This is a genomic window from Dehalococcoidia bacterium (assembly GCA_035310145.1).
Lineage (GTDB): Bacteria > Chloroflexota > Dehalococcoidia > CAUJGQ01 > CAUJGQ01 > CALFMN01.
The window spans coordinates 1-57671 of the sequence record DATGEL010000103.1 but is presented as its reverse complement, the minus strand read 5'-3'; the positions used below and the strand labels follow the sequence as shown (position 1 = coordinate 57671).

Genomic DNA, 57671 nt, shown 5'->3' with positions numbered 1-57671 from the left:
GACCGCCCGCAGCGTGCGCACGATGTGTCCGATGAACTGCAATCCGACCTACTGCGGCATGATCGTGGAGGTCGAAGACGACCGCGTGCGTGCGATCCACGGCGACACGGAGAACCCGGACAGCCACGGCTTCCTCTGCATCCGCGGACAGGCGGCCGGCGAGATCGTAGACAACCCGTTGCGCCTCTTGCAGCCGCGCCTGCGCGAGCGGCGCGAGCCCGGCGCCTGGCGCGACGCGAGCTGGGACGCCGCCCTCGAGCGCGTCGCGGAGGCGATGCTGCGCGCGGGGCCGGAGGCGGTCGCCGTCTGGCATGGGCACGGGCTGATCGTGAATACGCTGCACCGGCAGGTGACGCAGCGCTTCGCCAACATGGCCGGTTTCCAGTGGTGGAACCCCTCGATCGTCTGCTGGGGGCTGGGCGGCTTCGGCCTGACGCTCACCGGGCCGACCGAGGTGAACACGAAAGAAGATATGGCGGCCAACGCCGAGCTGATCCTGCTCTGGGGAGCAAATCTGATCAGCCAGCCCGGCACGGCGCCGCACGTGATCGCGGCGAAGCGCCGCGGCGCCTACGTCGTCGCCATCGACGTGCGCCGCAGCGAGGCCTTCGCGCAGGCGGACGAGGCGTACCTGATCAAGCCGGGCGCTGACGCGGCGCTGGCGCTCGGCATGGCGCACGTGATCACCGGGGAGGGGCTGCACGACGCCGCCTTCGTGGCGGAGCACGGCGAGGGCTTCGCGGCGTTTGCCGAGCATGTGCGCCAGTTCACGCCGGCGTGGACCGAGGCGCAGACGGGCATTCCCGCCGCCGCGGTGCAGGCGCTTGCTCGGCGCTACGCGGCGACGCGGCACAGCATGATCCTGCTCGGCGGCTCTTCGATGCACAAGAGCGGCAACGGCTGGTACGGCAGCCGCGCCGTCGCCTGCCTGCCGGGGCTGACGGGCGCACTGGGGCAGCCGGGCGGCGGCTTCGGGCCGCGCCACGCGGCGCAGGCGCACGGCGGCGGCTTCGCCAACCTGGCCGCGGTCGAGACGCGGCCGCCGGGCGATTACGTGATCTCCGAGATGAGCAGCGTGCTCGACGCGTTGGACGCAGGGCGGATCAAGGTGCTGCTGCTGCTTGGCACCAACATGCTGTCGTCGTTTGCGGACACGAGCCGCGTGGCCGCGGCGCTGGCGAAGATGGATCTCGTCGCCTGCTTCGACCTGTTCATGAATGAGACGGCGCGCGGCTACGCCGACGTGGTGCTGCCCGGCACCTCGTGGCTGGAGGAGACCGGCTACAAGGCGACGGCCACCCACCTCTACCTGATGGAACAGGCGATCTCGCCACGCGGCGCGGCGCGCTCGGCCTCCTGGGTGTTGCAACAGCTCGCCGAACGGCTGCGCGCCGACGAGCGCTTCGCCGGCCCGCTGCAGGACTTCTTCCCCTGGGCCAGCGCCGACGAGCTGATGTCCGCGGCCTTCGATCACGAGGCGACGGGCCGCATCAGCGCCGAGCAGCTGCGCGCCGAGGGCGGTATCCACCGGCTGGCCGTCTCCGAGGTCGCGCACCCGGATCTGCGCTTCGCTACGCCCTCGGGCAAGGTCGAGTTCTACTCCGCGAAGGCAGAGGCGATGGGCCTGCCGCCGCTGCCGGTCTACGAGCCGGTGCACGAAGACGCAAGCCGCCAGCCGGAACGCGCCGCACGCTTTCCCTTGCTCTTCCGCCAGGGCCGCGCGATCACGCACTTCCACGCCTTCTACGACCACGGCCGGGCGCTGCCCACGCTCGCGGACGCCGACCCCGAGCCGCGCCTCTGGCTCAACCCCGCCGACGCCGCCGCGCGCGGCCTGGCCGACGGCGAGGCGATCCGCATTCACAACGACCGCGGCGCCATGCAGGCGCGGTCGCTCGTGACGGAGCGCGTGCCGGCGGGCGTGGTCTGGATGCACGACGGCTGGCCGGGGATCAATGACCTGACCAGCGGCGCCCGCGCGGTGCCGGACGCGGCCGTGCGCGCCTTCGAGCCGTCCGGCGCCGCGGCCTACGAGGCGCGGGTGCAGGTCAGCCGGCTCTCGGAGTAGGGGCTCACTCCGGGGACATGTCGCGGCAAGCGGTCATCGCCGGAGCGCGGCAAGCCACGGGCCTTGCGACAGCGGATGGAGCTGAGCCGGGCGGCGCCGGCCCCAGGCAATGCGCGTCCAATCAGGCGAGCGCCGGCGGAGACTCGTGATCGGTCCAGCGGCGGTCGGTAGCGGAACCAGGAGCAGCGGCGGCAGCGGTTGGCACCAGCGTCAGGCGGCCGGCGCCGAAGAGATGTACGCCCTCGTCTGAGGCGTCGAACAGGGCCCGCATCGCCTCCTCGATCAGCAGCGCCGCAAGCGAGTTGCGCTCGCAAGGGATACGCAGGCTCATGCCCAGGCGCACGGGCACACGCTCCACGTTGCCTTCGAGCCGGAAGACCCAGCGCACGCGGTCGTGAACGCGCTGGGCCAGCCGCGTGGCGTCGCCAGGCGAGCGCAGATGGCTGGCGAAGGCGAGGAAGCGGCCGTCGCCGAGGTGGGCCGTGCGGTCGACGCGGCGCAGGCTCTCGGACAACGCCCGTGACACGCCGACCAGGCCGAGATCGACGAAAGCGTCGCCGTACTGGCGGCGCAGCCAGTCGACCTGCGGCACACCAAGGGCCAGCACCGCCAGCCCGCGTTCACCGGCCAGCTCGCGGCGATAGGCACGGTCCAGTTGACCGCTGAACAGGGCGACGCCGGAGAGGCCGGTCAGGCTGTCGTAGATCGTGGGGTCCATCGCCGCCTCGCTTCTGAACCAGGTCCGCCAAAGTATCGAAGCGGCCACGCGAATCTTCAGTGCCTGCCGGGATCTGGGCGGCGAACGGCGCCGCCACGCTGCTCTTCTTGCATTCTTCGTGCCGACTCTAACTGCACAAATTCAGTAGTATAGCGGTGCAGTAAACCATCGTTGAAGGCGAGAGTTGAAAGTCCGAGACGGGGTGAAGCAGCCTGAGGCGGACGGCTGGTATGAGGTCCGCGGCGGCAAGGCCAGCCATCGCCAATATCGCCATCCGCGGAAGTCCGGCGCCGTCACCGTGGCCGGTCACGACGGCAAGGATATGCCGACGGGCACGCTGGGCGCAGTGCTTCGGCAAGCAGGACTCAAGCGGTAGACCTGCACCGCGGGTCACTCAGCCGGGAGGTGGAGAGGATGGATCATCGTCTGCAGGACATCGTGGTGCGCCCCGCGGTGCATGTCGTGGTCGAGCAGGAGGACAAGGCGTGGGGAGCCTATGTTCCGGCAATGCCGGGGGTCGTCGCGGTCGGCTCAAGCGAAGCGGAGGTCATCGATCTGATCGAGTCCGCACTGAGCTTCCATTTCGCCGATGAACACCGCGTACAGCTTGCCTGCGAAGCGCACGACGAAGTAGACGCCGAAGTGCAACGGCTGGCTCAGGAGGCATCGGCGACGCTGACACTGGCCGAGGCGGCGCAGATCGCCGGCGTCACCCTCGGGGCCATCACCAACGCCATCGCTCGCGGGCGACTCACCGCAACGCCCGCACCGGCGGATGCGATGCCGGTCCGCGGGCGGCGCACGCGCCTGGTCTACCGACAGGAGGTCGAGCAGTGGCGCAAGCAGCGCGCCGCGCGACTGACGCGCCAGCTGCGCCGGCTCACACACCGGTAGCCGGCCGGTCGAGCCAGCGAGTGGGCGCTCCTCAGCGCCGGGCCCGGCCTCGGTGCGCCGGCAAGGCAGGGTAGGGTAGGCTGAGCCTCAACCAACGCATAGGGGAGGCCACCCACCGATGGCAGCCGGTCAGCGTGTGCTGCAACGCCCGCGGCCGATCCTCGGCCTGCCGGGCGGCGTGGTGACGGCGGCGCTCGTCGCCCTGCTCTGCCTGTTCTGGGGTGTGACCTACACGGTGGTGAAGGCGGCGCTGCACGACGCCTCGCCGCTGATGCTGGCCGTGGCCGCACGTGGCGCCGGTGTGCTGCCTGCTCTGGCCTTCGCCCTCGCGCTGGGCGGGCCGCTCCCACGCGACTGGCGCTTTCACCGCTTCGCCTTCGTGCTGGGCGTCTTCAACGTGGCCGGGCTCTCCGGCTTCATCAACCTGGGTTCGCAACATGTCAGCTCCGGCGAGGCCTCGCTGATCGTCTACGCGCAGCCGTTGCTCGTGGCGCTGGCGGCGCGGCTGTGGCTGGGCGAGCGCGGTGGGTCGCGGCGGGCGCTCGGCCTGCTGCTCGGCTTCGCCGGGCTCGTCGTGGTGCTCAGCGACCGCATCCACCCTGGCGCCCATCCGCAGTGGCTGGGCTATGCCGAGCTGTTCGGCGCGGCGCTCTGCTGGACGGCGAGCACGCTGCTGTTCAAGCGCGTGCCGCCCGGCGCGCCGCTGGTCTGGCTAACGATGTTGCAGTACACCTACGGCGTGCTGCCGCTGATTCCGCTGATGCCCTTCACCGAAACGGTGCGGCTCAACCTGACGCTGCACCTGGCCGCGCTGCTGGTGCTGCTGGGGGCGATCATCGGCCCGCTCGGCTGGCTGATCTGGCTCTACCTGCTGGAGCGCGGTGAGGCGTCGGTGGTGAGCGGCAACGTCTTCTTCGTGCCGCTGGTCGCCGTGCTCTCGGGCGTCGTCTTCCTCGGCGAGACGCTGCATCCGCTGGTGGGCGCGGGCGCAGCGCTGATCGCGCTCGGCATCGCGCTGGTCAACCGCAGCGCAGCGCCGAACGCCGAACGCCCGCTGGCGATCGGGGAGCGGCCCATTGTGACGCCTGCCCGCGAGTAGCCTGCCCAACCGTACGGCACGGTGAACGTGCCTGGACCGCCGTGCCCGCCAGTAACCTGCGCTTACGGGGAAAAGCGTGCGGCTACGCGAACGGCTGGCCGTAGCGTTCCCGGCTCACGATTTCGGCGAAGGGCTTGCGGTTCTTCTTGCCCCGCCCCAGCCGCGTCACCGGGTAGCCGAAGGGCACGATCGCCATCACCTTCAGCGTGGCCGGAATCCCCAGCACCGCGTTGGCCCAGTCCAGGTTGCCGAAGCCGACCCAGTTTGAGCCGACGCCTTGGTCCCAGGCGGTCAGCATCATCGACTGCACCGCCCGGCTGACATCGGAGACGTTGTAGATGGACTCCTCCATGACCACGACCACCGCGAGCGCCGCATCGGCGATGTAGGGTCCCGTCTGCGCCAGGCCGCCCAGCCGCCGCAGCATGGCGCGGTCCTGCACGGCGATGAAGTGCCAGGGCTGGCCGTTGCGCGAGCTGCCCGTGAGCCAGGCGGCTTCCACGATGCGGCGCACCAGCTCCGCCGGCAGCGGCTCGTCCTTGTAGCGGCGCACGGCAAGCACGGTGCGGACCGCATCGAACACGGTCATGGTTTGGGCCTCCTCCCCTGCATGGCGACGCACGGCCGCCAGTTCGGAGCGTAGCGCGCCGGTCGTCTGGCTGCACACCCCAGGCGAGCGGCAAGCGCCGCCGGCTACAGAGTTCCAGCGAACGGCGTGAAGGCGACGCGCAGGCCCGCCGCCGCCGGCGGCGCGGCCGGGGCGAGCGCCGAACGCTTCACACCAACGGCCCAGATGCACTCGCCGTCAAGGAACAGCAACGGCACACTCGGCCGGCGTGCTCGCTCGACCTGTTCGTCCACGAAGATATCCTGCAGCTTCTTGCTGCCGCCCAGCCCGGCAGGACGCATGCGGTCGCCCGCGCGCCAACCGCGTACGGAGAGCCGCACCGGGTCCGGCAGCACGAGGTACGCCGAGAGCGTGTCCGGCTCAGGTGCGGGCTCGCGCGGATGGAAGGCCGAGACGGTGACGCGCCAGCCGGGCAGCTCGGTCTGCCCGAAGGCCAACTGCCGGCAACCGCCTGCCTCGGCGGGGAGCGCGGCGCCGGCGGCAGCAGGTGTTTCAGGCGGCAAGCGGCGGAAGCGCAGCCCGGCGAGCGTCGCTTCGGCGCGCCAGCCCTGCCCCACGTCGCAGCGCCGGCCCAGCGTGCCGCGCCAGCAGGAGAAGACCGCTGCCACCTGGCGGGCGCCCGGAGCCCCGGCGCCGCCCAGCAGCTCGGCCAGCACCCGCGCCACGAGCTGCTTGCCTATGAACGGCGCGAGGCCAGCGGGCGAACTCTTCAGCAGGAAACCATCGCCATCGCGGCGCCACAGCGCGGCGGCCAGCCGCTCGACCTCGCCGTCGAGCCAGGCATCCAGCTCACGCGCCTGCCCGGCAAGCCGCAGCAGCGACCGCTCCGCGCCGGGCGCGAGCGAGCGCAGCAACGGCAAAAGCTCATGCCGCACACGGTTGCGGGCGAAGCGCGGCGAGGCGTTCGTCTCGTCCTCGCTCCAGGAAACGCCACGCTCGCGGCAATAGCCGCGCGTCTGCTCCGGCCAGGCGCCGAGCAGCGGGCGCAGCAGCAACGGCCTGCCGTCGCCCCAGGGCCGGCTCCGCGGCGGCATGGCCGCCAGCCCGCCGACGCCGGTGCCGCGCAGCAGGCGCAGCAGCACGGTTTCCGCCTGGTCGCCGGCCGTATGCGCCGTGAGCACGGCCGCCGCATCGATCTCCGCCGCGACGGCGCCCAGCGCCGCGTAGCGCGCCCGCCGCGCCGCCGCTTCGGCAGAGCCCCGCACGCCGCGAGGCGCCTGCACTCCAGTCTCGACCTGCACCCGGCGCAGCAGCAGCGGCACGTCCAGCTCGCGGCAATTCGCGGCCAGCAGCGCTTGCTCCGCCAGCCGCGCGGCCTCGGGCCGCAGGCCGTGGTCGATATGGCAGGCGATCAAGGCGGCGGGGAGGAAGCCGCCGGCGGCTAGCGCCCGCAGCGCCAACAACAACGCGGTGGAATCCGCGCCGCCCGAGGCAGCGACAATCAGCCGTGGCGGGCCATCGACAAGGGGCAGCTCCGGCAGCGCCGCCAGCAGCCGCCGCTCGAACTCGCGCAGCGCGGTGCGGCGTGGCATGGCGTCAGGGGCCGAAATACTTCTCCCACCAGTCGCCCGCGACGCCGGCTGCCGGAGACGGCGACGGCGCAGAGACGATGATGGGGTGGTCGCCGGGCTTGATCAGGCCGTCGTGGCGGGCCATCGCCTCGATGAAGGCGTCGCTCTGCATCCACTGGCGCAGCGCGTCGAGCCTGGCGTAGCGGCTTTGCTCGGTTTGAATCTGCGCCTGAAGCTGTGCGCGGTCGCGGTCGAGCTGATACTGGTGCACGTAGTTGCCCACGATCGAGAAGCCGCAGTAGACGGCGACGAGTCCCGCGGCGATCAGCAGCAGCCGCACGGGGGTGAACCCCAACGCTTCGCAACGCCCGCGCACCAACCGCCTTCCTCCCGCTCGCCGGCCGCGCCCGCGCGGCGATCGACCGGCCGAGAGCCATCATAGCGCAGATGCTGTTTTCGCTGTTATGCTGTTACATATCTACAGGGGCAGTCCGCGGCGGACGTGCCACGGGTCTTCGCCCAGCAGGCCGGCGGCCTCAAGATGGCAGAGGTCGTTGAAGCTGACCAGCCGCCGCTGCCCTGGCAGCACCTCGACGATCGCCAGGCTGGCGACGCCCTGGCGCAGCCGGCGGAACTCGTGCAGGGGCAGGCCGAGGATCGCGCAGAGCACGGTCAGCAATACGAAGTTGTGGCTCACCACGGCCGCCACGCCGGCAGGATGGCGGGCGATCACACGCTCGACCACGGCCATCGCCCGCGCCTGCACCTGCGCCAGGCTTTCGCCGCCGGGCATGGCGGCGCCGCCCGCGTCCTGCGAGAGCCAGGCCTTCATGAACTCGGGGAAGCGCTCGCGCAGCTCGGCGCCGCTGAGCCCCTCCATCGCGCCGATGTCCATCTCGATCAGGTCCGGCTCGATTGCGACGCCGAGGCCATGCGGCGCGGCGATCGCCTCGGCAGTCTGGCGGGCGCGCACCAGGGGACTGCTGTAGATCGCTTCGAGCGGCGCGGTGCTCAGCCGTTCGGCCAGCGCCGCCGCCTGCCGTTGACCCAGCTCGCTGAGCGGATTGTCGGCACGGCCCTGCACGAGGCCGTCGCGGTTGTGCGCGGTCTGCGCATGGCGCAGCAGCAGCAGCCGCAGCAGCTCGGGCGGCGCGGTCACCGGCGGGCGACCGGCGCGGCGAGGATCAGCGCCGCGCGCTCGATGTGCCGCAGCGCGGCCGCGATGCCGAGCGCGGCAGCAAGCTGGTCGGGCCGCGCCGTCGCGCCTTCCTCGGCCCGCAGCCGCGCCGTGAGCACGGGGCCGTCGGCGCGGCGCTCTAGCCGCAGATCGAGCACCAGCGGGCGCAGATCGTAACGGCGCGTCTCTTTCTCGCGCACGTGCTCCCAGGGGAACGTCTCGGCGGCGAGGAAGGCGGCGATCCGCTGCTCGATCGCGCCGAGATCGGCGCCTGGCTGCAGCTGCAGCTCGTACTCGGCGGCGCGCAGCTGCGACTGCAGGGACGGCTCCTCCAGCGGCGCCTCGGCCACCCGCGCCAGGCTCAGCCCCGGCGGCAGTTGCGGCGCCAGCGCGTCGCGGAAGCGTTCCGGCGTCCAGGCTTCGGCGAGAAAGACGTCGATTAGCTCGGCGCGGCCGGTCTGGCCCACGGCGAGCGGCGGGCCGAGGTTGATCTGTGGGTGCGGCGTGAAGCCCTCGGAGTAGGCCACGGGCGCGTGGGCGCGGCGCAGCGTGCGCTCCCAGAAGCGCAACATGTCCAGGTGCGAAACGTACTGCAATTCGTGCCCGCGCGCGTAGCTCAGGCGCAGCCGCTGCACTTTGGCGCTCATTCAAGCACTCCCAAGCACTCCGTTGGTCGTAGGGGGCACGCGTTCGTTTGAGATGGGCGATCACTCGCCCATGACGGTCACCTCAGCAGAGTTGCCCGCCGTGCGGGCAGGTGCCTTCACTCCGCCCGCGCGGCCCCTTCGATCAGCTCGATCGCGGCCGAGTGCGGGTCGAGGTCGCGCTCGGCCACGCGCCGCGCCAGCTCATCGAGCTGCGTGCCGCCTTCGCCGCTGAGGTAGCGGCGCATGACCTCGGCGCGCACGGCCTCCACGATCTGGTGGCGGGAGCGTTCCAGCCGCCGCTGCGCCAGCTTGCCGGAGCTTTCCAGATACTCGCGGTGCCGGTCGATCGCGTCGGCCAGCTCGGGAATGCCCTCGCCCCTGGTCGAGACCACGCGCACGATCGGGATGATCCAGTCGCCGTGCTCGGAATACGAGAGCAGCGCCTTGAGCTGGCTCATGAGAATGTCGGCGCCGGCAAGGTCCGCCTTGTTGACGACGAGGATGTCGGCGATCTCCATGATCCCGGCCTTCATCGTCTGGATGTCGTCGCCGGCGCCGGGTGTGAGCACGAGGCAGGTCGTCTGTGCCGTGCGGGCGATGTCGACTTCATCCTGGCCGGCGCCGACCGTCTCCACCAGCACGACGTCCTTGCCGGAAGCGTCCATGACGCTGATCACGTCGGCCGCCATGGCCGTGAGCCCGCCGAGCGACTGGCGCGTGGCCATGCTGCGCACGAAGATGCCCTCGTCGTTGGTGAGATCCTGCATGCGGATGCGGTCGCCCAGGATCGCGCCGCCGGTGAAGGGGCTCGAGGGATCGACGGCGATGATGCCGACGCTGCGCCCGCGTTTGCGCTCCTCCCGCGCCAGGGCGCCGGTGAGCGTGCTCTTGCCGGAGCCGGCCGAGCCGGTGACGCCGACCGTGTGCGCGTGGCCGGTATGGCGGAAGAGGTCGCGCACGGCGGCGCGGCCCTCGGGCAGGTTCTCCTGCACCCAGGTGATCACGCGCGAGAGGGGGCGGCGCTCGCCGCGCAGCACGCGCTCGAGATAGCCCTCGATGTAATCATGGAAGTCGTTGCTGGCTGCAGTCACGCCGGGGCGCCCACGTGCGAACGGACGTATTCAATGATGTCGTTGGTGGAGCTGCCGGGGCGGAAGACGGCCTTGAAGCCGAGTTGCTCCAGCATCGGCGTGTCCTCTTCGGGGATGATGCCGCCGGCGAAGAGCAACACGTCGTCCACGCCGCGCTTCTTCAGCTCCTCTACGATGCGCGGAAACAGCTCCATGTGCGCGCCGGAGAGGATGCTGAGGCCGACGACATCCACGTCTTCCTGCAGCGCGGCTTCGGCAATCATCTGCGGCGTCTGGCGGATGCCGGTGTAGATGACTTCCATGCCGGCGTCGCGCAGCGCCCGCGCCACCACCTTGGCGCCGCGATCATGGCCATCCAGCCCCGGCTTTGCGATCAGCACGCGAATTTTTCGTTCCAAGGTCATTTGAGATCTCCGATGGTCATAGGGGGCACGCCCCCTCTCACCCCCGATACGGTGACTGGCGTGTTGATTTGACTGCGAGCGGTCCCCGACTGCGGCAATCTCCGATGGTCGTAGAGGGCGAGCGTCGGTATTGGATGGGCGCTAACTCGCCCATGGCGCTCACCCCCCGAACCTGAGGCGGCTTCGCCGCGGTGCTTGCACCGTGGGCGCCCGCCGGCATGGTGTGGCGACCGAGACTCACCTGCCCTGCTCCGCCCCTACACCCGCTCGCGAAGTTGAATCGAGACGCCGTGGGTGTTGCGCGGGCTAACGAAAGCCAGCCGGCTGCCGGCGGCGCCCGCCGGGTCGCCTACGCGCACGCCGGCCTCGCGCAGCGCGGCGACGGCCTTCTCGATGTCCGCAACCGCGAGCGAGATCAGGTACATCCCCTCGCCCTTCTCGTCCAGGAACTTCGAGACGGCGCCCTCGCCCAGCGGCGTGATCAGCTCGACGAAGGCGTTGGCGCCGGCCACGGGCAAGATCGCGTTGGAGATGCCCAGCGCGGCCACCTCGCGCCGCTCCTTCGTCGTAAAGCCGAAGTTGTTCTCCCAGGTGCGGCAGCCGGCGTCGAGGTCTTTCACGGCGAAGACGGCGTGGTCGAAGTTCTTGACGAGCGGGCCGGGCGCGGGCGCGTGGCCGCCCGCTGGCGGCGTGGCGAACTCGACCAGCACGCCGTGCGTGGCGCCCGGATGGATGAAGCCGATCATGCCGGCGAGGCCCTGGCGCGGCTGCTCATCGATCAGCCGCAGCCCCTTCGCCTTCGCCGCGGCCAGCTCGGCGCCCACGTCGTCGCTCTCGAAGCAGACGTGGTGCAGCCCTTCGCCCTTCTCCAGGAAGCGGGCGACACCGGTGCCCTCGCGCGTCGGCTCCAGCAGCTCGATCTCGGATTCGCCGGCGGGCAGCAGCACGCCGCGCACGCCCTGATCCTCGATCACCGCGTCCTTGGCGACGGACAGGCCGAGCGTGTCGCGGTAGAAGCGCAGCGCCTCGTCCGCGCTGCGCACGACCACGCCGACGTGATGGATCTTCTTGAGCATCGATGCGAGCCTCCTGAGGCGGCGTCTCCGCGGATGCGCGATCCGTCGGGGCGACGAAAAGGGCGCACCATTCATGCCAATGCGCCCCTACACGATCCGTTGCCCGCGCGGTTACGTCAATCTCGGCCTGGCGCCGGGGCGCCGTGCCGCCAGGCGCGGACCTCCTCGATGTGCTCCAGCGGGTGGCCGGCGATCGTCTGCATGATGCGCATGGCCGTCTTGCCCTCGGCGAAACGGTCCTCGGGCAAGGCCTTCGCCGCGGCCTCAAAGCGGGCCATGCCGGTCTCCAGGTCCTTGCGCACCTGCGCGATGCTCTTACCGTGCGCCTCTTCGACGTAGCGCGCGTTCATCCCATCGTTGTCCGAGAGATCGACGCCTTCCGGGGAAGGCCGCTCGCCACGGGCCATGCGCTCGTAGGCCTGGCCCATCATGTTGCACCAGGCGCCGAGATGGACCAGCAACTCGCGCGCCGACCAGCTGCCGAGCCAGACTTCGGTGAGCTTCGCCTCCGGCAGATCGCGCAGCTCGCTCAGCAGCGCGTTGGTGTTGGTGTGCAGGGCTTCGAGTTCGCGTTCGCGCGTCGCCATGGCCCGCCGCTCCTTCGATCGCGGATGTGCTCAGCCGGCCGCGGGAGCGGCCTCCGGCCGTTCCACCATGCCGCGAGGGTGGATAAAAGTCCAGCCGCCCGCGGTGTGGCCCTGTTTTCGGCCCCTTGACAGGCTGCCCGCCTGGCGCTACCCATAGGGCGGCGCGTCGCCGTGCGGATACGAAACAGGAGGCAGGCCGTGGCCGAGGTCGAACTGCTGCTCCAGGGCTTCTCGTTGGGCACCGATCAGGGCAGCCCCGCCTTCTGCGGCGTCACGCTGGTGCGCGGCTCGAAGACGATCCTGGTCGATGTCGCGCACACCGGCCGCCGCGAACTGCTGCTGGCGAAGCTACGCGAACGCGGTCTGCGCCCGCAGGACATCGACACCGTCGTGCTCACCCACGCCCACTGGGACCATATGCTCAACATCGACCTCTTCAGCAACGCCGAGGTGCTGGTGCACGAGGCCGAGCGCAGGTACGCCGCCAAACCCGATCCGGCCGACTGGGCCACGCCGAGCTACACCGGCCTGATTCTCGAGCAGATGAAGCTGCGGTCTGTACGCGAGGGCGACGAGATCGACAAAGGCGTGCGCATCCTCGACACGCCCGGCCATACGGTCGGCAGCATGACGCTGCTGGTGGAGAACAACGGCGAGACGATCGGCGTCACCGGCGACGCCCTGCCCAACGCCCGCTGCGCCCTCGCCGGCTCGCCCTACCTGATCTTCGCGACGGAAGCCGAGGCGCGCGAGAGCGCCCGCAAGATCACCTCACACTGCTCCGTGCTCTATCCCGGCCACGACCGGCCGTTCCGGCTGAAGGGCGGCTCGGTCGAGTATCTGATTCCCACCAGCATCCGCATCACCAGCCAGATTGAACCCTCGGCCACGGACGCCGGTATCACCCTGCATGGCGCCGAGCCGCGCAGCATCTGGGTGATGCCCCGCGCCGCGGCCGTCGGCGACTGAGCCGGCGCCACGCGGCGAAAGTCGCCATGCAGGACGGGAGCGCCGATAGTGCGCTCCCGTCCCTCGCTTTTCCGGCGCCGCCATGCGCGCCGGCGGCGGCGCTTCACGACCTGCAGCAGCGGAGTTGAGCCGTTCAGCATTCGCTACCCGAGAGCCGAATCATCAAGGCAGCAGGAAACAGACAGCAGCAACGGCCGGTATGGACGCCGGCCGTTGCTCAAGAGCGAGTGAAGGACGCGCACGGGTCGGGGCAGGGCCGCCGATCTCATGGTGCAAGCTCGCAACGCTCCTCGGTCAGCGCGGCAAGCGGCTGCATCAGGCGACGCCGATCCCGGCCAGTGTGGCGATCAGATCCTGGCGCAGGCGCCTGGGCATCGGGCGCTCGGACCTGGTTTCTCGAGAGTAGCAGCGCAGACACACGCAACTGCGGGCGCCGCCCGGCACGGCGACATCGTCCAGTTCCGTATCGAAGTGGCAAATAATGCACGAGTACATCGCGTGTTCCCCTATCCCGGCCGACGGCTGCAACCGTCCTCTATCACCAGTGTGCGGCGGCGCCCCTCACTACCCCATCACACTAATGAACTGTCCCGGATAGGACTTTTGGCCAGCGGGCTACTCCGCGGCGCGCCGAAGTAGGCATGCGCGCCGTGCAGGCAGGCAACTACAGGGGAACGAACGCGTGGGAGGGTGGTCGCGGCCGGTAGATGCTAGCGCCGGGCGACGACCTCGGGCGAGAGCCAGTCATGCGCCCAGTCGCCCATGGCCGCGACCACCGTGCCGAGAGCGCGGCCCTTGGCCGTGAGCCGGTATTCGATGCGCACCGGCGTTTCGGGGATTACGGAACGCTCGACGATGCCCTCTGCTTCCAGCTCTTTGAGCCGCTCCGAGAGCATGCGGTCGCTGAGGCCGGGGATCGCATGGGTCAGATCGCTGAAGCGCACGACGCCGCCGAGCATGGCGCGCAACACCGCGCCCGTCCAGCGCCGGCCGATCAACTCTACGGCGTGGTGGAAATAGGGGCAGAAGGCACTGACCGGGACATGCTCGTCCATGTCCTTATCTTATCGCACGTAAGCCGCTTGACAATGATGATGGGCGCAGGCAGCCGTCGGGTTTTCCCGGTGACAGAACGGCGCACGGCGACGCGGTCCCCGAACACCCGGACGGCCTCACACGGAAACGCCGCGGGCGGCGCGCGCCTGCGAACCGGGCACGGGCGCGGCAGCCGGGGTGGCGGCATACACGCGGCCGAGCAGCTCGCCGAGCTGCGCCGCCTCCTTGCGCGAGACGAAGCGGGCGAAGCGGGCGTCGATCGCCTGCGCGTAAACAGGCCAGGCGCGGCGCAGCTCCGCCAGGCCGGCGTCGGTGATCACGGCGAAGGTGCCGCGGCGGTCGCCGGGCGTCGGTTCGCGCCGCAGCAGCCCCGCGGCCTCCAGCCGATCGGCGAGGCGCGTGGCGTTGCTGCGGTTGAGCAGCATCGCCTCGGCCAGCTCGCGCATGCGCAGCCGCCTTCCCGGCGCGCCGGACAGCGCCGACAGCACGTCGTACCACTCGAGCGGCACCACGCCCGCCGCGCTCAGATCGCGGGCGATGCACTCGACCACGGCCGCGTGGGTCTTGAGGAAGGTGCGCCAGGCGTCCAGCCGGCGCTCGTCGATCGGCTCGCTCATGGCCAGAAGCATAGCACGCAGGTTCCGGCGGCTAAGATATGGTTTCGAAGCCGGCGATCGAAGACAATCTGCTGCCCCGCTATGGGAACCCCGATGGCCTTGATACCGTCTGCCGAAGCAGGCGGAGTAGCCGCGCGGTAGGATGGCAGCGGTGACGGCACATCGCCGCGCCGCCGTTGAGGTGCCTCATGCCGGCAACCGCCACCTTGGCCGAACAGCTTGCCGTGCGTACGTACGCGTTCTACGAGGGCCGCCGCGCGCTCGCCGCGGAGCTGTGCGGCCAGGCGACAGCGTATCTGCTCGACTTGCTCGGCAACGCGCTGGGCGGCTCGGCGGCCGAGTCTTCGCGGCGTCTGCGGGCGGGGCTGGCGCATGTGCCGCCAGGCGAGGCGACGGTCATAGGGGGGCGCGCCCTGGCGCTGCCCGAATACGCCGCGCTGCTCAACGGCGCCGCTTCCCACGCACTGGAGATGGACGACACGCACCAGCCATCGTCCACGCATCCGGGCGCGGTCGTGATTCCCGCCGCATTGGCCGCCGCGGAGGCAACCGACGCCACCGGGCGCGATCTGCTGGCCGCGATCGTCGCCGGCTACGAGGTGATGACGCGCGTGGGCATGGCGCTCGGTCCGGCCGAAGTGTACGCCCGCGGCTTTCACCCGACCGCGGTCTGCGGCCCGTTCGGCGCCGCGGCGGCCGTCGGGCTAATACTCGGCGCCGATCCGGGTCAGATCGCCTCGGCCTTCGGCATCGCCGGCTCGCAGGCGGGCGGGCTGCAGGCGTATCTCGGCGACGGCTCGCTCTTGAAGCGGCTGCACCCGGGCTGGGCGGCGCACGGCGGCACGATCGCGGCACGGCTGGCGCTGGCCGGCTTCAGCGGCCCGCGGGCGGTGTTCGAGGACGCGCACGGCCTCTTCCACGCCTTCTCCGGCGCCGCGCGGCCGGAGCCGCTGCTCGACGACTGGTCGCATCCGGAGTTGCTCCGCACCAGCAGCAAGGCGCACGCCTGCTGCCGTTACAACCAGGCGCCGCTCGACGCGCTCTTGCAGTGCATGCGCGAGGGCGGCGTACAGGCCGAAGACGTCGAAGCCGTGGAGCTGGGCGTGCTCAGCGTGGCCTGGAACGTAATCGCGGCGCCGCGCGAGCGCAAGCTCGACCCGCACACCGTGGTCGATGCGCAGTTTTCGCTACCGTACGGCGCCGCGGTGGCGCTGCGCTTCGGTCGCGCGGGCGTGGCGGAGCACAGGGAGGAGCTGCTGCGCGATCCCGCCGTGCAGGCGCTGCTGCCGCGCGTGCACTGCGTGCGCGACGCCTCGCTGGACGCCGAGTACCCGGCGCGCTGGCCGGCCACGGCCCGTCTGCAAACCCGCGACGGCCGCGAGTTCCACGCCCGCGTCGAGTTCCCCAAGGGCGACCCGGAGAATCCGCTCACGCCCGCCGAGCTTGAGGCGAAGTTCCGCGCTCTGGCCGGCATGGCGCTCCCGCCCGAACGATTGAATGCGATCGTGCGCCTGGTCACGGAACTGGACGCGGCGCCCTCCGTGCGGCATCTGCTGGCTGCGCTTGGCGCGACCGTGGGCGCGGCGTAGGGTGAAGCCCAGCACACCACTGTGCGGAGTGTCTTGCGCATGACCGACGTGGCTTCAGACCAGTTCGTCGTCCAGATCCGGCGCTGGGTGGAGCGCGAGGTGCTGCCCGTCGCTCGCGAGCTGGAGCTGGCCGACGAGTATCCTTTCGCCCTCGTCGCGCAGATGCAGGAGATGGGCCTTTTCGGCGCGATCATTCCCACGCAGTACGGCGGCGCCGGCCTCGGCTTCACGCAATACGCCGCGCTGATCGAGGAGATCGCCCGCGGCTGGATGAGCCTCACGGGCATCCTCAACAGTCACCTGATCATGGCCTTCAACGTGCTGACGCACGGCACGGAGGCGCAGCGCCGCCGCTGGCTGCCGCGCATGGCCACGGGCGAGCGGCGCGGCGGCATCGGCCTGACCGAGGCGCACGCCGGCTCCGACCTGCAGGCGATCAAGACCACGGCCGTGCGCGACGGCGACGACTACGTGGTCAACGGCCAGAAGTCGTACATCACCAACGGCCTGCACGGCAACACGTTCGCGCTGCTGGTGAAGACCGATCCGGCGGCCAGCCCGCCGCATCGTGGCACCAGCCTCTTCATCGTAGAGAAGGGTGAGCCGGGCTTCAGCGTCGGCCAGAAGTTCCAGAAGCTCGGCTACCGCGGTGTGGACACGGTGGAGCTGCTGTTTCAGGACTTCCGCGTGCCGGCGGAAAACCTGCTGGGCGGTGGCGAGGGCCACGGCTTCAAGCAGATCATGAGCGGGCTGGAGGTTGGGCGAATAAACGTAGCGGCGCGCGGGCTGGGCGTGGCCCGCGCCGCCTTCGAGGCGGCGATACGCTACGCGCAGCAGCGCGAGACGATGGGCAAGCCGATCGCGCAGCACCAGGCGATCCAGCTCAAGCTGGCGGAGATGGCGACGCGGCTGGAGGCGTCGCGCCTGCTCGTACGGCAGGCGGCGGAGAAGAAGGACGCGGGCGAGCGCTGCGACCTCGAGGCCGGCATGGCCAAGCTGTTCGCCACGGAGACGGCGCAGTTTTGCGCGCTCGAGGCGATGCGCATCCACGGCGGCGTGGCCTACATGCAGGATCTGCCCGTCGAACGCTACTACCGCGACGCGCCGCTCTTGCTGATCGGCGAGGGCACCAACGAGATCCAGCGCATCGTGATCGCGCGGCAACTGCTGGAGCGGTACCGGGTGTAGGACGGCGTGGCCCCATCCCCTGGCCCCCTCTCCATATTCATGGAGAGGGGGAAGCGCTGGAGGTTTGAGATTTCTATGGGCCGGGTGTTTGACGGGCGGGAACGGTTTGGCCGGTACCTGGAGGAGTTCCGGGCGGGCGATCTGTACAAGCACTGGCCGGGGCGCACGATCACCGAGTTCGACGACACGCTGTTCGCCCAGCTCACGCTGAACCAGCATCCGCTGCACTCGGACGCGGCCTACGCCGAGGGCACGCAGCACGGCCAGCGGCTGGTGGTGGGCACGCTCGTCTTCTCGCTGGCCGTGGGCATGAGCGTGGCCGACATCTCGGGCAAGGCGATCGCCAACCTGGAGTACGAGAGCGTGAAGCACCTCGGCCCCGCCTGGCACGGCGACACGATTTACGCCGAAACCGAGGTGCTGGAGGTGCGCGAGAGCGAGAGCAAGCCCGACCGTGGCGTGATCTACGTCGAGACGCGCGCCGTGAACCAGCGCGGCGAGCCGGTGCTCAGCTTCCGCCGCCGCGTGCTGATCCCGAAGCGGCCCCCATCCCCCGGTTCATCTCTCGTGCCCCCAATACCAGGGGCAGGGGAGATCGCTGAGCCGAGCAGTGGGGCAGAAGGTGCAGCTCACATATCCCTCGCCCAGGATTGGGCGAGGGATATGTGATATGTGAGATATGTGAGCTATGTGAAATGAGGTGAGGGCCGACGGCCCGGGGGTGAGGCCACACGCCCGACTAACCCGACGCCGCTCCGGAACCGCCCGACGCCGGATCGCCCTTCCCCTAGAATTGGGGGAAGGGAAGGGGATGAGGGCCCGCCCATGCCGAAGAACGCGCTCGAACCGGCCGACTTTCCCTTTTACGACCACCGGCCGTACGCCTTCAGCCTCGGCGTGGCGGCCGGCGAGCGCGCCTGGCTCGCCGGGCACACGGCCTCACGCTTCGACGGCGGCAGCGGCGGCATGGTCGTGAACGGCGCGCTGGCGGAGCAGGCAGCCGTGGCGCACGCCAAGCAGGGAGCGATCCTGGCCGCCGCCGGCATGGACTTCGGCAACGTCGTGCGCATCGTGGACTACGTCACGCCCGCCGGCCGCGATGCCTACGCCTCGCTCGCTGCTGAGCGCCGGCGGCTGTTCGACGGAAACCCGCCCGCCGTCTCGACGATGGTGGTCAACAGCCTGCTGCGGCCGCAGGCGCTGATCGAAAGCGAAGTCATGGCGGCGCGCGGCCCGCTGCAACGCTTCGGCGTGGATGCTGGCTTCGCCGGCGTGCCCGCCGCGGCGGCGGTGCAGAGCGGCGATCTGCTGTACTGTTCCGCGGTGTTGCCGCTGGACGCCGCCGGGCGCGTGGTCGAGGGCGGCTTGCTGGCGCAGGCGGAGCAGATCTACCGCAACGCCGAAGCCGTTTTGCGCGAAGCGGACTTCGGCATGGCCGACGTGGTGCGCACGCACGAATACATCCACGTCTCGGCGCTGCCGGAGTACTGCGAGACGTGGCGCGTGCGCGCCGCACACCTCGGTCCGCCAGGTAGTTGCGCGGTGGCCGCCACCGGCGTGCTGATGCGGGAGCTGGCCGTGCCCGGCGCCCTCTTGCAGGTGGAGTTCACCGCCTGCCGCGGCGAGAAGCGGGTGCTGAACCCCGGCTGGCGGCGTTACGAGCGGCTGACCTACGCGCCGGCCGTGGTCGCGGGCGGCCTCGTCTTCTGCTCCGGCCAGCTCAGCAGCGACCCGGAGACGGGCGAGCTGCTGCACAGCGGCGACGTGGCGGCGCAGGCGCGCTGCGTCTACGGCAACGTGCGCCGGGTGCTCGCGGCCGGCGGGCTGGGCATGGACGCGATCGTGAAGACGGTCGAATATGTCACTCCGGCCGCGCTGCCGGGCTACCGTGCCACGGCGGTGGTGCGGCGCGAGTTCTTCGAGGCGCCACTGCCCGCCGCCACAGGCATTGTTTGCGAGACGTTGTTGCGTCCGGAGACGCTGATCGAGATCGAGTGCATCGCCGCGAAGGGCTGAAGCAGCCGCGTGCGGTGGTAGGCTGAGCGCATGGAAACCGTGGAAACCGTACTCATTCCCGCGGAGCAAAAGGCGGCCATCGCCCGCGCCATCTTCGAGGACGAGGGCAGCCAGAACGGCGAACACCTCTGGGACGGCGAGCAACTGCTGTTCTACTGCCCCTTGCAGGCCTGGCAGCCGCCCGCGCGGCCGGCGCTGCGCGTGCGCGACCTGCTGCCGGCCCGGCTGCGTATTCCCACCTTCGGCGAGTATCTTGCGCGGGTACGCCCGGCCGCCCGGGCCGTCACGCTGCCGCCGCAGGAGCGCGCGGCGCTGCTGCGTGCCTATGAGGTGGAGACGATCGCCGCGCTGGCCCGCGCCCTGCCCGACCAGGCGACGCTCGGCCGCCGCTGAGCGGCAGAACCGTCGAGGCGGGCAGACGGAAGACCCGCTCCCCAATGCCGGCACAAAGCGTGAGGCAGGCACCGCACTGCTGCACCATGCGGCGGGCCGGCGCGATCCGCGTGCGCCGCCGATCGGCCGGCCCACCATAAGACGCACCAACGGTGACGGCGGACGATCGGTTCGCTATACTGCCCGCACACTGCGGCGCCGCAGCCTGACCCCACCGGCAGGAAACGGCAACCATCCGGCATCCCGGAAGGCAGCCGCCGGTTGCCGCCCGCAACCTTCGGTCGTGCGGAGCGAGAGCCGGCGAGCGCGGCAGGGGTAGCCTGTGGACGCGCAGCTCTCGATCCGCGACCTTACGCTCGCGTTCGGCGCCGTGCGCGCCCTGGACGGCGTCAGCCTCGAGGTGGCGCAGGGCTCGATCCACGCGATCATCGGCCCCAACGGCGCCGGCAAAACCAGCCTGCTCAACTGCATCAGCCGCGTTTATCAGCCTTCCAGCGGCGCGATGCGCTTCGAAGGTCACGATTTGGCCCACGTCGCCCGGCACAACCTCGTGCGCACGGGCATCGCCCGCACCTTTCAGAACATCGCCCTGTTCAAGGCGATGACGGTGCTGGACAACGTGCTGATCGGCCAGCACAGCCGCATGGGCCTGCGCCCGCTGCCGCGCGTGAACGGCCTCGGCCGCCGCCTGCTGGACGTGGCCGGCGCCGCCGTCGAGCCACTGGCCTCCTGTCTCTACTTCGGCCCCATCCGCGCCCGCGAGGCCGAGCACCGCGCCGAGGTGGAGAGCGTGCTGGAGTTCCTCGAGCTGCAGCAGGTGCGCCGCCGCCCCGTGGGCGAGCTGGCCTACGGCTTGCAGAAGCGGGTGGACCTCGCCCGCGCCCTCGCCGCCCGGCCGCGGCTGCTCCTGCTGGACGAACCGATGGCAGGCATGAACGCGGGCGAGAAAGAGGAGATGGTGCGCTTCATCCGCGAAACGAACCGTGAGCGCGGCGTCACCACGGTGCTGATCGAGCACGACATGGGCGTGGTGATGGGCCTCTCGGAGCGGATTACGGTGCTGGATTTCGGCCGCAAGATCATGGACGGTTCGCCCGCGGAAGTGCGCGTGCATCCCCGCGTGATCGAGGCGTATCTGGGTGAAGACGTGGCGCGGGTACAGGAAGTCGAGGCGGCGGCGGGTGTGAGCGCCGCGGAGTCCGGGGTCGACTTCCTCACACAGGCCGAGGCGGTTCCCGTCGCCCCCACGACCGAGGCTTGAGGATGAACGGCAGCCTGCCCGAGGCGCTGTTTGCGCAGGCCCGGTCGCGGCCGAACGCCGTGGCGTTGCGCTGGAAGCGGCGCGGCATCTGGCACGAGCGCAGCTGGGCGCAGTACGCGGCCCAGGTGCAACGCCTGGCCGCGGGCCTGCGGCGCGCCGGGCTGGCGCCGGCGAAGGCTGTCCTCGTGCAGGGCGCGAACAGTGTGGAGCGGCTGCAGGCCGAGCTGGCCGTGATCGCCGCCGGCAGCGTCGCGCTCTGCCTCGACGCCGAGGCGAGCGAGGCGGACTTCGCCGCGCTCTGCGCCGCCCGTCGCCCCGACGCGATCGTTGCCGACACGGCGGCGCAAGCCGGCGCGGCACGGCGCCTCGGCGGGACGCCGCCCGCGGCGGCGTGGTTGCTGCGCGGAGCGGCGGCGGGGCTGCCGGATGTCGCCGCGCTCGGCGGGTCCGCCGCGGAGAGCGCGGAGAGCGGGATCTCGGCGCCAGCCAACGGCGGCGAGCCGGCGCTGATCTTGCTGACGACGGGAAGCAGCGCCTCGCCGCGCCCCGTCACGCTCAGCCACGCGGCGCTGCTGGGCGCCGCGGAGCGGCTGAGCACGGCCACGCGCGCGGGCGAGCGCGACATTCTCTACTCCTTCCTGCCCGCGGGCTGGATCGGCGACCGTACCCTGGCGACGGCGCTGCACCCGCTCGCCGGCGGCGTGCTCGGCTTCCCGGAGGACCAGTCGACCGCGCTGGCCGACCTGCAGGAGTGCGGTCCCACACTGCTGCTCGCGCCGCCGCGCCTCTGGCAGATCCTGGCGCTGGCGCTGCGAGGGCGCGCCGGCACGCGCGGCCTGCGCGCCAGCCTCGTGCGCCGCGCCCTGGGGGGCAACGGCTCGACCCTGGCGCGTGGCCTGGTGGCGCGGCCCCTGCGCGACCAGGCGGGTCTGCTGCACACCCGGCTTGCGCTCTGCGCCGGCGGCCCGCTCGACGCGCGCACGTCCGGCTTCTTCCGCGCCCTGGGCATGCCGCTGCGCGACCTCTATCTGCTGACCGAAGCCGGCGGCGCCGTGGCGATTGCCGGCGCTGCGGGCGCGCTGCGGCTGCTCGACGGCATACACGCGGCGGCGCGCGGCGGCGAGATCGTACTGGCGCTGCCCGAGGGCGAGCTGGCGACGGGCGACGCCGGCCGCCTCGACGGTGCGGCGCTCACACTGGGCGGGCGGCTGGCCTCACGGCTGGACTTGCCGACAGGCGAGCAGGTCTCGACGGCGCCGCTGGAGCAGGCACTGGCGAGCAACACGTTCGTGCGCCATGCCCTGCTCGCGGCCGGCGATGGCCGCGGCCTCAGCGCCCTGATCGAGCTGGAGGACGCGGCGGTCGCCGCCTGGTCCGACGCGCGGCGGGCGGGCCTGGCTGGCCACGCGGAGTACGTGCGCTCGCCGGCCGTGCACGAGCTGCTGGCGCAGGCGGTGGCAGAGGCGAACGCGTCCGTGCTGGAGGGGCCGCGGATCGGCGCCTTCGAGGTCCTCGATCCGCCACTGGACGCCGGCGCGGGCGAGTTGACGCGGCTGCGCACCGTGCGGGCGCCGCTGGCGCGCGAGCGCAGGGCGGCAGCCCTCGCGGAGCTTTCGCACGACGACCCGGCGCGCCGGCGGCGTAAGGACGAAGCGCGGCTCGTTTCAGCAGACTCGTAACGGCACGGCGGGCGAGCGACAGCAGGTGAGGAGGAGCCGGCGGCGATGACGGCGTTCTGGCAGGACATCATCAGCGGCGTGATGATCGGCTCGCTTTACGGGTTGATCGCCCTCGGTTTCGTGCTGATCTACAAGTCGAGCCAGGTGCTGAACTTCGCGCAGGGCGAGGTGGTGATGTTCGGCGGCTTCATCGCCGTGGCGCTGGTCACGACCTACAGCATCGTGCTGCCGGTTGCCTTCCTGCTCACGCTCGTCTTTGCCGGTCTGATCGGGCTGGTGATCGAACGCGGCCTGCTGCGGCCGCTGATCGGCAAGCCGCTGATCTCGATCGTGATGGCGACGATCGGCCTCGCCTCCGTGCTGCGCGGTCTGGCGCCGATGCTGTGGGGCTCAACCACGCTGGCGTTCCCCAGCTCGTTTCTGAACGACGTCCGCCCGGTCGACTTCCTCGGCGTGCCGGTTGCCCGCATCAGCCTCTGGTCGTTCGGCTTTGCGGTGTTGTTCGTGGTGCTGTTCGGTCTTTTCTTCAAGTTCACGCGCACCGGGCTGGCCATGCAGGCCGTGGCCGACGACCAGCAGGCGGCGATGTCGATGGGCATCAGCGTACCGCGCGTCTTCGCCTGGTCCTGGGCGATCGCCCTGGTGGTGGCCGCGATCGGCGGCACGATCCTGGGCAACCGCCAGGGCGTGGATATCAGCCTGGCGACAATCACCCTCAAGGTCTTCCCGGTCGTCATCCTCGGCGGGCTGGACAGCATCACCGGCGCGATCGTGGCCGGCATCGCCATCGGCGTGATCGAAAACCTCGCGGGTACGTATGTCGACCCGCATGTCGGCGGCGGCTTCAAGGACGTCGCGCCGTACGTCGTGATGGTGTTTGTGCTGATGATCCGCCCCCACGGGCTGTTCGGCTCGCCCGAGATCGAGCGCGTGTAGCGAGACGCCATGATTGTCACCCGCACGGGCCAGTTCAAGAAGTCGTACGCGGCCGACGCGGCGATTCAGCGCACGAACCTGCAGCGCATCGCCTTCTGGGGCTTCGTCGTGGCGATGTTCGTGCTGGTGCCGCGCCTGCTCAACACGGTCTGGATCAACAACGTCAACCAGGTGCTGATCGCCGTGGTCGGCGTCACCGGGCTGAATATCTTGCTCGGCTATACAGGGCAGATCTCGATCGGGCACGGCGCCTTTGCCGGCGTCGGCGCCTTCACCATGGCGGTGCTGAACAACCGCTGGCACGTGCCGATGCTGGTGGGTCTGCCGATCGGCGCGGCGATGGCGGCGGCGCTGGGGCTCGTGGTCGGCATCCCCTCGCTGCGGGTGAAGGGGCTCTATCTTGCCGTGGCCACGCTGGCCTCGCAGGAGATCCTCTCCTGGTTCTTCGAGCACATGGAGTGGCTGACGAAGCAGAAGACCTCGTCGGTGGACGTGCACGCCGCCTGGCTGCACATCCCCGGCATCATCAACCACAAGTTCAAGACGGACACCGACCTCTTCTACCTGTTCGCGGTGATCGCCGTGGTCACGGTGCTGGCGACGGAGAACCTGATGCGATCGCGCATCGGCCGTGCCTTCGTTGCCATCCGCGATCGCGAGATCGCGGCCGAGATCGTGGGCGTCAACGCCTTCTCCTACAAGCTGCTGGCCTTCACGCTCAGCGCCTTCATCGCGGGCATCGCCGGCGGCATGCAGGCGCTGCTGTTCAGCCGCGCCCAGATCACGCCTTCGCAGTTCGACATCAACCTCTCGATCAACTGGCTGGCGATGAACATCATCGGCGGGCTGGGCAGCGTGCCCGGCGCGATCTACGGCGCCGCCTTCCTCGTGCTGCTGCCGATCGAGCTGCGCAACTGGATCACGTCGTTCAGGGGCAGCTACCGCTGGCTCGCCGACCATTACTCGCAGATCCAGGACGTGTTGTTCGGCCTGATCATCATAGGTTTCCTGATTTTCGAGCCGGACGGGCTCAACGCGATCTGGCTGCGCATTCGCCGCTTCTTTGCGCACTGGCCGTTCGCGGCCTGAGCGACGAGGCGCTGCCGAACTAGCTCGTTAGCGATAGAGGAGGTGAGCGGGCGAACGAGCGACACACCCTGCAAGCGGTACCCGATCTCGCGGATCGCACGGCGGCGGCTCGCACGGGCGGCTGGCTGCCGAAGGCAAGAGGAGGAAGGCGACCGTGGATGAGGAACGGAAAGACTACTGGGTAAGCCGCAGGCTGTCGCGGCGCGGCTTCATGCGCGGCAGCTTCGGCGTGGCGGTGATGGGCGGCCTGGTGATGGCCGGCTGCAGCAGCAGCAATAACAACAGCGGCACCAACAAGCCGGCCGGCAACAACGCCGCCAGCTCGACCGGCGCCAAGCCGGCGGCCTCCAGCGCGGCCGCGGCGGCCACCAACGCCTCGGGCAGCGCGCCGGCCGCGGGCGCGGCGGGCGGCAAGCCGCCGTCGTTCAAGGGCACGCTCAATATCGGCTCGTTCATCGACCGCTCCGGTCCCACCGCAAACGTGGGCACGGTGCTGGGTCCCGGCGTGAACGACTGGGCCGAGTACATGAACGCCCAGGGCGGGGCCAACGGCTACAAGCTCAACTTCATCGAGTTCGACCACAAGTACGACGCGAACATCGCGCAGCAGGGCTACACGCAGTACGTCAACCAGGACAAGGTCGTCGCCATTCTCAGCTACGGCACGCCGATCACCGACGCGCTCAAGGGCAAGTCGGCCGACGACAAGATCCCGATGATGACGCCGGGTTACGGGCTCTCCGACTCGTCGGACGGCTCCAAGTACCCGTACCTGTTCGTGGGCGCGGCGTCGTACCAGGCGCAGATGCGGGCGCTTTTGCAGTACATCGCCGACGAATGGAAGGGCCAGGGCAAGAGCGGCAACCCCAAGATGGCCTACATCTATTACGACAACGCGGCCGGTAAAGACCCGTTCGACGCGCTGGACAAGTTCGGCCCGCAGCTCAAAGTCGATGTAGTGGACCGCATTCCGGCGCCGGCGACGGCGGTGGACCTGACGCAGCAGTTCCAGCAGGCGCAGAGCAAAAACCCGGATTACGTGATCGGCCATCTCTTCGGCGCCCTGCCCGCGCTGGGCATGAAGGCCTGGAAGCAGGTGGGGCTGGGGCCGAAGGTGCCGCTGATCGGCATGGTCTGGGCCTTCGGCGAAAGCGACATCCAGGCGGCCGGCGACGCGGCCGAGGGCTACATGGGGCTGCAGTTTACGGCGATGCCGGAGGAGAGCCCCGAAGCGTTGCAGCTCCTGCGCGCCTACTGGAAGTCGACCAACAAGCCGGAGCCGAAGGAGGACCAGATCGTCTATTACCTGCGCGGCGTGATGCAGGCCGACATGATCTTCGAGGCGGCGAAGAACGCCGGCGACAAGATCACCGGCGAAACGATGAAGAAGGGGCTGGAGTCGTTCAAGGACTTCAAGGCGCATGGCCTCTCCAGCGGCATGACCATGTCGGCCACGGACCACGGCGGCACCAACAAGGTGAAGCTGTACCAGGTGAAGAGCGGCAAGATCACGCTGATAAAGGACTGGTTCGAGGGCCCAGCGGCGTAGACGGCGGGGCGGGCCCTCACCCTCACCCCGTCCCCCTCTCCCTCTCCCAATGCTGGAGAGAGGGAGAGGGGCGATCCGGGGGAATAGTTCCGGAGATGAGTTGGGTTAGCGGGGCGGCGTCGGTCGCGCCCGCGGCCGCGCCGGGCCACGCCGTGCGCCCCTACAAGTGGCCCGCACAGCCGCGCCTTCAGCCCAAATCCCCCGATCATAGATCTCCCCTTCCCCTAGAATTGGGGGCACGAGAGATGAACCGGGGGATGGGGACCCGGCTTGGAGGAGAGTCTTGGCGGATGCGGCGCCGCTGTTGCGGCTGGATAACGTGCAGGTCTATTACGATCGGTCGATCCTGGCGCTGCGCGGGCTTTCGCTCAGCGTGCCGGAGGGCGCGATCGTCGCGCTGCTCGGCGCCAATGGCGCGGGCAAGAGCACCACGCTCAAGGCGATCTCCGGGCTGCTGCGCTCGGAGAAGGGCGAGGTCACCGAGGGGACGGTCGAGTTCGCCGGCCAGCGCATCGACCGCAAGGACGCCTCCGCGATCGTGCGGCTCGGCATCTTCCAGGTGATGGAGGGCCGGCGCGTCTTCCCGCACCTCACCGTGGACGAAAACCTGGTGGCAGGCGGCCACACCGTGCGCGACGGCGGCACGCTGGAGCAACGCAAGCAAGCGGTCTATCGCCTCTTCCCGCGGCTCAAAGAGCGGCAGCGCGGGCGGGCGGGCTACCTTTCCGGAGGCGAGCAGCAGATGCTCGCCATCGGCCGCGCGCTGATGGTGGCGCCGCGCCTGCTGCTGCTGGACGAGCCGAGCCTGGGCCTCAGCCCGCTTTTGGCGGCGGAGATCCTGACCCGGGTCAGCGAGATCCGCCGCGACGCCGGCACCACCGTGCTGCTGGTGGAACAGAACGCCCGCGCCGCGCTCTCGATCGCCGACTACGCCTACGTGATGGAGAACGGCCGCGCCATCCTCTCCGGCAGCTCGGACGAGCTGCGCGGCAATCCCGAGGTGCAGCGCACCTACCTCGGCGTCGGCGGCGAGGCCGTCTCCGGCGCCGGCGGCCGCGAGACGGTGGGCGTGCTGGGGTAGCGCGGGGCGGGTTGCCAGCCCGCGTGTGCTACAGTTTCCGCATGAAACGAGAGATTTCCCCAGATTTCGGCGCTCAGCCTGGCACGCAGACCGCCGGCGAGACGCCATCTCCCTCGGGGCGACCCAGCACAGCGGCGGACTGGAACGGCGGTCAGCTCGTCTCCTACCCGCCGCGCGAGCAGTGGGACGACTGGACCGAGCTGGACGCCAACGCCTGGCCGCGCCGCGTCGAGCGCCATTACACGCTGGTGCCCACGATCTGCTTTAACTGCGAGGCGGCCTGCGGCCTGCTCGCCTACGTGGACCGCGAGACGCTGGCGATCAAGCGTTTCGAAGGCAATCCGGAGCACCCCGCCTCGCGCGGGCGCAACTGCGCGAAGGGCCCGGCGACGATCAACCAGGTCAACGACCCGGAGCGCATTCTCTATCCATTGAAGCGCGCCGGGCCGCGCGGCTCGGGCAAATGGCAGCGCGTGAGCTGGGAGCAGGTGCTCGACGAGATCGGCGGGCGCATCCGCGACTCATTCTTAAGCGGCCGGCGCGGCAAGGTGATGTACCACGTCGGGCGGCCGGGCCACGACGGCTACATGGACCGCGTCCTGCAGGCCTGGGGCATCGATGGGCACAACTCGCACACCAACGTCTGTTCCGCCGCCGCCCGGCTGGGCTACGACCTCTGGCAGGGCGCCGACCGGCCCTCGCCGGATCACGCCAATGCCCGCTTCATGCTGCTGCTCTCCTCGCACCTGGAGACGGGGCACTACTTCAACCCGCACGCGCAGCGCATCATCGAGGGCAAGCAGAACGGCGCCAAGATCGCCGTCTTCGACCCGCGCCTCTCCAACACGGCCAGCGTCGCGGACTGGTGGCTGCCCACGTGGCCCGGCAGCGAGGCGGCGGTGCTGCTCGCCATCGCCCGCATCCTGCTGAAGGAGAACCTGATCGACCGCGAGTTCATGCGCCGCTGGGTCAACTGGCGCGAGTGGCTCGCGGCCGAGCGGCCGGCGCTGACGCCGAGCTTCGAGAACTTCTTGACCGAGCTTGCGGCGCTGTACGACGCGTACACGCCGGAGTTCGCGGCGCAGGAGGCGCGGGTGCGGCCGCAGCCGATCGTGCAGATCGCGCGCGAGATCGGCCGGGCCGGCAGCGCCTTCTCCTCGCACGTCTGGCGCGGCGCCGCTTCGGGCAATTTGGGCGGCTGGCAGGTGGCGCGCTGCCTGGAGCTGCTCAACGTGCTCACCGGCAGCATCGGCACGCCCGGCGGCACGGCGCCCAACACGTGGGACAAGTTCGTGCCGCAGCCGTTCTTGAAGCCGCCGCCGCAAAACCTCTGGAACGAGCTGCTCTGGCCCAAGGAGTACCCGCTTTCGCACCACGAGCTGAGCTTCTTGCTGCCGCACTTCCTCAAAGAAGGGCGCGGCACGCTCGACGTCTACTTCACCCGCGTCTACAACCCGGTCTGGACCAACCCCGACGGCGCCATGTGGCTCGATGTTTTGCAGGATGAATCGCTGATCGGGCTGCACGCGGCGCTGACGCCGATCTGGAGCGAGACGGCCTGGTTCGCCGACTACGTGTTGCCGATGGGCGTGGGCGCCGAGCGGCATGATTTGCAGTCGCAGGAGACGCACGCCTCGCAGTGGATCGCCTTCCGCCAGCCGGTGCGGCGCGTGGCGATGGAGCGGCTGGGCCGGCAGGTCGCGCACACCTATGAAGCGAACCCCGGCGAGGTCTGGGAGGAAGACGAGTTCTGGACCGAGCTCTCCTGGCGCATCGACCCGGACGGGGCGCTCGGCATCCGCAAGTACTTCGAGTCGCCCTACCGCGCCGGCGAGAAGCTGACGCCGGACGACTACTACCGCTGGATCTTCGAGAACTCGGTGCCCGGCCTGCCGGAAGCGGCGGCCGAGCGCGGCCTGGCGCCTTTGGAGTACATGCGCCGCTTCGGCGCCTTCGAGGTGCGGCGCGGCATCTACGGCATGCACGAGACGCCGCTGGGCGAGCAGCAGCTCGCCGGCAGCAGCGTCGAGCCGGAGACGGAGGTCGTGCGTTCGGCCGCGGGCGCGGCGATCGGCGTGCTGATCGACGGCGTGGCACGGGCGGGCTTCCCCACGCCCTCGCGCCGGCTGGAGTTCTACTCGCCCACGCTGGCCGCCTGGCGCTGGCCGGAAGAGGCCGTGCCGAACTACATCAAGAGCCACGTGCACTGGGAGCGGCTGGACCCGGCGAAGGGCGAGTTCGTGCTCGTCCCGACCTTCCGCCTGCCGACGCTGGTGCATACGCGCGGCGGCAACGCCAAGTGGCTGTACGAGATCGCCAACACCAACCCGCTCTGGCTGCACCCCGAAGACGCGGCGCGGCTGGGCATCGAGGCCGGCGGCCTGGCGCGGGTGACGACGGAGATCGGCTACTTCGTCGTCAACACCTGGATCACGGAGGCGATGCGGCCCGGCGTGGTCGCCTGCTCGCATCATCTCGGCCGCTGGCGGCTGACGGAGACGGCGGGCGAGCGCTGGTCCACCGTGCTGTCGGACATCACCCGGCCTGCCGACAGCACATGGCTGCTGCGCCAGCGCGAGCCGATTGCCCCCTTTGAGAGCGACGATCCGGATTCGCGCCGCATCTGGTGGCGCAAGGGCGGCGTGCACCAGAACTTCACCTTCGGCGTGCACCCGGACCCGATCTCCGGCATGCACTGCTGGCACCAGAAGGTGACGGTGGCGCGGGCGCTGCCGGAGGACCGCTACGGCGACGCGCTGGCCGACACGGAGGCCTCGATGCGCGTCTACCGCGAGTGGCTGGCGCAGACGCGTCCCGCGCCCGGGCCGGACGGCAGCCGCCGCCCAAGCTGGCTGCTGCGCGCTGTCCGGCCCGCGCCGGAGGCGTACCGGGCGTAGCTGAAGACCGCTCCACGGCCAACGCTCAGCGCGGCAGGCTGCCCTCGGCGACGATCACCATTGTGCCATCGGTCTTCTCGACCCAGGCGAAGACGCCCTCGCGCTCCGGCGCGTCGGCGAGCGGGCCGGTGGCCACGGCGCGCACGCGGATCGGTTCGTTGGGCCAGAGCACGTTGGTGAACTTCACCAGCAGGCGGCCGCCGCGCGCCCAGCGATCGCCCAGCGCCCGGTCCAGCAGCTCGCCGGCGTAGCCCATGGTCATGCGCCCGCCGACCACGACATCGCGGAAGCCCAGCTCACGCGACTTCTCGGCGTCGGAGTGGTAGTTGGCCGAGCCGTGGAAGAAGCGGCCGCACATGGCAAGCGTCACCCTGGTCTCGATCGCGCCGAGGTCACGGCCCGCGGGTTTCGTAAATGTGCGGGCGCCCTCCTTCTCTTTGGGATCGCGCAGGCGCACCTCCTCCGGCGCCGAGAGGCCGGGTTGCGAGAGCAAAAAGCTCTGGTGATGGCGCTGCACGGAGAGGACGCGATCGCCGTCGGCGCCGCGCAGCACGGTCTCGGTCAGCAGGATCGTGCGCTCGCGCCGCGGGTAGATCTCCAGCACGCGTCCCTCGGCGCGGTAGGTCGCGCCGCGCGCAAGCGGCTCGTGAAACTCCCACTCCTGCCGCAGCCAGAGGTGGCCGCGCTGCTGCGAGAAGAGCAGCCGCCCGCCGATGTCGGCGCCGTTGGCCAGCATCGTCGGCAGCTCCGCTCGCTCCTCGACGCCGAGCCCGGCCAGGTAGTCCGCGACCAGCGCCTCGGTGATCGGGAAGCCGCGCGGCGCCAGCACCTGCCCGACGAACGGCTCTGCCTGCGTCACCATGTTCGCACCCTCCTGCGTCGGCGTTGCCTATCCCTGCCTCGCTCAGGCTCGGCTGCGCATTGCGGGTCTCCCACGGTTGCGCTGCGCTCTGGCCCGGCACGGAAAGGGTTGGTTCGAAGGCTACCAGATCTCCTCGCACCCCACCCTTCCCGTGTCAGGAAGGGAGACGTGGCTTCAGCCACGGCGGGGTTTGGCAACGCGGCGAGTCCGGCGCGCCGCCCGCCGCACCACTTTAGCCGATCCGAGCGGGCTTCGACGCCAGCGCGTAGGCTGCGGGGGATTGTCGGAAAGTTGCCGCTGCCGGGCGCACCGCAACGCGCTAAGCTGCGCCTTGCATGGCGAGCAGCAGGAGGCAGCCGATGACCACGCAGACCACGACCACGGCGGACGTGCAGGCGATCTTCGACCGGGTGAAGAACTGGGGCCGCTGGGGCGCGGACGACCAGATCGGCGCGCTCAACTTCATCACGCCGGCGGTGCGCAAAGCCGCCGCGGCCACGGTGCGCGATGGCGTGGCCGTGAGCTGCGCCCTGCCGCTGAACACGACGCCCTCGGACGAGAACGCGAGCCCCGTGCTGCACTACATGGTGCGCGGCGGCGACATCGAGAACGCCACCGGCTCGGCCGACTTCTTCGCCATCGCCACGCACGGCATGGCGCACACGCACCTGGACGCGCTCTGCCACATCTTCCACGAGGGCAAGATGTACAACGGCCGGCCGGCGCAGCAGGTGACCTCCGGCGGCGCCCTGGCCAACGCGATCACCAGCGGCGAGAACGGCATCGTCTCGCGCGGCGTGCTGCTGGACGTGGCCGCGGCGAAGGGCGTGGACTTTTTGGAGCCGGGCGACGCGATCTATCCGCAGGATCTCGAGGCGGCCGAGGCCAAGGGCGGCGTGAAGGTGCGCGAGGGCGACATCCTGTTGGTGCGCACGGGGCGGCACCTGCGCAAGCAGCAGGTGGGCGCCTGGAACGGACGCGAGACGCTGGCGGGGATGCACGTCACCTGCATGCCCTGGATCCACGGGCGGGGCGTGGCCGTGCTCGGCTGCGACGGCATCAGCGACGTGATGCCCAGCCGCGTGGAGGGCAGGGGCCGGCTCGCGGGGCTGCCGGTGCACGTCTGCACGATCGTGGCGATGGGCGTGCACCTGATCGACAACGCCCAGCTCGAAGACGTCGCCCGCGCCTGCGCCGAGCGCCGCCGCTATGAGTTCTTGCTCACGCTGGCCCCGCTGCGGCTGGAGCGCGGCACCGGCTGCCCGATCAACCCGATCGCCCTGTTCTAAGCCTTGGCCGGCGGTTTCTCTTCGAGCCGCCGATCAAGCCGGCGCAGGATTGCGCAGACCGTCTCACGCTCGGCGTCGGTGAGCTTGTCCATCAGCGCGTAGGTCGTGGCCGCGGCCGCCTCGGTTGCCGCATCCACGACCTCCAGCCCGCGCGCGGTGAGTTCGACCAGAATGCCGCGGCGGTCGCTTTCGTCGGGGGCGCGCACGACCAGGCCGGCGCGCTCCAGGCGGTCGATGCGCTTCGTCATCGCGCCCGAGGTGCAGAACGTGGTGCGCGAGAGTTCGGTGGGCGTGAGCCGGTAGGGCGCGCCGGCGCGGCGCAGCGCGGCCAGCACGCCGTACTGGCTTTCGTCCAGGCCGTTGGCGCGGCTGCAGCGATCGAGCGCCCGCGTCGCCAGGTGGGTAATGCGGGCCATGCGGAAGTACACCTCCTGGTGAGACCAGTCGAGGTCCGGCCGCTCGCGCCGCCAGGCGTCCATGATCGCGTCGACGTGATCGCGCTGCATGGGCCGATGGTAGCGGCTGCGCGGCGGAGCGTCGATCCCGCTGCGGCCACGGGCGGCATCAGCCGCTTCGGCCGCTTCGGCCGCTTCGGAGGAAGTATCTTCGCAAGACGATATCCGCATGTTGTGTTTTCCTCCGGATTGGAGTATGACACAGGCATCGCCGGGTCTCCAGTCCGCGCCGGGCTGGCGGCCGCTCAAGGAAGCGTCATGGCCCAGCAGTTTCGGGCCGACCAGGTCGGCAGCCTGCTCCCCTCGCCGGAATTGCTGCGTGCACGCGCCGCCTACCGTGCCGGCGAAGCCACGCTCGCCGCGCTGCGCGCCGCCGAAGACCATGCCGTCGACGCGGCGCTGGCGCTGCAACGCGCGGCCGGCATGGAGGTCTTCACCGACGGCGAGCTGCGCCGCGAGACGCTCTACTCCGTGCTCACCGAGGCGGTCGACGGCTTCGTGCCCGCCCCGGCGCCGCGCGGCGCAGCGATGAACGGCGCGGCCGATCCGTGGGATTCGCCGCGGCAGGTGGCGGGCGCCGCCCTGCACCCGCTCTACCGGCTCACGGCCGTGGAAGCGGCGTATCTGAGGCAGCACGCGGCCGGCCCGATCAAGGTCACGCTGCCAAGTCCCGTGGCGGCGATGAACGCGCTCTACCGCCCCGGCGTGTCGGAGCGCGCCTATCCCACGCCCGAGGACCTGCTCGAAGACCTGGTGCCGATCATCCGTGCGGAGATGCTGGCGCTGGTCGAGGACGGCGTCGCCTGCATCCAGCTCGACGAGGGCTTCTCCGGCTTCGTAGGAGAGGGCTGGCGCGGTCGCCTGCGCCTGATGGGCCAGGAACCGCAGGGGGCGCTTGAGCGAGCGATCGCCGCGGAGAATGCCTGCTACGACGCCCTGCCCCGCGATCGCGTGACGCTGGCGATGCACCTCTGCCGGCGAAACGCGCGCAGCGCCTGGGGCGGTATCGCCGGCTACGAAGGGCTGGCCGAGCAGGTGTTCGGCGGCCTGCACGTCGATCGCTTCCTGCTGGACTACGACTGCGAACGCTCCGGCAGCTTCTCGCCGCTGCGCTTCGTGCCGCCGGGCAAGACCGCCGTGCTCGGCCTGGTCTCCTCACGCCAGAGCTGGCTGGAAACCGAAGAGACCCTGCGCAGCCGCATCGCCGAGGCCACCCTCTACCTGCCGCTGGCGCAGCTCGCCGTCAGCACGCAGTGCGGCTTCGCCCGCGCCGCGGCACGGGGCCTGCTCAGTGAAGAAGATCAGCGCCGCAAGCTGCAACTGGTGGCCGGCACGGCTCGCGATGTCTGGGCCGCGCAGCCGTCGCTGGCGGCGAGCGTGCAACCGGGACCGGCCTGATCCCCGTCGGGAGCCGGGCGTCCGGCGCGACGGCGTTATGCACCGCCGTATCGCAAGCCGGGCCGCATGAGAAAGGGCGAGAACGTGGTGACCAACCTGGTACGCGAACGTTCGGCCGCTCTCCGCGCCGAGGCAGGGAACGGCCACAAGGGCCGGCCGGTGGCGGACGGTGCCGCGCTGCGATCGGACGTTTCGCCGCGCCTGCAGGCCACGCTGCGCGCCCTGCAGGTGGAAAACGCCCTGCTGCGGCTGGTCGTGGGGATACACGACCGGCTCGACAGCCTCGTGCTCGGCGGCGAGGGGCTGGAGAGCATCACGGCCGAGCTGGCCGCGCTGCTGAACCGGCCGGTGCTGCTGCTCGACCCGCTGCTCTGCACGATGGTGCAGCAGCCGCCCCCTGGTGCGTCGCGGGCGGGGCCGGCCGGGGTGGGCGAATGCCTTTTCGACCTGCGCGACGCCTCGGTCGAGCGCATCCTGCGCATCATCGCGGCGGAGCGCCGGCCGCTGCGGGTGCCGCTGGCGCCGGAGTCCGGCCTGCCCTTCGCCTGCGTGCTGGCGCCGATTCTCGGCAACGATCTGCCGCTGGGCTACCTGGCGATCCTGGACGTGGCCGGCGACGGCGAGGCAGGCAACGATGAGGCGGCATTGCTGCTGGCCGGCCACGCCGCCGGCGTCTGCGCCCTGGCGTTGGCCAGCGCCCAGCAGGAGAGCGCCGTCTCCGCGCAACTGCGCGACGAGTTGTTGGACAGCTTGCTTTTGGGCGAGGTGGCAGGCGCGGACGCGGCGCGCGAGCGAGCGCACCGGCTCGGCTACGACGAGTCGCGACCCTACCGCGCCGTGTTCGCGGCGCTGGACGAGCCGGAAACCCTGCCGCGTCACGACGCGGGCGAAGCCGTCTGGGCGGCGGCGCGGCGCAAGCGGCTCTTGGCAAGCCTGGCCCGCCTCGCCGGCGAGCGGGCGCCCGGCGCGATCGTGGCCGAGCGCGACGAGGGGCTGGTGCTGCTGCTGCCCGAGAGCGGTCCCTCCGGCGCGGGCGACCTCGCGCGGGCGCTGGTGCACGCCGCCTCGATCGAGCCAGGCCGGCCGCTGACGATCGGCGTCGGCGGCGTCTGCCAGGCGCCGCTGGACGTCTCCCGCAGCTACCGCCAGGCGCGCCGCGCGATCGAGATCGGCCGCCGCTTCGGCCGCCGCGGCGAGGTCGTGGAGTTCGGCGCCCTCGGCCTCTACCGACTGCTCTTCCAGGTCAACGATCCCGGCGAGCTGGACGCCTACGTCGAGCAGGTGCTCGGCCCCTTGCTGGCCTACGACCGCAAGCACCACACCGAACTGGTGCGCACGCTGGCGACCTACCTCGCGCACAACAGCGCCGTGCAGGCGACGGCACGGGCCCTGACAATCCACGTCAACACCGCGAGCTACCGCCTGCAGCGCATCGAAGCGATCTCCGGCCTCGACCTGGCGCAGGCGGAGGACCGCTTGCAGGCGCGGGTGGCGCTGAAGATCCTCGACGGCTGCAGCGTGGACTGAGGGGCGGCGACGGGCGGCCCTCATCCCCTTCCCTTCCCCCAATCCTGGGGGAAGGGCGATCCGGGGGTGCCAAATCGATGCGGCGTCGGCTTTACCGTACGCTGTTCGGAACGCTTACGGCAGGATCGTCTCCTTCGCCCAGGATTGGGCGAAGGAGACAGGAGAGGATGCGGGCCGCAGGGCGCGCTCAGCCGTTGCCCCGCAGCTCGCTCCGCACCAGCGCGGCGCCGGCGGTCAGCGCCTGCAGCTTGGCCCGCGCAATCTCGGCGGGCAGGTGACGCAGGCCGCAGTCTGGGTTCACCATCAGCCGCTCGGGCGGCAGCACGGTCAGCGCCCGCCGCACGCGCGCCGCGATCAGCTCCGGCGTCTCGACCTCCTGGCTCTTCACGTCGATCACGCCCAGGCCGAGCATGAAGGTCGCGCTCGGATAGCGACGGAACAGCTCCAGATCGTCGTAGCCCTTGCGCGCGAACTCCAGCAAAACCTGGTCCACCTGCGCATCGACGATCGCCGGGAAGAGGAAGTCGTACTGGCCCTGCCAGAGCGGCCGGGCGTAGCGGTTGCCGTAGCAAACATGCACGGCGCGCATCGTCGTGCGCGGATCGACGCCTTCAAAGACGATATTCAGCGCCTGCACGGCCAGCTTGGCGCGGTCGCGGTAGCCCGCCAGGAACGGCTCATCGACCTGTAAGACGGCGACGCCCGCCTCGGCCAGGGCGCGGGCTTCGCGGTTCAGCGTGCGGGCGATCGCCAGCACCAGCTCGGCCTCGTCGGCGTAGCACTCGTTGCGCAGGCGCCGCGAGAGCGAGAACGGCCCCGTCAGCGAGAACTTGATCGGCCGGTCGGTGTACTGCAGGGTGAAGAGGAAGTCGTCGACGAGCCCCAGCGGCGGCGGAGCGGCCGGGTCCGGCTCGGGCAGCGGGCGTGTGACGCGCGCCTCGTAGTAGTCGTAGTAGAAGTCCTTCGCCAGGTGCGGGATCTCGACGCCGGGCAGGCGCGCGAGGAAGTAATCCACGTCGTTGTCGCGGCGCAGCTCGCCGTCGGAAACGACGTCGATGCCCGCACGCTCCTGGTCTTTGAGCGCCGCCTTGATCGCCACCTCATGGATCTCGGCGAGATAGGCGCCGCTGATGCGCCGCTGGTAATAGTCGGTCTTCAGCCGCTCCAGCCATTCCGGCACCGAGTAGGACCCGACCACGCTGGTGGCGAGCGGCGCCGGCAGCCACGCCGCCGCGGGCGCCGTGCCGCCGTTGCGCGCGGGAGCCGCGCCGTTGCCGGCCTCGTCCGCTCTGGTCTGCGCCGGCGTTTCGCTTGCCACGGTTCTCGATCGCCTCTCGCTATTCGCGCACGCGCGCGGTCAGGGTCAGCACGTTGGAGCCGCTGCGGTGGGCGAAGCGGCGGATCTGCACGTCGAAGCCGCGCCGCCGGCCGATCGCCGCCAGCAGCGGCCCGTTCACCCAGTTCACGACCGAACCGTCGTACTTGCCCGGTCCGCGGAAGCCGCTCTGGTACTGGTCGATCTCGGTCACGAACAGATCGTGGCACTGCAGGACGCCGAAGGGATGGAGCAGCGGCATCGAGTCGGCGAAGCTGGCGGCGGCGCCGTTGCTGACGTGCATGCGCAGGTCGCCGTTGGCCTCGACGATCGGGCGGAGGATCTCGCCGCTGATGCCGGGGGCCACTTCGTAGGTATCCAGCTCCTCGATCGGCACATAGCGCTCCTCCAGCCGCAGCGCCTCCCACAGCGCCCGCCACAGCGCCACCGCGGCGAGCGGGTCGCCGTGGAAGCGATCGGCCGCCGCCTCGGCCAAGAGCGCCGGCCCCAGGTGCAGCAGGCGGCCGGCCAGGTCGGGCAGCGCGCTGGGCGCCACGCCGATCTCGGCAGCCAGCCGCTCCGCCGTGGCGCCGGCGATGAAGGCGCGCACCTCCACGCGGAAGAGATGGCCGCCCAGCCGCACGATCTCGTCCGTGGGCAGGTTATCGTAGACGTTGGAGATATAGATCAGGAATGCCTTGGCGGAGAGGAAACGCAGTGTCTGGGTCAGGGAACGGGCGTCCAGTACAAGGCTGCTGACGTGCTCGGCATGGCTGCTGACGTTGGCGCGGGCGCGTTCGAGCACGTGGGGCGAGTAGTCGCCCATCAGGTAGTGCAACCGCCGGTAGTACGCGCCGCCGTGGCGCTCGCGGTCCAGGCGCAGGAACTCGTCCAGCCAGACACGCGCCTGGTTGCCGTTGCCCACGCCCAGCTCCAGCACGTAGAGGTCTTCGGGCAGGGCCTGCTGTGCCGCAAGGTCGTCCCACACGCGGAACAGCTCCAGGATCAGCTCCTGCGCGGCGGCGACGTTGCGGGCATCGCTTTCGCCCTTGGGCAACGCCTGCTCGTACTCGTTGCCGGTCGCCTGCTCCCAGAGGCCGAGCGCCCGCCAGTAGAGGGCGTTGAAGGCCCAGATGCAGCCTGCGCTCTCCGCTTTCCAGTCTTCGAGGTAGAGGCGGCAGCCGTCGCGCTGCTGCCCGCCGGCGCCGCCGTTCAGTGCCCGGCGGAAGAGGTCCGCGAGGTCCGCGCTTGCCGCCCGGCGCAGATCGACGCCGATCTCCAGGCCGGCGCCGGCGCCCTCGGTCGCGGCCTCGCTGTCGGCGTCGGCTTCTAAGCCAGCACGGTAGGCGCGGGCCGAGGCCGCGGCGCTGGGGCAGATCAGGCGCGCGTCCACGGGCTCACGGAAGTTCTGCCGGTACTGGACCCAGTCGCCCACCACACGCAGGCGCGCCAGATCCGTAGAGGTCTCCCGCGCCGCGGCCAGGAGGGCGCTCAACACCGGGTTCAAGTCCAGGGCTTTCGGCCCGCGCAACTTGTCCGTGGATCGAATGACGATCTGCATTGCGGCCCCGCGCACGCCGGCGGCGGCCCACGAGCACGAGCGTCCGAACGGAGCGGATGTCGGGCACCCCCGCGGCGTGCCGTCATTCTGGCGGAGCGGCGCGGTGCGACGCATCGGTGCGCGGCGCCAAAGCGGTCGCGGCACGGCTTGTGGAGCGCTCACAACCAGCATAGACCAGCGGCGCGCCGTTGCCCGCAGCCGCCGCGGCCGCCCTGTAGCCGCCGCACAAGCGCCCGTGCGCGCAGTTCGTCGCGCGGCACCGATGATCGCGGTTGGCGCCGCGGCCAAGAATGAAACGACGGCGCCACGGTTCCGGCAAGAGGAGGCTTCTCAGCATGACTTCGTCAGCGGCACAGCCGGCGGTTGCCTCGGCGGCGGCGCGTCTGCGCGCGGCCTTCGCCTCCAGCCGCTTCGTGATCACCGCGGAGCTGGATTCGCCCAGCGATGCCTCTCCCGCGCACCTCGAACGGCAGGCGCGCGCCTTCGCCGCCTACGTGGACGCCGTCAACTGCACCGACAACTCGGCCGCCAAGGTGCGCATGTGCCCCGTGGCGGCCGCGGCGCTGGTGGCCCGCGCCGGGCTGGTGCCGCTGGTGCAGCTTACCTGCCGCGACCGCAACCGCATCGCGCTGCAGTCGGACGCGCTCGGCGCCGCGGCGGTCGGCGCGGCGGGCATCGTCTGCATGACCGGCGACCCGCCTGGCGTGGGCAATCACCCCGAGGCGAAAGCCGTGCTCGACGTCAGCTCGACGGAGTTGATGGCAGCCGTGCGCGGCCTCTGCCAGGGCCATTTCATCTCCGGCGACCCGATCGCGCGGCCGCCCGACCTGCTGGTCGGCAGCGTGGAAAACCCGGCGGACGGCGAGCGTTCGTTGCCCCGCCTGCGGGCCAAGATCGAGGCCGGCGCCGAGTTCGTGCAGACGCAGATCACCGTGGACGCGGGCGCCTTCGCGGGCTGGGTCGAGCTGCTGCGCGGCGCCGGCCTGACCGAGCGCGTACGTATCCTTGCCGGCGTGGCGGTGCTGCGCCGCCCGGCGATGGCGCACTACCTGAACGACCACGTGCCCGGCGTCACCGTGCCGGAGCGGGTGATGCAACGGCTGGAAGGCGCGGAAGACCCGGCCGCGGCGGGCGTGGAGATCGCGGCCGAACTGGTGCGCGAGCTGCGGGCGATCCCCGGCGTGGACGGCGTGCACCTGATGAGCTTCGGCTGGAACGACGGCGTGCGCCGCGTCGTCGACGCGATCTGAGCGGCAATGGCAGGCACAAAGCGTCGAGCACGATGGCAGAACTGATCAAAGGCTCGCTTGTCGCCAGCCACCTGCGTCACCAGGTGCGCAAGGAAGTAGCGGCGTGGCGCGCCGCGGGCGGCGCGCAGCCCTGCCTGGCCGTCTGCCTGGTGGGCGACGACGCGGCCAGCCAGGTCTATATGCGGCGCAAGCAGCAGGCCTGCGCCGCCGTGGGCATCACGAGCGTGCGCGTGGACCTGCCCGCGGAGACGGCGCAGGCGGAGCTTGAGCGGCTGATCTGCCGCTGGAACGCCGACCCCGCCATCCACGGCATCCTTGTGCAGTTGCCGCTGCCCCCGCAGATCGACCGCTTCGCCGTGCTGGACCGCATCGATCCGGCCAAAGACGTGGACGGGATGGGCAGCGCGAATATGGGCAGCCTGATCCTGGGCGCGCCCCGCTTTGTCCCCTGCACGCCGGCGGCGATCATCGAGCTGCTCAAGTACCACGGTGTCTCGACCTGTGGGAAGCACGTGGTGATCGTGAACCGCGGCATCGTCGTCGGCCTGCCGCTGGCGGCGCTGCTCCTGCAGGACCACCCCTTCGGCAACGCGACGGTCACCGTCTGCCACGAGCACACACAGGACGTCGGGCGCATCTGCCGCCGCGGCGACATCGTCGTGGTGGCCGTGGGCAAGCCGGATGCCTTCACGCTGCGCGGTGACATGGTGAAGCGCGGCGCCGTGGTGATCGACGTGGGCATCAGCCGCGAGGGCCGGCGGCTCACGGGCGACGTCGCCTTCGAGGAGGTGGCGGCGAAGGCGGCGCTGATCACGCCCGTGCCGGGCGGCGTCGGCCCCTGCACGATCGCCATGCTGCTGAAGAACACGCTGCAGGCGGCGCGGGCGGCCCTCATCCTCTCCCCCGTGATCTTCCACTGATCCTTCTCCCAATTCTGGGGAGAAGGAGAGGGGCGATCCCTGGGAGGAAGTTCCGAGGGTGGGTCGGGTAATCAGCCTGTCGAAGGGGCGCACTGCACGCGCCCGTCGCGGCGGCAGCCGCGAGAGCGCCGCGTCGCTTAACCCACTGGCCCCCGCTTCAGCACCGCTGGATCGCCCCTCGCTCCCTACTTCCACAACTCGTTCAAATGCACCAGATGGGAGCGAGGGGTCGGGGCCAGAGCGCAGCGCAACCGCCGGAGGCTTCAGATACGCCCGCGCCGTTGCTTGTGGTGAAGTGCCAACAGGCCGGCCGGCTTTCCTGTGTCGTAACGCCAATGACGCGCCGCGGCCGCTGCTCTATACTCCAACCTCTCGCCGGTTCGCGCGACGGGTTGTTCGCTGCCCTGCGCCGGCCGGTAGTGCGCCGTTTCACGCTGCTGCCTGAAGGCGAGCGCCGCATGAACCGATCGCTGCCGGCCCGGACGGACGGGTTGCTCGAGCTCCCGGAGCGGCTGCGCACGCGGGTGCTGGTCTGCGACGGCGCGATCGGCACGATGCTGCACGCCGCCGGCGTCTCGCTCGACCTCTCGCTGCCTGAGCTGAGCGTTTCCCGGCCCGAGCTGGTGCGCGCTGTGCACGGCGCCTACCTGGCGGCCGGGGCGGAGTTGATCGAGACCAACAGCTTCGGTGCCTCGCGCCCGCGGCTGGCTCGCCACGGGCTCGAATCGCGGGTGCACGAGATCAATTTCGCCGCCGCCGCCGTGGCCAGGGCCGCCGTCGCCGCAGCCGATCACCCGGCGCTGGTGGCCGGCTCGGTCGGGCCGGCGACACCGGCCGGCTTTCACGGCCACCTGCCATCGGAGACGTTGCAGGCGGCCTTCCACGAGCAGATCGCGGCGCTGCACGCCGGCGGCGTCGATCTGCTGCTGCTGGAAACGTTCGGCGGTCTGGACGAGCTGCTGGAGGCGATCGCCGCGGCCGGAGCGGCGGCGCCCAGCATTCCCGTCATCGCAGAGATGACCTTTCTTGAGGACGGGCGCACCCCCGCGGGCGAAACGCCGGCCGAGGTCGGCAGCCGGCTCGACGGGCTGGCGCTGGCCGCGATCGGCGCCAACTGCACACTGGGGCCACAAGGACTGCTGGCGGTGCTGCGCGAGCTGGGCGCGCACAGCAGCCTGCCGCTGGCGGCGCAGCCGAACGCTGGGGCGCCGACCTTCGCCGGCGGCCGCTTCCGCTACACCGCCGACCCACCGTATTTTGCCCGCCACGCCCGCCGCTTCGTCGAGCTGGGCGCGGCGATCGTCGGTGGCTGCTGCGGCACCACGCCCGCACACGTGGAAGCCGTGGCCGCAGCGGTGAGCGGCCTGCGGCCGGCGGCGCGCGCGGCAGCACGGCGCCCGCGCCCGCGCTCCGACGGGCAGCGCACGGATTCACCGGCTCCGGCGCACAGCCGCATGCTGGAACGCTGCGCTGCGGGGCGCTTCGTGCTGCTGGGCGAGCTGCCGCCACCCACCGGAGGCAGCGCCGATGAAGCCGTGCGCGCTGCCGCTTTGCTTAAGCGGGCCGGCTGCGATGCGGTGTTGATCGGTCCGCCGAGCAGCGCCCGCGCCCAGGCGAGCCCGACCAGCCTGGCGGCGCTGGTGCAGCAGCGGGTGGAGGGGCTGGAGGCGATCCTCGGCGTCGCCGCCTGGGAACGCAGCCTGATGTCGCTGCAGGCCGATCTGCTCGGCGCCTCCGCCTTCAGCATCGTGCACGTGCTTTGCCGCTCGGGCACACCGCCTCTGCAGGGCGACTATCCCAACACCGGCGGCATCTGGGATGTGGATTCGCTGGGGTTGATCCAGCTCGTGCGCGCCCTGAACGGCGGGCGCGACCACCACGGCATCCCGCTCGCCCGGCCCACGGCTTTCGTCGTCGGCGCCCAGGTCAACCCGGCGGCCGAAGACCTGGACCGCGAGATTGAGGAAACCCGCCGCAAGATCGAGGCCGGCGTGGACTTCCTGATCACACCGCCCGTCTATGACCTGGCCGCGCTCGATCGGCTGCTGGACGCCGCGGGCGTGCGCGGCGACCTGCCCGTGCTGCTGGGCACGATGATCCTGCGCGACTTCGGCCACGCCGAATACCTGCGCCACGAAGTGCCCGGCGTGGCGATCCCCGATCGGATCGTGCGGCGTCTGCGGCTGGCGCGCGAAGACGGACCGCTGGTCGGCCGGCAGATCGCCCGCGAGCTGATCGCGGAGGCCCGTGCCGGGGGCCGCGTGCGCGGCGCCGTGCTCCGCGCGGCGGACGGCACGACGGGGGAGATCGTGCAACTCGCGCAAGAACTGGCCGGAGGACCGGCCAACAAGCTGAGGACGATCGAGCGGTGCAAGGCTACATCCTGAGGCGGCTGATCGGCATCGCGGTCAACATCGTGCTCGTCAGCATCGTGATCTTCCTCGCCCTGCGGATGGTGCCGCAGAACGTGGCGGCCGATGTGTTGGGCCAGAACGCCACGCCCGAGCAGTATCAGGCCTTCAACCACAAGTACGGCCTGGACGATCCGGCGCCGGTGCAGTTCGTGCGCTGGCTGGGCGGCGTGCTGCACGGCGACTTTGGCCGCTCCTTCCGCACCAACGCGCGGGTGGGCGTGGAGTTTCAACGGCGCTTCCCGATCACCCTGGAAGTCGTCGTGCTCAGCTTCGTCTTCACCGCGGTGATGGGCGTGGTGTTCGGCGCCGTCTCCGCGCTCAGACAGAACTCGCCGCTGGACTACGGCGTGCGCGTGTTCTCGATCTTTGGCCTTTCCGTGCCCAACTTCCTGCTGCTCACCTGTCTGCTGATCTTCCCCGCCCGCTGGTGGGGCTACGCGCCGCGTTTCGGCGCCACCAGCTTCTTCAAAGACCCCTCCGGCAACATGCAACTCTACCTGCCGGCGACCTTCACCCTCGCCGTCGGCGCCGCGGCCACGCTGATGCGGCTGACCCGCTCGGCCTTCTTGGAAGTGGTGCGGCAGGACTACGTGCGCACGGCCCGCGCCAAGGGGCTGCGCGAACGCGTGATCGTGCTGCGCCATGAGCTGCGCAACGCCATGCTGCCGGTGCTGACGCTGATGGGCATCCAACTCGGCGCGCTGCTGGGCGGCTCGATCATTTTGGAGCAGGTGATGGGCCTGCCGGGGCTAGGCACCTGGGCGCTGGCCGCGATCGGCGTCAACGACTACCCGGTGGTGATGGTCGTCGCGCTCTTCGCCGCGGTTACGATCATGGTGATCAACTTGATCGTCGATCTGTCCTACGTTGCGCTCGATCCGCGCATTCGCCTGGCGCACTGACGGGCGCAGCGCGGCTGAGGGAGCGGTGATGGCGAGCGCCTCAGAGGCGGTGGTGCTGGGCACGCGGGCGGAGTCCGCCGAGTCGCGCTTCGTGCGCCGTGCGCTGAGCATGATGCGGCGCCAGCCGCTGGGGGTGTTTGGCGCCCTGATCTGCGTGGCCTTCGTGATGGTGGCCTTCGCCGCGCCGCTGCTGGCGCCGCACGACCCGCACATCTTCGTCGGGCCGCGGCTCGGCGGTCCGAGCCACCGCTTCCCGCTGGGCACCAACAACCTGGGACAGGACGTGCTGGCGCGCACGATCTACGGCGCCCAGGTGTCGCTGATCGTCGGCGTCGCCTCGGTCTTGCTGGGCACCGTGGTGGGTACGGCGCTGGGCCTCGTCGCGGCCTACTTCGGCGGCTGGGTGGACTCTGGCGTGCAGCGGGCGCTGGAGGTGGTCGCCTCGTTTCCGGGGCTGATGCTGATCCTCGTCGTCGTGGCGGCGCTGGGCCGGCCGAGCGTGGCGCACAACGTGAACATGCTGACGCTCGGCTGGGAGCTGCGCGTGGTCGTCATCGCGGTGGGCATTGGCTTCATCTTCGCGACCACGCGCATCGTGCGCTCGGTGGCGCTCACGGAGCGCCACGCGCCCTACGTCGAGGCGGCGATGGCCTGCGGCGCCGGCTGGGCACGGATCATGCTCCGGCACCTGCTGCCCAACGTGATGGCCTACATCATCGTCGGGGTCAGCGTCACGCTCGGCCTGGCGATCCTGGCGGAGGCGTCGCTCTCGTTCCTCGGCTACGGCGTGCCGCCGGGCACCCCGGCCTGGGGCACCGACCTTTCCGGCATCAATCGCCAGTTCTTCCTGCAGGCGCCCTGGCTGGTGCTGGCGCCCGGCGGCGCGATCAGCCTGACGCTGCTCGGCTTCAACTTTTTGGGCGACGCATTGCGCGACGAGCTGGATCCGCGCCTGCGCGGACGTTAAGGCAAACGGATGAGGGCGAGGAAGCGGACGGCGAGCCGCGCCAGGACCGGCGGTTGTTCGCCACGCCCGGCCTGAGGAGGCACAACCGGCACTTCGGCCGCGCCTGCGCGGCCGGTGAGCGGAAGACGGGAGCGTGTGGCTCCCGCAGCAGGCACGGAGGAGGGGTCGATGCAACCGTATCGTTCTCAGACGGGAGCACTGCGCCGGCCGAGCCGGCGGCAATTCCTGGTCGGTGGGGCGGGGCTGACAGGGACGGCCGCCTTCCTGCTCGCCTGCGGCGGCGGCAACAACAACAAGGCCGCCAGTACAACGAACAGCTCCGGCGCCAAACCCGCGGCCTCCGCGGCCGGCGCCGCGAGCACCGCTGCCGGCACTCCGGCCGCCGCGGCGGCCGCCACGCAGACGCCCAAGAAGGGCGGGCGCATCAGCCAGCTCGCCGCGATCACGACGCAGACGCTGAACCCGATCACCAACTGGAACGAGGGCACGATCCTCTCGGGCGTCTCGCTCTACGACCGGCTCGTCTCCACGCGGCTGAACAAGGACTCGGCCACCGAGTACGTGCCGGAGGCCGCGGCGAGCGTGGAGCAGCCCGACCCGCTCACCGTCGTCTTCAAGCTGCGGCCCGGGATGAAATATCACAACCACGAGCCCGTCAACGGCCGCGCCGTCGCCGCCGACGACATCGTGGAGACCGAGAAGTACATCAAGGACAACCCGGCCTCGCAGGACAAGTCGTTCCAGACCCTCTCGATGGACAGCGTGACGGCGGCGGACGATCAGACCGTCAGCTTCAAGCTGAAGGCGCCGAACGCCTACCTGTTCAGCGGCACGCAGCTCAGCTACCCTGCCGGCGGCTCGATCATCATTCCCAAGGAGACGCTGAGCAACCTCGACCAGGGCTGGCAGGTGGGCAGCGGCCCCTACCAGCTCTCCAACTTCCAGATGAACGTGAACTACCTGTACAAGCGCTTCGACGGCTACCACGGCGCCAGCCAGGGACTGCCCTACATCGACGAGCGCGAGTGGAAGATCATCGTCGACCCGGCGGCAGGCGAGTCCGCCTTCCGCAGCGAGCAGGTGCAGATCTGGGCGCCGCCGATTCCGCAGACGGCGGACACGGTAGCCAAGGACCTGGGCGCCAAGATCGCGATGGAGAACTTCCTTTCGCTGTCGATGGTGACGCTCTCCTTCAACGTGGCCAAGCCGCCGTGGAACGACGCGCGCGTGCGCCAGGCGATGTACCGCTTCACCAACCGCCAGCAGTACCTCGACCTGATCGAGTCGGGCAAGGGCCAGATCCCGGCGGGGCTGCTCTCGGTGGGCCTCAAGGACTACCAGCTCGACGCGTCGCAGACGGCGAAGTACTGGGCGAACGACCTCAAGCAGGCCAAGCAACTGCTGGACGCGGCCGGCTACGACTACAACCACCAGGTCGAGATGTCCACGATCGACGGCCCGCGCAATAACCAGGGCATGCAGATCTTCCAGCAGCAGGCGGCGCAGGTCGGCATGAAGGTGCAGATCACGCCGATGCAGTTCGCCGAGTGGCTGAACCAGAAGATCCTCACCGGCAACTGGGAGGCCTGGTACTCGCAGCACCCGACCTACGACTCACCGCACATCTACCTGCGCCTGCAGGCAACGAACACCTACAGCGTGCACAAGTACAACGGCCTGAAGGATCCGACGATCGACGCCATGATCGAGAAGTCGGAGCAAACGCTCGACCACGCGTCGCGCGTGCAGCAGGTGAAGGATATCCAGCTCGCGCTGCTCGACAAGTACACGCCGTTCTTCCTCACGCACAACTACACGGCCTACCTGGCGCGCTACAAGTACGTGATGGACCTCGAGATCAACCCGGCGTCCACCGCGGAGCCGACCTACAATACGCAGATGTGGCTGAACAAGGCGTAACCGGCAGGACGGGGAAATGAAGCACAGTACCGACCGCATCCTGACTACGCACGCCGGCAGCCTGGTGCGTCCGCCGGAGATCATCGCCGTGATGGCGGCGCGGGAGGCGCGGCAGCCGTACGACCAGGCGGCGTTTTCCGGCCAGTTGCATGACGGCGTGGCCGAAGTCGTGCGTGAGCAGGCGGCGGCCGGCGTCGATATTCCCAGCGACGGCGAGTACGGCAAGGTCGGCTGGACCAACTACGTGACCGAGCGCATCTCCGGCCTGGAGGCGCGCCCGTTCGAGCCGGGCCGGGCACGCCAGATCTTCGGCAAGGACCGCGAGGACTTCGCCGACTTCTACGCCGCCTGGAACCGGCACGAGCGCACGATGTGGCTGCCGCCGGCGCAGGCCGCGGCGCCGGCGACGTCCTCGCTGATCGCCTGGGAGTGCACGGGGCCGATAAAGTACACGGGGCAGCAGGCGATCCAGACCGACATCGCCAACTTCAAGGCGGCGCTGAATGGCGTGCGGGTCCAGGGCGCGTTTGAAGACGCGTTCCTGCCTGTCTCCGCGCCGGGCAGCGCCGAGGCGACGCGGCTGAATCAGTACTATCCCAGTGAGGAAGCCTATCTCTACGCCCTAGCCGACGCCTTGAAGGAGGAGTACCGCGCGATCGTCGATGCCGGCCTGCTGGTGCAGGTGGACGACGCCTTCCTGCCCGCGCTCTACGACCGGCTGCTGCTGAGCGGCTCGCTGGAGGACTACCGCAAGTTCTCTCATCTGCGCGTGGAGGCGGTGAACCACGCGCTGAAGGGCATCCCTGAAGACCGCGTGCGCTACCACATCTGCTGGGGAAGCTGGAACGGGCCGCACTCCACCGACGTGCCGCTGAAGGAGATCGTGGACCTCGTGCTGGAGGTGAACGCCGGCGCCTACTCAATCGAGGCTGCCAACCCACGGCACGAGCACGAGTGGCGCGTGTGGGAGAATGTAAAACTGCCGGAGGGCAAGATCCTGATCCCCGGCGTGGTGACGCACTCGACCAACATCATCGAGCACCCCGAGCTCGTGGCCGAGCGCATTACCCGTTTTGCCAGGCTCGTGGGCCGCGAGAACGTGATCGCGGGCACGGACTGCGGCTTCTCGCAGATCTGGAACCTGATCCGCACGCATCCCTCGATCCAGTGGGCGAAGCTGCGGGCGCTCGCCGAAGGCGCCCGCCTGGCGACACAGCAGCTCTGGTGATCGGCAACGGAGAGTCGCGTCCGCGCAGAGCGGGCGCCGAAAGGAACGCAACAGCGTGACCACAAGCGAACGAGCCCAGGCGACGCCGGTGGCGGTACAGCCGGCCGGCCTCAACCACCTCGTGCTGAATGTGAAGGACCTCGAACGCTCGCACGCCTTCTGGACGGAGATCATCGGCTTCAAACAGGTGGGCCAGTCGCGGCCGGAGAGCTCCTTCCAAATGCGCTTCTACGCCGGCTCGGAAGGCGCCCGCCATCACGACCTGGCGCTGGCGCAGATCGTCGAGCCGGAGCAGGTGGCGGATCCGTCCGAGGACTGGAGCATGCGCGGGCGGGCGCCGGGCGTGAACCACATCGCGATCAAGTACCCGGACCGCGAGTCCTGGCTGCGGCAGATCGCCTTCTTGCAGAGCAAAGGCGTGAAGTTCCACAGCCGCGTCGAGCACGGCATGACGCACAGCGTCTACATCTCCGACCCGGACAACCACGGCATCGAGGTGCTGTACGAGCTGCCGGCCGAAGTCTGGGAGGATGACATTGCCGCGGCGCTGCTCTGGGCGCGGCGCCTGCCGACGGAAGGCCCAGAGGCGCTGGAGGACAGCACCGACTACACGGTCTTCGGCAAAGAGCAGTCGGGCTGAGCGTGGGCGGGCCCTCACCCTCACCCCCGGGATCTTCCACTGGTCCCTCTCCCAATCCTGGGAGAGGGAGAGGGGCGATCGTTGGCAGGTAGCGTGGAGGGCGTCGGGTTAGCGATCTGCTGCAGGGGCGCATGCCGCGCGCCCGGCGCGCCCGTGGCCGCAACCCATGGCACGACGGCCTACCCGATGCATCCCGCTTCAGCGCAACACGATCGACCCTCTCGCCCGCACGCTCGTCGCCGGCGGCGGATCGCCCAAATGTCTGTGTTTGTGCGAGGAGGGGAAGGAGGAGTGAGGGCACCGCGATGAAGATCGGTGTGACGTTTCCGACCGCCGCGCTTGGTAACGACCCGGCAGCGATCCGCGACTTCGCGCAGGCGATCGAGGGCGTGGGCTTCGACCACCTGCGCGCGGCCGAGCATGTGATCGGCGGCCACCCCGACCGGCTGCGGGGCGAGCGCGTCCACACCTACGACGTGGTCTACCACGAGCCGTTCGTGCTGTTCGGCTATCTCGGCGCGATCACGCGGCGGCTGGAGCTGGTGACCAGCATCCTCATCCTGCCGCAGCGGCAGACGGCTCTCGTCGCCAAGCAGGCGGCCGAGCTGGACCTGCTCACCGGCGGGCGGCTGCGGCTGGGCGTGGGCATCGGGCGCAACTGGATGGAGTACGAGGCGCTGAACGAGGATTTTCACACGCGCGGCCGGCGCATCGAAGAGCAGATCGCCGTGCTGCGCCGGCTGTGGACCGAGGAGCTGGTGACCTACACGGGCCGCTGGCACCACCTGGACCGCATGGGCCTGAACCCGATGCCGGTTCAGCGGCCGATCCCGATCTGGATGGGCTCATACACCGCGGTGGTGGAGCGGGCGATCGAGCGCATCGCGCGGCTGGCCGACGGCTGGTTCCCGCAGTTTCCCCCGAACGACGAGTTTCGCGCCGTGCTGGAGCGCTTCCGCGGCTATGCGCAGGCGGCGGGGCGCGATCCGGCGAGCATCGGCCTCGACGTCGGCGTCAACGCGGCGCGTGGCGGGCCCGACGAGTGGGCGGCGCAGCGCGACGCCTGGCAGAAGCTGGGCGCCACGCACCTGACCGTGGGCACGATGGGCAGCAGCTTCACCTCGCCGCGGCAGCACATCGACGCCATGATCCGTTGCAAGCAGGTGCTCGATGGCGCGTGAGGCGGGCGGGCAGCCTGCCTGCGCGATTTCGCCGCCGGAGCCGGGGCTCACACCGCGGCAGCTGATCGCCCGCGCCGTATCGCTGCGGCCCATGCTGCGGGCGCAGCAGGCCGCGTGCGAGGCGGCGGGGCGCATTCTGCCGGAAACGCATCGCGCCTTCGTGGAGGGCGGCTTCTACCGCACGCTGCAGCCGCGGCGCTTCGGCGGCTACGAGTTTGCGCTGCCGGTCTTCGCCGAGACGATGATCGAGATCACGCGCGGCTGCCCGTCGAGCGGCTGGGTGCTGGCGTTTACGGCCGGACATCCGCACGTTTTGGCGAAGTTCCCGGAGCAGGCGCAGATCGAAGCCTATGGCGACGACGGCGATTTCCGCGCGCCGTTCGTCGGCTCGCCGGGCAGCGCCGAGCCGGCGGAAGGCGGGCTGCGCATCAACGGCGCCTGGGATTACGCCACCGGCTGCGACGTAGCCACGCACTTTATGGCCACTGTCGCCCGACGCGGCGCCGATGCCGCCGCTCCGCCGGAGACGCTGAGCGCGCTGATCGACCGCGAGGACTTCACGATCGTCGAGAACTGGGAGATGCTGGGCATGCGCGGCACCGGCTCGCACCGCGTGGTGGTGACGGACCGGGTGATCCCGCTCTACCGCACGGCGCGGTCGGAGCGGGCGCTGCCCACCGCCGAGGCGCCACGGTCCGCCGTGCGCATCCATGACAACCCGCTCTACGCCAGCCCCAGCGGCAACGTGCTGATGGCCGAGATCGCGGCGGTAGCGATCGGCACCGGCCTCTGCGCCCTGGACAGCTACGAATGGTTGCTGCGCGAGCGCACCACGCGCGGCCCCTCGCCGGTGCGACGCGCGGAGAGCGCGGAGTTCCAGCGGCACTTCGGGCAGGCGCAGGCCCTGCTCAACACGGCCCGCGCCGCGCTGCTCGGCTGCACGCAGGAGTACATGGCGTTTTGCCGGCAGGCGGTGGAGGAGGAGGCGCCGTTCTCGCTGGAGCGTAGCCAGGGCATCGTGCTGGTCGAGCAGCAGTGCACGCGGCTGGCGGGCGAGGCGGTGGATCTGCTGCTGCACACGGCGGGCTCGTCCGCGGCGCGGCCGGGCACGGTGCTGGAGCGCTGCTTCCGCGACATGGCGACGCTGCGTACGCACATCAGCCTGCAGTTCGACACGCTGTTCGAGGCGTTCGCGCGCACGCACCTGGGCATAGGAAGCAGATAGCCAAGCGGTACCCCCGGCGGGACTCGAACCTGCGACCAACGGTTTAGAAGACCTCGAAATACCGTCCAGCAGGGTCTTCCAAGGGCCACAATCAGGCGTGGAATCGCACTAATGTTCTAGTCATGTACACCGGCTTCCAGCGACGTAGCGTGGTCGTCCTCGTGCGTCAGAAATGGCACCATATTCACTACCACCGCTGATGGTGGACGAAAGTCGCGGATGCTAACTGTATTGTTGCCTTTGGTACTCGGGTACCAAATGCGCGGCCGTCATCGCGACCGTGAGGACGGTAGCTGAGCAGGCGAGAACGAGAGCACCGAGTTTGGTGGTCAGTTTCATTGGCTTGTAGGAGACAGGACCTGTGAAAAGAGGACGGTACCGGCTGCTGTGGTCGCGGAGATGGCACACACGTTGCTCTGGTATTCAGAGCCGCCGGCGGCATTGGGCTTGCGGGTCGTCGGGTCAGGCACGCAGGTGAGGATATAGACGACATTCGAGCGGAAGGCAGCCGACTTGACGAGATACTGGGCGAGTCCCTCCGGTCGATTCGCGATAGGACTGGCAGCAGGCGTTGGCAACGTTCCAGGCGTCGCGGCGAGCGGTGCAGCAATCACCGTTGGTAGTCCATGAGCCACCAGTGCCGGCAGGGCAGCGGCGGCGAGCGTGGCGACTTCTGGGTGGTCTGCCAGGTTCCGGTCGCAGCTGCCTTTGCCCTGAAACGTGCCGCCAAACTGCATTGCGATGGATTTGGTCTTTGGTGTCGGACTGGCACTGGCGAAGCGTACTGCGCTGCCTAGCGACTGCACTTCGGTCGTATTCAGCGTTGCCGCGGTGTTGGCGACAGCGGCCGGGTCTCCTGGCGAGGAGCACTGGGCCCATCAGCACAGGAAGGAGGGACGGCGGGCGCCGGCTGGAGTGCTGAGCTGGGTCATCGGCACGCCGCATGAGCCCGAGGAGCCCGCACGGCTCTTCGCGCCGCTGCGCTAGAAACGGCGGCTGGACCGGTCCGGCTACGTGCGCTTCCGGCGCTGGCGGATGTACGGCGATCAGGCGCTCGCGCAGGTGACGGCGCTGGTGTGGCTGTCAGAGGAGACGCTGACGGTCGAGGCGCAGGCCGAGCCCCTGGCGTACTATGCGGTGAAGATGAACCGGCGAGGCGAGCTCACGGCGGTGACGGAGTCGCGGCTGCTGCCGGCCCGCTATCACGCGCGGCAACCGCGCTTATGGCCGTGGATGCCGAACTCGGACGAGCGGCAGCTCGCGCTCCTCGTGCCGGCCGAACGGCTACTCCGGCGTCGCCGTCCCGAGGACGCTGTCCAAAGTCAGTTCGCCGAACACCGACCAGCAGAGGTCGTTCCGCAACCGCTGGTCGTCGAGTACGAGCTCGCGAATCGCCTCTGGGAGCTGGTCGCGCTGCCACCGGCACTCGAGACGCCCTGCGCTCTCGCCCTCTCCTTCCAGCGCGGCCGCACGTGCGGCCTTGATCGCATAGGCCGCCGCACCGAGCTCGTGCGCGGCGACGTGTGCGACGGCCGCGGCCTGGCCGGCAGCGTACGCGGCATGCCGTGCTGCCCCACGCAGGTCTCTGGCCGCGGCCATGGCATGGCCGGCCGCCGTGCGAGCCTGGGTCATCGTGACCTCGCCACGCGCCCAGGCGCGGGCCCGCGCGATCGCCTGACGCGGTCGCGGGTCCGAAGGCTTCGCCGACGCGAAGAGGTCAAGGACGTGCTCCGCGCACGCTGCCGCCCACAGGGCGAGGAGCTGGTGATCCGAGTCGGTGAGGATCCCACCACGGCGGATCGTCACGAAACGAGGGTCGCGGTCTTTCGGGAGGATCATGCCCAGCACCCCTTCCGCTCGCGTCTGCCCAACATGTACATCGGTGGCTCATCGTCACGGCGCACGTAACTGCAAATATGTGTTAGGCACGTCGTGGCGAGGCTTCGCCGTAGCTGCCGTTGGCATCATCGCCAGCGGGATTTGGGTGCTACAGCGCCTCATCGGTTGGGCCAACTGCCCGCCCGTATAACACATGACTTTGCGAGGCGTCCCGCGCTCAGGCCGAATAGCCCAGCAGGCCCTCTTCTTCCGTCGGCAGGTTGCGCTTGATCAGCTCGAAGTATTCCAGCGCGATGCCGGCGCCGATCGCCACGCAGTGCATCGGCTCGTCGGCCACCAGGCAGGGCACGCCGGTTTCCTGCGTGATCAGGTCGTCCAGGTGGCGCAGCAGGGCGCCGCCGCCGGTGAGCACGATGCCGTGGTCGATCACGTCCGACGCCAGCTCCGGCGGCGTCCGTTCCAGCACGGAGCGCACGCACTGCACCACGAGCGCCAGTCCCTCTTGAATGGCGCCGGTGATCTCGGTCGAGGTGATCGTGATCGTCTTGGGCAGGCCGGTGATCAGGTCGCGGCCGCGCACGCTGCAGGCGAGGTCCTCCTCCACCGGCAGGGCGCTGCCCACGGCGATCTTCACCTCTTCCGCCGTGCGGTCGCCCAGCACCACGTTGTGGCGGCGGCGGATGTATTGGGTGATCATGTCGTCCAGCCGGTCGCCGGCCGAGCGCACGGACTCGGTGACGACGAGGCCGTACATCGAGACGACCGCGGCCTCCGTGCGCCCGGCGCCGATGTTGACGACCATATGGCCGCTGGGCGAGCCGACGGGGATGCGGGCGCCGATCGCCGCGGCCAGCGGTTCGGGGATCAGGTGCGCCGGGCGGCGGGCGCCGGCCTGCTCGGCGGCGTCGCGCACGGCGCGCTGCTCCACGCTGGTGACGCCGGCGGGCACGCAGATCATCACTTCCGGCTTGATGAAGTTGAACTTGCCCATCACCTGCTGCACGTAGTGGCGCAGCATCGCCTCGGTGATCAGGTAGTCGGCGATCACGCCGTCGCGCATCGGCCGCACGACGGAGATGCTGTTGGGCACGCGGCCCAGCATGCTGCGCGCCTCCTCGCCCACGCCGACGAGGTTGTTGTCGCGCACGCCGAGCGCCACCACCGCGGGCTCGTCCACGACGATGCCGCGGCCCTTGACGTAGACGAGCACGTTGGCCGTGCCCAGGTCGATGCCCACTTTTTTTGCAAACATGCCCGCTCCGAGCCGTATGCGACGCGGGCAAGGCCCAGCCGCCGGAGGGCGCCGCCGGCCGCGTCAGACGCGCTGAACGTTGGCGCCGAGGTTCGTCAGTTTCCCGTCGAAGTTTTCGTAGCCGCGGTCCAGGTGAAAGACATCGCTGATCTCCGTCTCGCCCTGCGCGGCCAGGCCGGCGAGCACCAGCGCCGCGCCGGCGCGCACGTCCAGCGCCCGCACCGAGGCGCCGACCAGCGGCGACGGCCCGCTGATCACGGCCGTGGTGCCGGCCTGCACCAGCTCGGCGCCGAACTTGCGCAGCTCGCCCAGGTAGAGAAAGCGGTTGTCGTAGACGCGCTCGTGCACGAAGCTCACCCCTTCCGCCTGCGTGAGCAGCACGGCGAGCGGCGCCTGCAGGTCGGTTGCCAGGCCGGGATAGGGCACGGCCTGCACGTGCGTCGCCTTCAGGCGGCCGCAGTGCGCCACACGCAGGCCGCACGCCTGCTCCTCGACGTGCACGCCCATCTCGCACAGCTTGCTGGTCAGCGCCTCCAGGTGGCAGGGCACGGCATCCTCGATCGCCACGTCGCCCTGAGTCAGCGCCGCGGCCAGTGCGAAGGTGCCCGCCTCGATGCGGTCGGGGATGACGCGGTGATGCGTGCCGCCCAGCGCCTCCACGCCCTCGACCTCGATCGTGTGCGAGCCGGCGCCCTCGATGCGCGCCCCCATCTTGTTCAGCATCTCGGCCAGCGAGACGATCTCCGGCTCGGCGGCGGCGTTGACGATGCGCGTGTGCCCGCGCGCCAGCACAGCGGCCAGCAGGATGTTCTCCGTGCCCAGCACGCTGGGGTAGTCCATGAAGACGCGCGCCCCGCGCAGCGCCGGCGCCCGCGCCACGAACTTGTCGCCCTCGCGCGAGATGCGGGCGCCCAGCGTGGCGAAGCCGGCGAGATGCACATCGAGCGGGCGCTGGCCGATCACGTCACCGCCGGGCGCCGCGCAGGCCGCCTCGCCGAAGCGGCCGAGCAGGGCGCCCATCACCAGGAAGCTGGCCCGCAGCGAGGTCACCAGCCGGCTCGGCGCCGTGGTGTTGCGCACGCCCTGACCGCTGAGCCGGTAGACATCGGGCAGCTCGGGGTCACGCGCTACCGTGGCGCCGAGGTGGCGCAGGATCATGGCCATGACGACGGTGTCGTCGATCGCGGGCACGTTTTCCAGCGTGCATGCATCGGCGGAGAGCAGGGCCGCGGCCATCATCGGCAGCGAGGCGTTCTTGGCCCCACTGACGCGCACCGCTCCTTCGAGCCTGCGGCCGCCTTCGATCCGTAGGCGGTTGTCGCTCTCGTTGCCCGCAGGTTTCATACCCCGTCCGGTTTCGACTGCACGGAAGCATACTCCCGCGGGGGCCACGGCATGTGCCGGCCGGCGGATCGTTGCCGGCGGCGCGGCCCGCATCAGCATAGCGAAGCGCGTTGCAGGCACGCAACAACAGCGCCACAGCGCTCGCGCGGCAAGATGGCTGCCGCCGGGCGGCTCAGCCCACGCTTGACAAGGTAGTGTCTGCTCACTATTGTTGTGAGAGTGGGCGCGCACGGCCGCCGGCGCAGTGCACCGCCGCACCGGCGCGCGGATACCCCTCGGCGCCACCCCTGGCCGGCGCGGTCAACGGGAACCGTTTGCAGCGCACAGGAGAACTCGGCAATGTACGACGCCATCGTGGTCGGCGCACGCGTCGCCGGCGCCCCCACGGCCATGCTCCTCGCCCGCAAGGGCCACCGCGTCCTGCTGCTCGACCGCGACACCTTCCCCAGCGACATCATGTCCACGCACTTCCTCACCCAGCCCGGTGTGGCCCAGCTCAACCGCTGGGGGCTGCTCGATCAGGTGGCGGCGACGGGCTGCCCGCCGATCTCGCGCCTGCGCAACGCCTTCGGCCCGATCGTGCTCGACGGCACGCCGCTGCCGCTGGACGGCGCGGGCGTCTCCTACTGCCCGCGGCGCACCGTGCTGGACGATATCCTCGTCCGTGCCGCCGTGACCGCGGGCGCCGAGCTGCGCGAGGGCTTCGCAGTGGACGAGGTCCTGTTCGAGGGCGCGGCGGTGAGCGGCATTGGGGGCCGCGACCGCGCGAGCGGCGCCCCGGCGCACGAGACGGCGGGCATCGTGATCGGCGCCGACGGCCTGCACTCGCGCGTGGCCGCCGCCGTGCAGCCGGCCGAGTACAACGTTCGCCCCGGCACTACCTGCGGCTACTACAGCTACTGGAGCGGCATTCCCGACGAGGGCGCGGCGATCATCTTCGGCGCCGAGCGCTACGTCTTCCGCTTCCCCACCAACGACGGCCTCACCTGCCTGGCGATGCAGTTGCCGAAAGACGCCTTCACCACCTTCCGCGAGGATATCGAGGGCAACTTCATGCGCGGCATGCGGGAGACGGCGCCGGAGCTGGCCGCGCAGGCTGCCGCCGGCCACCGCGAGGAACGCTTCATCGGCGCCAGCAACCTGCCGAACTTCTACCGCAAGCCCTTCGGCCCGGGCTGGGCGCTGGTGGGCGACGCCGGCTACCACAAGGATCCGGTGACGGGCCAGGGCATCACCGATGCCTTCCGCGATGCCGAGCTGCTGGCCGAGGCGATCGACGCGGGCTTTGCGGGCCGCCAGCCGCTTGAGCAGGCGCTGGCCGGCTACGAACAGCAGCGCAACGCCGCGACGGCCGCGATCTATGAGACGACCTGCCAGCTCGCCAGCTTCGCGCCGCCGCAGCCCGAGCAGCTGATGCTGCTGGCCGCCGTCTCCAGCAGCCAGGAGGACACGAACCGCTTCTTCGGCGTCCTCTCCGGCAGCGTCAGCGGCGAAGAGTTCTTCGGCCCGGAGAACATCGGCCGGATGATCGCTCGTGCACAGGGCGCGGGCGGCCCTCATCTTCTGGTTAGCTGAAGGGCGCCTCTCCCTCTCCCGGCACTGGTCACAGCGAGCGACGATTCCGGGTTGGAGCGTTCTCATCGGCGTCGGGTTGGCAAGGGCTTGCCGGGTGGTTCGCGAACCACCCGGCGCGGCGCCGGCCGCCATCCAGGGCGTTTGACTGACCCGACCCCCGGTCGCCCGACCCGCGATCGGCCTTCCCCGTATATTGGAGACGAGCAGTCGATGGGGCCGAAGGGCCGTGCAGATTAGCTGAAGGAGCAACACCCGCTCATGGCTGAGATCACGCATCGCTTCGTAGAGACGAACGGCATCCGCATGCACCTGGCGGAGGCGGGCCGCGGGCCGCTGGTACTGCTCTGCCACGGCTTCCCCGAGAGCTGGTACTCCTGGCGCCACCAG

General features: G+C 70.3%; 52 protein-coding genes (1 of these 52 running past the window's edge). 32 read left to right on the top strand and 20 right to left on the bottom strand.

Annotated features, from left to right (window positions below; all coding sequences use genetic code 11):
- Window positions 1-2068 carry the 3' portion of a molybdopterin-dependent oxidoreductase gene (locus VKV26_19355; GenBank protein HLZ72068.1) on the top strand. Its footprint begins 17 nt before the window's first position, so only the last 2068 of its 2085 coding nucleotides appear in the window; its start codon lies off the left edge, out of view; it ends in the stop codon at window positions 2066-2068.
- A 121-nt stretch (window positions 2069-2189) separates the two neighbouring features.
- Here VKV26_19355 and VKV26_19350 read toward each other — a convergent pair whose 3' ends face one another.
- Complete coding sequence (locus tag VKV26_19350; GenBank protein HLZ72067.1) at window positions 2190-2786, bottom strand: GGDEF domain-containing protein; 597 nt, start codon at window positions 2784-2786, stop codon at window positions 2190-2192.
- 202 nt (window positions 2787-2988) lie between these two features.
- Here VKV26_19350 and VKV26_19345 point away from each other — a divergent pair, with 202 nt between their 5' ends.
- From VKV26_19345 to VKV26_19335, 3 genes are all read left to right on the top strand, one after another.
- Entirely contained in the window at window positions 2989-3162 is a 174-nt protein-coding gene (locus VKV26_19345; protein HLZ72066.1) for a type II toxin-antitoxin system HicA family toxin, read from the top strand.
- A gap of 86 nt (window positions 3163-3248) precedes the next feature.
- Window positions 3249-3680 carry a hypothetical protein gene (locus VKV26_19340; protein HLZ72065.1) on the top strand — a complete coding sequence of 144 codons (432 nt, stop codon included), beginning with the start codon at window positions 3249-3251 and terminating at the stop codon, window positions 3678-3680.
- 118 nt (window positions 3681-3798) lie between these two features.
- Entirely contained in the window at window positions 3799-4779 is a 981-nt protein-coding gene (locus VKV26_19335; protein HLZ72064.1) for a DMT family transporter, read from the top strand.
- A gap of 82 nt (window positions 4780-4861) precedes the next feature.
- Here VKV26_19335 and VKV26_19330 read toward each other — a convergent pair whose 3' ends face one another.
- The 9 genes from VKV26_19330 to VKV26_19290 all read right to left on the bottom strand — a co-directional run bounded on the left by VKV26_19330 (window position 4862) and on the right by VKV26_19290 (window position 11900).
- Window positions 4862-5368, bottom strand: coding sequence for a nitroreductase family protein (locus VKV26_19330; protein HLZ72063.1), 507 nt, complete (start codon window positions 5366-5368; stop codon window positions 4862-4864).
- Window positions 5369-5472: 104 nt separating this feature from the next.
- Window positions 5473-6939 (bottom strand): tRNA lysidine(34) synthetase TilS, encoded by a 1467-nt coding sequence (gene tilS, locus VKV26_19325; protein HLZ72062.1) that lies wholly within the window; start codon window positions 6937-6939, stop codon window positions 5473-5475.
- Between the two features lie 4 nt (window positions 6940-6943).
- The gene (locus tag VKV26_19320) at window positions 6944-7294 is read right to left on the bottom strand and encodes a septum formation initiator family protein (protein HLZ72061.1); all 351 of its coding nucleotides are present in this window, start codon (window positions 7292-7294) and stop codon (window positions 6944-6946) included.
- Window positions 7295-7396: 102 nt separating this feature from the next.
- Window positions 7397-8077, bottom strand: coding sequence for a histidine phosphatase family protein (locus VKV26_19315; protein HLZ72060.1), 681 nt, complete (start codon window positions 8075-8077; stop codon window positions 7397-7399).
- The gene (locus VKV26_19310; protein HLZ72059.1) at window positions 8074-8742 is read right to left on the bottom strand and encodes a TIGR03936 family radical SAM-associated protein; all 669 of its coding nucleotides are present in this window, start codon (window positions 8740-8742) and stop codon (window positions 8074-8076) included. Before VKV26_19310 ends, VKV26_19315 begins: the two co-directional genes overlap by 4 nt.
- 116 nt (window positions 8743-8858) lie before the next feature.
- Window positions 8859-9833, bottom strand: a complete 975-nt coding sequence (gene meaB, locus VKV26_19305; GenBank protein HLZ72058.1) for a methylmalonyl Co-A mutase-associated GTPase MeaB — start codon at window positions 9831-9833, stop codon at window positions 8859-8861.
- Window positions 9830-10231 carry a cobalamin B12-binding domain-containing protein gene (locus VKV26_19300; GenBank protein ID HLZ72057.1) on the bottom strand — a complete coding sequence of 134 codons (402 nt, stop codon included), beginning with the start codon at window positions 10229-10231 and terminating at the stop codon, window positions 9830-9832. Before VKV26_19300 ends, meaB begins: the two co-directional genes overlap by 4 nt.
- A gap of 263 nt (window positions 10232-10494) precedes the next feature.
- A complete protein-coding gene (gene mce / locus VKV26_19295; protein ID HLZ72056.1) occupies window positions 10495-11313 on the bottom strand; it encodes a methylmalonyl-CoA epimerase in 819 nt (272 codons plus the stop codon).
- Window positions 11314-11429: 116 nt separating this feature from the next.
- Window positions 11430-11900: a DinB family protein gene (locus VKV26_19290; GenBank protein ID HLZ72055.1), complete on the bottom strand. Its 471-nt coding sequence runs from the start codon at window positions 11898-11900 to the stop codon at window positions 11430-11432.
- 198 nt (window positions 11901-12098) lie between these two features.
- Between VKV26_19290 and VKV26_19285 the strand changes: the two genes are divergently transcribed.
- Entirely contained in the window at window positions 12099-12869 is a 771-nt protein-coding gene (locus VKV26_19285) for an MBL fold metallo-hydrolase (GenBank protein ID HLZ72054.1), read from the top strand.
- Between the two features lie 710 nt (window positions 12870-13579).
- On the opposite strand, the gene VKV26_19280 is transcribed toward VKV26_19285, so the two are convergent.
- Together VKV26_19280 and VKV26_19275 are read right to left on the bottom strand one after the other, a co-directional pair.
- On the bottom strand, window positions 13580-13924 hold the full coding sequence (locus VKV26_19280; GenBank protein ID HLZ72053.1) for a winged helix-turn-helix transcriptional regulator: 345 nt from the start codon (window positions 13922-13924) through the stop codon (window positions 13580-13582).
- A 117-nt stretch (window positions 13925-14041) separates the two neighbouring features.
- A complete protein-coding gene (locus VKV26_19275) occupies window positions 14042-14542 on the bottom strand; it encodes a MarR family transcriptional regulator (protein ID HLZ72052.1) in 501 nt (166 codons plus the stop codon).
- A gap of 188 nt (window positions 14543-14730) precedes the next feature.
- On the opposite strand from VKV26_19275, the gene VKV26_19270 reads away from it, so the two are divergent.
- The 12 genes from VKV26_19270 to VKV26_19215 all read left to right on the top strand — a co-directional run bounded on the left by VKV26_19270 (window position 14731) and on the right by VKV26_19215 (window position 30220).
- On the top strand, window positions 14731-16131 hold the full coding sequence (locus tag VKV26_19270) for an MmgE/PrpD family protein (GenBank protein ID HLZ72051.1): 1401 nt from the start codon (window positions 14731-14733) through the stop codon (window positions 16129-16131).
- A gap of 39 nt (window positions 16132-16170) precedes the next feature.
- Window positions 16171-17319, top strand: coding sequence for an acyl-CoA dehydrogenase family protein (locus VKV26_19265; GenBank protein ID HLZ72050.1), 1149 nt, complete (start codon window positions 16171-16173; stop codon window positions 17317-17319).
- A gap of 75 nt (window positions 17320-17394) precedes the next feature.
- Window positions 17395-17988 carry a MaoC family dehydratase gene (locus tag VKV26_19260; protein HLZ72049.1) on the top strand — a complete coding sequence of 198 codons (594 nt, stop codon included), beginning with the start codon at window positions 17395-17397 and terminating at the stop codon, window positions 17986-17988.
- 156 nt (window positions 17989-18144) lie between these two features.
- Window positions 18145-19335, top strand: coding sequence for a RidA family protein (locus VKV26_19255; GenBank protein ID HLZ72048.1), 1191 nt, complete (start codon window positions 18145-18147; stop codon window positions 19333-19335).
- Between the two features lie 30 nt (window positions 19336-19365).
- Window positions 19366-19728: a hypothetical protein gene (locus VKV26_19250; GenBank protein HLZ72047.1), complete on the top strand. Its 363-nt coding sequence runs from the start codon at window positions 19366-19368 to the stop codon at window positions 19726-19728.
- 322 nt (window positions 19729-20050) lie between these two features.
- Window positions 20051-20989: an ABC transporter ATP-binding protein gene (locus VKV26_19245; GenBank protein ID HLZ72046.1), complete on the top strand. Its 939-nt coding sequence runs from the start codon at window positions 20051-20053 to the stop codon at window positions 20987-20989.
- 2 nt (window positions 20990-20991) lie between these two features.
- Window positions 20992-22668, top strand: a complete 1677-nt coding sequence (locus VKV26_19240) for an AMP-binding protein (GenBank protein HLZ72045.1) — start codon at window positions 20992-20994, stop codon at window positions 22666-22668.
- Window positions 22669-22713: 45 nt separating this feature from the next.
- A complete protein-coding gene (locus tag VKV26_19235; protein ID HLZ72044.1) occupies window positions 22714-23604 on the top strand; it encodes a branched-chain amino acid ABC transporter permease in 891 nt (296 codons plus the stop codon).
- A gap of 9 nt (window positions 23605-23613) precedes the next feature.
- The gene (locus tag VKV26_19230) at window positions 23614-24693 is read left to right on the top strand and encodes a branched-chain amino acid ABC transporter permease (protein ID HLZ72043.1); all 1080 of its coding nucleotides are present in this window, start codon (window positions 23614-23616) and stop codon (window positions 24691-24693) included.
- 154 nt (window positions 24694-24847) lie between these two features.
- Window positions 24848-26242: an ABC transporter substrate-binding protein gene (locus tag VKV26_19225; GenBank protein HLZ72042.1), complete on the top strand. Its 1395-nt coding sequence runs from the start codon at window positions 24848-24850 to the stop codon at window positions 26240-26242.
- Window positions 26243-26543: 301 nt separating this feature from the next.
- The gene (locus tag VKV26_19220) at window positions 26544-27323 is read left to right on the top strand and encodes an ABC transporter ATP-binding protein (GenBank protein HLZ72041.1); all 780 of its coding nucleotides are present in this window, start codon (window positions 26544-26546) and stop codon (window positions 27321-27323) included.
- 41 nt (window positions 27324-27364) lie between these two features.
- The gene (locus VKV26_19215) at window positions 27365-30220 is read left to right on the top strand and encodes a molybdopterin dinucleotide binding domain-containing protein (protein ID HLZ72040.1); all 2856 of its coding nucleotides are present in this window, start codon (window positions 27365-27367) and stop codon (window positions 30218-30220) included.
- Window positions 30221-30245: 25 nt separating this feature from the next.
- Here the strand turns inward: VKV26_19215 and VKV26_19210 are convergent, their stop codons facing one another.
- Window positions 30246-31082 (bottom strand): hypothetical protein, encoded by an 837-nt coding sequence (locus VKV26_19210; GenBank protein ID HLZ72039.1) that lies wholly within the window; start codon window positions 31080-31082, stop codon window positions 30246-30248.
- Between the two features lie 359 nt (window positions 31083-31441).
- On the opposite strand from VKV26_19210, the gene VKV26_19205 reads away from it, so the two are divergent.
- Window positions 31442-32371, top strand: a complete 930-nt coding sequence (locus VKV26_19205; GenBank protein HLZ72038.1) for a cyclase family protein — start codon at window positions 31442-31444, stop codon at window positions 32369-32371.
- Here the strand turns inward: VKV26_19205 and VKV26_19200 are convergent.
- Window positions 32368-32877: a MarR family transcriptional regulator gene (locus tag VKV26_19200; GenBank protein ID HLZ72037.1), complete on the bottom strand. Its 510-nt coding sequence runs from the start codon at window positions 32875-32877 to the stop codon at window positions 32368-32370. The genes VKV26_19205 and VKV26_19200 overlap by 4 nt on opposite strands.
- A 207-nt stretch (window positions 32878-33084) precedes the next feature.
- On the opposite strand from VKV26_19200, the gene VKV26_19195 reads away from it, so the two are divergent.
- Both VKV26_19195 and VKV26_19190 read left to right on the top strand, forming a co-directional pair.
- Window positions 33085-34224, top strand: coding sequence for a methionine synthase (locus VKV26_19195; GenBank protein HLZ72036.1), 1140 nt, complete (start codon window positions 33085-33087; stop codon window positions 34222-34224).
- A 66-nt stretch (window positions 34225-34290) separates the two neighbouring features.
- Window positions 34291-35751, top strand: a complete 1461-nt coding sequence (locus tag VKV26_19190) for a helix-turn-helix domain-containing protein (GenBank protein HLZ72035.1) — start codon at window positions 34291-34293, stop codon at window positions 35749-35751.
- A 187-nt stretch (window positions 35752-35938) separates the two neighbouring features.
- Here the strand turns inward: VKV26_19190 and VKV26_19185 are convergent, their stop codons facing one another.
- Both VKV26_19185 and VKV26_19180 read right to left on the bottom strand, forming a co-directional pair.
- Window positions 35939-37069, bottom strand: a complete 1131-nt coding sequence (locus tag VKV26_19185) for a hypothetical protein (protein HLZ72034.1) — start codon at window positions 37067-37069, stop codon at window positions 35939-35941.
- A gap of 19 nt (window positions 37070-37088) precedes the next feature.
- Window positions 37089-38627 carry a class I SAM-dependent methyltransferase gene (locus VKV26_19180; GenBank protein ID HLZ72033.1) on the bottom strand — a complete coding sequence of 513 codons (1539 nt, stop codon included), beginning with the start codon at window positions 38625-38627 and terminating at the stop codon, window positions 37089-37091.
- A gap of 335 nt (window positions 38628-38962) precedes the next feature.
- Here VKV26_19180 and VKV26_19175 point away from each other — a divergent pair, with 335 nt between their 5' ends.
- From VKV26_19175 to VKV26_19130, 10 genes are all read left to right on the top strand, one after another.
- A complete protein-coding gene (locus VKV26_19175) occupies window positions 38963-39877 on the top strand; it encodes a methylenetetrahydrofolate reductase (protein HLZ72032.1) in 915 nt (304 codons plus the stop codon).
- A gap of 32 nt (window positions 39878-39909) precedes the next feature.
- Window positions 39910-40797 (top strand): bifunctional 5,10-methylenetetrahydrofolate dehydrogenase/5,10-methenyltetrahydrofolate cyclohydrolase, encoded by an 888-nt coding sequence (locus VKV26_19170; GenBank protein HLZ72031.1) that lies wholly within the window; start codon window positions 39910-39912, stop codon window positions 40795-40797.
- A gap of 458 nt (window positions 40798-41255) precedes the next feature.
- Entirely contained in the window at window positions 41256-43184 is a 1929-nt protein-coding gene (locus tag VKV26_19165; protein HLZ72030.1) for a bifunctional homocysteine S-methyltransferase/methylenetetrahydrofolate reductase, read from the top strand.
- Window positions 43166-44113 (top strand): ABC transporter permease, encoded by a 948-nt coding sequence (locus tag VKV26_19160; protein ID HLZ72029.1) that lies wholly within the window; start codon window positions 43166-43168, stop codon window positions 44111-44113. The genes VKV26_19165 and VKV26_19160 overlap by 19 nt, the downstream gene beginning before the upstream one ends.
- Before the next feature lie 28 nt (window positions 44114-44141).
- On the top strand, window positions 44142-45080 hold the full coding sequence (locus VKV26_19155) for an ABC transporter permease (protein ID HLZ72028.1): 939 nt from the start codon (window positions 44142-44144) through the stop codon (window positions 45078-45080).
- A gap of 168 nt (window positions 45081-45248) precedes the next feature.
- The gene (locus VKV26_19150; protein HLZ72027.1) at window positions 45249-47000 is read left to right on the top strand and encodes an ABC transporter substrate-binding protein; all 1752 of its coding nucleotides are present in this window, start codon (window positions 45249-45251) and stop codon (window positions 46998-47000) included.
- 16 nt (window positions 47001-47016) lie between these two features.
- Window positions 47017-48228, top strand: coding sequence for a cobalamin-independent methionine synthase II family protein (locus tag VKV26_19145; protein HLZ72026.1), 1212 nt, complete (start codon window positions 47017-47019; stop codon window positions 48226-48228).
- Window positions 48229-48283: 55 nt separating this feature from the next.
- Window positions 48284-48868: a VOC family protein gene (locus tag VKV26_19140; GenBank protein HLZ72025.1), complete on the top strand. Its 585-nt coding sequence runs from the start codon at window positions 48284-48286 to the stop codon at window positions 48866-48868.
- A gap of 305 nt (window positions 48869-49173) precedes the next feature.
- A complete protein-coding gene (locus VKV26_19135) occupies window positions 49174-50049 on the top strand; it encodes an LLM class F420-dependent oxidoreductase (protein ID HLZ72024.1) in 876 nt (291 codons plus the stop codon).
- Window positions 50039-51274 carry an oxidoreductase gene (locus VKV26_19130; protein ID HLZ72023.1) on the top strand — a complete coding sequence of 412 codons (1236 nt, stop codon included), beginning with the start codon at window positions 50039-50041 and terminating at the stop codon, window positions 51272-51274. Before VKV26_19135 ends, VKV26_19130 begins: the two co-directional genes overlap by 11 nt.
- 335 nt (window positions 51275-51609) lie before the next feature.
- On the opposite strand, the gene VKV26_19125 is transcribed toward VKV26_19130, so the two are convergent.
- From VKV26_19125 to murA, 4 genes are all read right to left on the bottom strand, one after another.
- The gene (locus VKV26_19125) at window positions 51610-52080 is read right to left on the bottom strand and encodes a hypothetical protein (protein HLZ72022.1); all 471 of its coding nucleotides are present in this window, start codon (window positions 52078-52080) and stop codon (window positions 51610-51612) included.
- Between the two features lie 478 nt (window positions 52081-52558).
- On the bottom strand, window positions 52559-53113 hold the full coding sequence (locus VKV26_19120; protein HLZ72021.1) for a hypothetical protein: 555 nt from the start codon (window positions 53111-53113) through the stop codon (window positions 52559-52561).
- Between the two features lie 217 nt (window positions 53114-53330).
- A complete protein-coding gene (locus tag VKV26_19115; protein HLZ72020.1) occupies window positions 53331-54365 on the bottom strand; it encodes a rod shape-determining protein in 1035 nt (344 codons plus the stop codon).
- A 63-nt stretch (window positions 54366-54428) separates the two neighbouring features.
- Complete coding sequence (murA, locus tag VKV26_19110) at window positions 54429-55709, bottom strand: UDP-N-acetylglucosamine 1-carboxyvinyltransferase (GenBank protein HLZ72019.1); 1281 nt, start codon at window positions 55707-55709, stop codon at window positions 54429-54431.
- A 339-nt stretch (window positions 55710-56048) separates the two neighbouring features.
- On the opposite strand from murA, the gene VKV26_19105 reads away from it, so the two are divergent.
- Both VKV26_19105 and VKV26_19100 read left to right on the top strand, forming a co-directional pair.
- Window positions 56049-57284 carry an NAD(P)/FAD-dependent oxidoreductase gene (locus VKV26_19105; GenBank protein HLZ72018.1) on the top strand — a complete coding sequence of 412 codons (1236 nt, stop codon included), beginning with the start codon at window positions 56049-56051 and terminating at the stop codon, window positions 57282-57284.
- Window positions 57285-57542: 258 nt separating this feature from the next.
- Window positions 57543-57671: alpha/beta hydrolase (locus VKV26_19100; GenBank protein ID HLZ72017.1), on the top strand; the 129-nt coding region annotated here is incomplete at its 3' end.

Bases quoted from the DNA above. Each gene is read 5' to 3' on its own strand.
- VKV26_19215 (HLZ72040.1), top strand. From the start codon at position 27,365: ATGAAACGAGAGATTTCCCCAGATTTCGGCGCTCAGCCTGGCACGCAG.
- VKV26_19330 (HLZ72063.1), bottom strand. From the start codon at position 5,368: ATGACCGTGTTCGATGCGGTCCGCACCGTGCTTGCCGTGCGCCGCTAC.
- VKV26_19350 (HLZ72067.1), bottom strand. From the start codon at position 2,786: ATGGACCCCACGATCTACGACAGCCTGACCGGCCTCTCCGGCGTCGCC.
- VKV26_19155 (HLZ72028.1), top strand. From the start codon at position 44,142: ATGGCGAGCGCCTCAGAGGCGGTGGTGCTGGGCACGCGGGCGGAGTCC.
- VKV26_19135 (HLZ72024.1), top strand. From the start codon at position 49,174: ATGAAGATCGGTGTGACGTTTCCGACCGCCGCGCTTGGTAACGACCCG.
- VKV26_19195 (HLZ72036.1), top strand. From the start codon at position 33,085: ATGGCCCAGCAGTTTCGGGCCGACCAGGTCGGCAGCCTGCTCCCCTCG.
- VKV26_19210 (HLZ72039.1), bottom strand. From the start codon at position 31,082: ATGGTGACGCAGGCAGAGCCGTTCGTCGGGCAGGTGCTGGCGCCGCGC.
- VKV26_19205 (HLZ72038.1), top strand. From the start codon at position 31,442: ATGACCACGCAGACCACGACCACGGCGGACGTGCAGGCGATCTTCGAC.
- VKV26_19240 (HLZ72045.1), top strand. From the start codon at position 20,992: ATGAACGGCAGCCTGCCCGAGGCGCTGTTTGCGCAGGCCCGGTCGCGG.
- VKV26_19275 (HLZ72052.1), bottom strand. From the start codon at position 14,542: ATGAGCGAGCCGATCGACGAGCGCCGGCTGGACGCCTGGCGCACCTTC.
- VKV26_19335 (HLZ72064.1), top strand. From the start codon at position 3,799: ATGGCAGCCGGTCAGCGTGTGCTGCAACGCCCGCGGCCGATCCTCGGC.
- VKV26_19120 (HLZ72021.1), bottom strand. From the start codon at position 53,113: ATGATCCTCCCGAAAGACCGCGACCCTCGTTTCGTGACGATCCGCCGT.
- VKV26_19250 (HLZ72047.1), top strand. From the start codon at position 19,366: ATGGAAACCGTGGAAACCGTACTCATTCCCGCGGAGCAAAAGGCGGCC.
- VKV26_19115 (HLZ72020.1), bottom strand. From the start codon at position 54,365: ATGTTTGCAAAAAAAGTGGGCATCGACCTGGGCACGGCCAACGTGCTC.
- VKV26_19310 (HLZ72059.1), bottom strand. From the start codon at position 8,742: ATGAGCGCCAAAGTGCAGCGGCTGCGCCTGAGCTACGCGCGCGGGCAC.
- VKV26_19280 (HLZ72053.1), bottom strand. From the start codon at position 13,924: ATGGACGAGCATGTCCCGGTCAGTGCCTTCTGCCCCTATTTCCACCAC.
- mce (HLZ72056.1), bottom strand. From the start codon at position 11,313: ATGCTCAAGAAGATCCATCACGTCGGCGTGGTCGTGCGCAGCGCGGAC.
- VKV26_19105 (HLZ72018.1), top strand. From the start codon at position 56,049: ATGTACGACGCCATCGTGGTCGGCGCACGCGTCGCCGGCGCCCCCACG.
- VKV26_19235 (HLZ72044.1), top strand. From the start codon at position 22,714: ATGACGGCGTTCTGGCAGGACATCATCAGCGGCGTGATGATCGGCTCG.
- VKV26_19145 (HLZ72026.1), top strand. From the start codon at position 47,017: ATGAAGCACAGTACCGACCGCATCCTGACTACGCACGCCGGCAGCCTG.
- VKV26_19265 (HLZ72050.1), top strand. From the start codon at position 16,171: ATGACCGACGTGGCTTCAGACCAGTTCGTCGTCCAGATCCGGCGCTGG.
- VKV26_19230 (HLZ72043.1), top strand. From the start codon at position 23,614: ATGATTGTCACCCGCACGGGCCAGTTCAAGAAGTCGTACGCGGCCGAC.
- VKV26_19170 (HLZ72031.1), top strand. From the start codon at position 39,910: ATGGCAGAACTGATCAAAGGCTCGCTTGTCGCCAGCCACCTGCGTCAC.
- VKV26_19270 (HLZ72051.1), top strand. From the start codon at position 14,731: ATGCCGGCAACCGCCACCTTGGCCGAACAGCTTGCCGTGCGTACGTAC.
- VKV26_19255 (HLZ72048.1), top strand. From the start codon at position 18,145: ATGCCGAAGAACGCGCTCGAACCGGCCGACTTTCCCTTTTACGACCAC.
- murA (HLZ72019.1), bottom strand. From the start codon at position 55,709: ATGAAACCTGCGGGCAACGAGAGCGACAACCGCCTACGGATCGAAGGC.
- tilS (HLZ72062.1), bottom strand. From the start codon at position 6,939: ATGCCACGCCGCACCGCGCTGCGCGAGTTCGAGCGGCGGCTGCTGGCG.
- VKV26_19190 (HLZ72035.1), top strand. From the start codon at position 34,291: ATGAGAAAGGGCGAGAACGTGGTGACCAACCTGGTACGCGAACGTTCG.
- VKV26_19180 (HLZ72033.1), bottom strand. From the start codon at position 38,627: ATGCAGATCGTCATTCGATCCACGGACAAGTTGCGCGGGCCGAAAGCC.
- VKV26_19290 (HLZ72055.1), bottom strand. From the start codon at position 11,900: ATGGCGACGCGCGAACGCGAACTCGAAGCCCTGCACACCAACACCAAC.
- VKV26_19200 (HLZ72037.1), bottom strand. From the start codon at position 32,877: ATGCAGCGCGATCACGTCGACGCGATCATGGACGCCTGGCGGCGCGAG.
- VKV26_19165 (HLZ72030.1), top strand. From the start codon at position 41,256: ATGAACCGATCGCTGCCGGCCCGGACGGACGGGTTGCTCGAGCTCCCG.
- VKV26_19175 (HLZ72032.1), top strand. From the start codon at position 38,963: ATGACTTCGTCAGCGGCACAGCCGGCGGTTGCCTCGGCGGCGGCGCGT.
- VKV26_19150 (HLZ72027.1), top strand. From the start codon at position 45,249: ATGCAACCGTATCGTTCTCAGACGGGAGCACTGCGCCGGCCGAGCCGG.
- VKV26_19260 (HLZ72049.1), top strand. From the start codon at position 17,395: ATGGGCCGGGTGTTTGACGGGCGGGAACGGTTTGGCCGGTACCTGGAG.
- VKV26_19130 (HLZ72023.1), top strand. From the start codon at position 50,039: ATGGCGCGTGAGGCGGGCGGGCAGCCTGCCTGCGCGATTTCGCCGCCG.